The following is a 53,133-nucleotide window of genomic DNA, read 5'->3' as shown; positions in this document are numbered from 1 at the left end:
CTCTGTCCGGACGAGCTCCACGCTCCCGACCGCCGCAAATGACTGAGCTCACGCCTCCCGTGCGACCGGAACAGTTGAAGTATGCGCGCAGCGCGAGGGGGCGGGGATAACATCACCAAAAATTCGTCATCCCGACGAAAGTCGGGACCTCGATATCATGGGCTCCGCCCCTGTCCCGTCGAGGTCCTGACTTTCGTCAGGATGACGTGGGATAGTTGTCGGGCGTGGGGGATAAGTCGCCAAATCGGCCATCGCCGGCGCCCATCATCCTCACCAGCTCCGACCGCTTCGCGGCCACCTCTTCCATCGAGGAAGAGGTGGAGACGATACCCACCGCGTCAATTACCACCCTCCTCTTCCTTGATCGAAGAGAAGTGCGCCGGACGTAGCTCGGGGCGGAGCTGGTGACGGCCTCGCACCGGCGCATCGACGTTTAACGCATGACCCAAATACATACCCGAGGGTCGATTTTTGGGAAAACCACCTTACCTGTGGACACAGTTTTCATTTCCAAGGATACCCGGATGACCTCGACCGACGCCCTGTTCAAGCCCTTTTCGCTGGGCTCTCTAGAGCTGCCCAACCGTATCGTGATGGCCCCGATGACGCGCTCCAAAAGCCCGGGCGGCGTTCCGGGCCAGCCGGTCGTTGATTATTATCGCCGCCGCGCCGAGAACGCGGTCGGCCTGATCATCACCGAAGGAACAACTGTCGACCGCCCCGGCGCCAGCTTCGATCCGGCCATACCCAATTTTCATGAAGCCGAATCCCTGGCCGGCTGGAAAACCGTCGTCGACGCCGTTCATGCCGCCGGCGGCAAGATCGCGCCGCAACTCTGGCATGTCGGCCTCGCCCGCAAGCCGGGTACCGGGCCGCATCCCGACGCCAGGTCCGACAGCCCCTCCGGCATCGTGCCAGGCGGCAAGAAGGTCGGCGAAGCGATGAGCGCCGAAGACATTGCCGACACCATTGCCGCTTTCGCCAAGGCGGCCAAGGCCGCTGCCGAACTCGGCTTTGACGCCATCGAATTACACGGTGCCCATGGCTATCTGCTCGACCAGTTCTTCTGGGAAGGCATGAATGCACGCGACGACCGCTTCGGTGGCGGTCTGGTCGAACGCACCACCATCGTCCAGGAAATCGTCAAGGCGGTGCGCGCGGAAATCCCCGCCGACCTGCCGCTTATCCTGCGCTATTCGCAATGGAAACAGCAGGACTACAATGCCCGCCTCGCCGAAACTCCCGACGAGCTGGCCGCCTTCCTCGGTCCACTATCGGACGCCGGCGTCGACATCTTCCACGCCTCGACCCGCCGCTTCTGGATCCCCGAATTCGAAGGGTCCGATCTCAACCTGGCCGGCTGGACGCAAAAGCTCACCGGCAAGCCGGCAATCACCGTTGGCTCGGTCGGCCTCAACTCCGACTTCATCGGTGCCTTTATGGGCGAGAACTCACCGGCCGCCTCGCTGGATGGTCTGATCGAACGGATGGAACGCGGCGAATTCGACCTCGTCGCCATCGGCCGCGCCCTGATCTCCGACCCGGAATGGGCCGTGAAGGTGCGTGATGGGCGGTTTGATGAGCTGGCTGACTTTAATGCGGAGGCGCTGAAGGAACTGGTGTGATCTGAGGCGCCAGCAAGTGACACGGAAACGCCCGGCCGGCTGGTCGGGCGTTTTTGTTTGGGCGTGGCCGCGGACGGCTCGACTTGCGCGTTCTCCATCAGGTGGCGTTAAGCCTATTTTTTGCCCTGACCTGCATTCTGGAGGGCGAAGCATGAAGGTGGCCCCATGACGCATGACAAGACTCGCCAGCACCTCAGCCAAATCAAGGTGTTGAGCCTGAACACCCTTGCCTGGCCCCTGCTTGTACTGCCGGCGGGCCTGGTCAGCACCTACCTGCTGGCCGCCCGCGCCGAGACCGAGCGGCTTGCCGCACTGCGTTTTGCAGTCGAGACACGAGCCGACGATCTCAGCGATCATCTGCAATACCAGATCGCTCAGGAAATGCTGGCAATCGACCGGCTGGGGCAGCGATTTGCGGTGCGGCCGGAGGGTTTGCCCTATGAAGTCTGGGTGGCCGACGCCCGGGCCTATCTGGAAGACAAGCCCTGGATGCAGGCGATCGAATGGGCCGATACCAGCTATCGCATTCGCTGGATCGAGCCCTTGATTGGCAATGAAGCGGCGCTTGATCTCGACCTGTTCAGCGTGGAGTGGCGCAGGATCGGAATCAGCAATGCGGTGCGCAACCGCGAAATGATGGTCACCAATAGTTTCCAGCTGATCCAGGGCGGGCGCGGTCTCGTTGCCTATTATCCCGTCCGCCATGACGACGAACCGGGTGGCCTGATCATCGGCGTTTTCGCAGTTGAGCGTCTGATCGAGAACTTGCTGCAAATTGAACAACTCAGCCAGTTTTCCATCGCCGTCGAGGAATTGGGTGAGACAATCTGGGCCTCGCAGAATTTTACCGGCGAGCCCCAAGGCACTGCCGCGGCCTCGCTCGTCCAGTTCAACGGTGTGGAATGGACGTTGCGCGTGCAGCCAACCGCGGAATTGCTTGGCAATTTCCGGCGTTACGCCGTGTCGGCGACCTGGATCATCGGCTTGCTGCTCAGCCTGTTGGCCACCAGCGTTACTGCCGTCACCCGGGTCGCCAACCGGAGGGCGAAGGCCCTGCGCGGCATGGTGAATACGCTCAATGCCCGTGAAGCAGAACTTGAGGAGGCCACGCGCCTGGCTCAAAGCGCCAACCAGCTCAAGAGTCAGTTCCTGGCCAATATGAGTCACGAAATCCGTACCCCGTTGAACGGAGTGCTCGGCATGGCACAAGTGCTCCAGGAGACCGGCCTTGATAGCGACCAGCGCGGCATGGTGGGGACAATCCGGGAATCGGGCGAGTCCCTGCTGGGCCTGCTCGACGATATTCTCGACCTGTCAAAAATCGAAGCGAACATGCTCACGGTCACCCATGCGCCCTTCGAGCTAGACGAATTGCTGAGCTCGGTGGTGTCCGCCCACGCGCTCACAGCCAGCGAGCGCAAGCTTGAGCTGACGCTTGCAGTCGCCGAAGCGGCGCGCGGCCGTTTTATCGGCGATACCAACAGGTTGAGGCAGATACTCAATAATCTGATCGCCAACGCCCTGAAGTTCACCGAGGCCGGCAGCGTCAAGGTCGCCGCGGCCTTGCGCGCGGGGGTACAGGGCGACGAATTGGTGTTCGAGATCGCCGATACCGGCATCGGTATGGATGCCGAGACCTGCAGCCGGTTGTTTGCCCCCTTCATGCAAGCCGATGCCTCGACATCGAGAAAATTCGGCGGCACCGGTCTGGGCCTGTCCATTTCCCGGCGGCTGTGCGAACTGATGGATGGCTGGATCCGGGTCGAAAGCGAGCCGGGTCAGGGATCGGTGTTCAGCTTCGCCATTCCCGCGATCCGCAGCCAACCGGCGGCGGCCGAGACGGCACAACCCGGGTCCACGCCTGGTGAAGCCGAGGCCATTTTGCCTCGCACCACCATCCTGGCGGCCGAGGACGTGCTGACAAACCGACTGGTCCTGCAAAGCCTTCTGGCCCCGCGCTGCCGCGAAATCACCCTGGTCGAGGATGGAGCACAGGCTATCGAGGCCTGGAAGCGCCGGCGGCCGGATATCATACTGATGGATATTCAAATGCCGGTGATGGATGGCGTCACGGCGATCCGGGCCTTGCGGGCGCTTGAGGCGGAGCAAAACCTGCCCCGAACCCCGATCATCGCCCTGACCGCCAACACCATGGCCGACCAGATCAACGCCTATCGCCAGGCCGGCGCCGACAACCACCTCGCCAAGCCCTACCGGCTCGAAAGCCTGACAGCCATCATCAGGGAGACGCTGGCCGCCAGCCGAACCGCCTGACACGCGCGGCCCCGCTAGCATCCGGCGGACTTTGGGCGGAAGTTCAAGGGATCGATGCGCCCGGCGAACCGGCATCAATCCTGGTTGCCCCTTACGGACAGTCTGGATCAACAACAGCTCAGCCCACGGGAACAGAACCCTGGGCGAAGCGATTGGCCATGAAATGAAAATGGTGCCCGGAGGCGGATTCGAACCACCGACACGCGGATTTTCAATCCGCTGCTCTACCAACTGAGCTATCCGGGCACCGGGCTCGCCGTGCAGCTTTGGGCCGCTGGCGAGAGCGCGGTTTATAAGGTGCGTGTCCGGGTCTGTCCACGATGCAGCGCGCTGGATCGAAATTTATTGCAGTGAAGCCCGCCGCTTGCCCGTCTACTCGTTGTCGGGTTTGCCGGCAGGTGTGTCGTCGGCCTGGTCGACGGGCTCGCCGGGAATGGCGTAGGCACCGGTGAACCATTTGCCCAGATCAAGGTCGGCACAGCGTTTCGAGCAGAAGGGTTTGAAGGCCTCGACGGGGGGATTCTTGCACATCGGACAGGTGACGGGTTTGGGCATCAGGATTTTACCCCGCAGTCCTCGCGGCCGAACTCATCCTTCAGCGCGATGGTGAAACGGGCACCGATTCGCTCGGCCAGTGCGGCATTCCAGCCGATTGGGTCAGCGTCCAGCCAGGCATGAACTTCGGCCGGCACTTGCAGCACCAGTTTGCGCGAGCGCTGGGCGCGCGCTTCGCCTTCAAGCCGCCGCATGGCGGCAAGGGCGCAGGTTTCCACGCTCGGGCGACCGGTCTCGTCGAGTTGGATTTCAGCCAGGGTGCGACCCCGACGCTGACGCGCCAGCTCACCGACGCAGAATTGCGACAGCGGCGCGACATCGACCTTGGCACGGTCATTGCGGAACGCCTGGCGCAAAGCCTGTTCGACCGCCTTGCGCTCGGGCTGGCCGCGCATATGGACGAAGTCGATCGCGGCAATGCCGCCCAGGCCGCGCAGGCGGATCTGGCGTGCGGCTTCCTTGGCAGCAGAAAGATTGAGCGCCTGGGCCAGCTGCAAGGGCGAGCCGGTACCCTTGCGGCCCTCGGCGTCGACATCGACGGTGACCATGGCGCGGGTCTGCTCGATGCAGAGCGAGCCGCCGCCGGGAATGGGGGCGACGGAATCCATCGCCAGTTCAAAAGCTTCCTCGATGTCGAAATCGGTCTCATCGGCCCAGACCACATCGGCACCGGAGAAAATCTGCGCCAGGCGCTGGGCCAGGATCGGGGCCGGTTCAAGGCATTCCGGCGCATCGCCGGCGGGGACTTCCACCAGATTGAGCGTCGGGCCCTTGTCGGCAAAAGCCTCGCGCGAAACGCGCACGCCAATGGCCGCGCCTTCATGCAAACCCTTGGGCCGTCCCGCTTTGCCGAAGGGCATGAAGCCCTCCTCGCCGAGACCCAGATCGACAAAGGCGGCATTGAGCGCCGGTTCAACACGGCGCACACGGCCGCGATACAGCTCGCCCTCGACGGCGCGCTGTCGCAGCTCCGACCAGCGGTCGAGATGCAGTTCGACGATGCGGCCATTCTCGGCGATCGCGGCGCGGGTCTCGCCGATATACTCTTCGATCAGGATCTGGCGGATCATGGGTTTTTCGCCTCGTTTCGGGCTTCAAATACCGGGTAGCCGCGCCCGGCCAACAGATTGACGGTTTCATACATCGGCAGACCGACAACGCCGGTATAGGACCCGATCAGCGAGATGACGAAAGCGCCGGCGCGGCCCTGAATGCCATAGCCGCCGGCCTTGCCGTGCCATTCGCCACTGGCGATATAGTGTTCCAGCTCCGGTCCGCTCAATCGCTTCAACTTGACGCGGGTCTCGACCAGTTTTGCCGTCAGCTCACCATCCGGTGTGCGCAGGGCAATGCCGGTATAGACCTTGTGATTGCGGCCCGACAGCAGGGCGAGGCAGGCGCGCGCCTGGGCCTCGGTCTCGGCTTTGGGCAGGATGCGGCGGCCGACGCCGACAACCGTATCGGCCGCGAGCACGAAAGCCTCTGGATCCGGATGGGCCGAAGCCTTCTCGAGCGCAAGTCGACGCGCCAGAGGGCCAGGCAGCTCTCCGGGGATTTCGCTCTCATCAATATCGGTGGGCTCGACAGCGTCCGGGGTGATGCCGACGCTGGCCAGCAGGTCCAGGCGGCGCGGTGAGGCGCTGGCCAGGATCAGGCGTGGGCGGGGCTCAGCCATGCGGGCATCCGTTTCGCGCATCCACGCCGCTTGCGATCTTATTTGAAGCGATAGGTGATCCGGCCCTTGGTCAGATCATAGGGCGTCATCTCGACCAGCACCTTGTCGCCGGCCAGAACGCGGATACGATTCTTGCGCATCTTGCCCGCGGTGTGGGCAATGATTTCATGGTCGTTTTCGAGCTTCACCCGGAAGGTCGCGTTCGGGAGCAATTCCGTCACTTCGCCGGGAAACTCCAATAATTCTTCTTTAGCCATGCGGCTCCTCATACTCGTCAATGCGGGACAAAAACTGAACAGATCAGCCCGACTCTCGGGCCGATAGCGCCCCGGCGCGCGTTATAGTCCCGCCTGCCCTATAAAGTCGAGGCTTCAGGCGCTTTTTCGCGGCAAGTCCCAATCGGCAATGCGGGCCTTGATGGCATCACGCGTTTGCCGGTAGGCCATCAGGCGCTGCTCACGGCTGCCGCCGGTCTCGCTGGGATCGGGAATCGGCCAGGCTTGGAACTCGGCTGACTTGTCCGCGGCGTACTGCCGGGCCAGCCGGTCAGCGGCGCTCGAGAGCGATACGACAAGGGCGGCGGGCGGATCGGTAACGCCGCTCAGCGCCATCGGCGAGATGTCTTCCAGATCGCAGCCAAGCTCGGCCATCACCGCGACCATGAAGCCATCCGCAAAGGCGGCCGGGATCACGCCGCAGGATCGCGCCTGCGCCGCTTCCCCGAATTGCTGCCGCCACAAGGCCGCTGCCATGGGTGAGCGGATCGCATTGCGCCCGCACACGAACAGGACTGACGGCACGCTCATGACGCGGCCCGCCGGTGCAGGGCACAGATCAGGGTGAAGAGACGGCGCGAGGTATCGAAATCGACTTCGATCTTGCCCGCAAGGCGTTCGCGCAACAGGGTCGAGCCTTCATTATGAACGCCGCGGCGCCCCATATCGATCGCCTCGATCTGGGCCAGTGGCGCATCACGCACGGCCTCGTAATAGCTCTCGCAGATCATGAAATAGTCTTTGACGATCCGGCGCAGCGGCCCGAGCGCAAACACGAAGGCGCGCACCGGCGTGTCGTCCTCCAGCCGGACATCGAATAATAGCCGGTCATGCTCGATCGCCAGGCGCAGAGCATAGGGACCACTGGTATCGCCGACCGCATCGCTGACCGGGCGGAAGCTGTTGCCCTCCAGCAGATCGGCGATGGCCACACGGCGTTCATGATCGGCGTTGACGTCAGTCGGGCCGATACTGGCCAGGTCGAGATCGATCCGGACGATCCGGTCCGGCAGGTTGGCCTCGCCGCTCATGACCGGTCCATTTCATGTTCAGGCCGCCGCGTGGCGGGCCAGGGAGCGCTGATATCCATCATTGCGGCATCAAGGCATTCGACATCAAGGCGCATTTCGCCGCCACCGGAAAACACCAGTACGACCTCGCCCGACGGGGCCTCGCCCGGGATAAAGCTGATCGAGAGCAGATTGACCACCGCCTCATCGGCGTCCTGGCGCAGATTACAGGAGCGCGCAGCCCGGACATGGCCAAATTGCAGCCCGCAGCGCACACGTTGCTTGCGACCGTCCACCTCCCAGCGGAAGCGGTTGAAGGCAATGGTGAAATTGCGCTGACGGCTGGAGAATTCGAAATCGCCCAGCTGGGCGACGGCGTCCTGCAAGGCGGCCGAAATCGCCTCCAGATCCGTCACATCCAGCGCCGTCAGGCGAAGCGGGGCTACAGCGCGTTTCACGTCAATTCTCCGTCAGTCGGACCGGCGTTCGATATGGGCACCGCAGCCGGACAATTTCGCTTCCAGTCGCTCGAAGCCACGATCGAGATGGTAGACCCGGTTGACCACGGTTTCACCCTCGGCGGCAAGCCCGGCAATGACCAGGGAGACCGAGGCGCGCAAATCCGTCGCCATCACCGGGGCACCACGCAGGCGCGGCACACCACGCACCACGGCCTCGCTGCCATGAACGCTGATATCGGCCCCAAGCCGCGTCAGCTCCGGCGCGTGCATGAAACGGTTCTCGAAAATGGTTTCGCGGATCACCGATGTACCTTCAGCCAGCGTCATCAGCGCCATGAATTGCGCCTGGGCGTCGGTGGGAAAGCCCGGATAGGGCTGGGTCTCGATATCAACGGCCTGCAAACGCGCGCCATTGCGGGCCACGCGCACGCCCTGGTCGGCCGGCTCGACAGTGACACCGGCATCGATCATCGCACGCCAGAGCGCCTTGTTGTGCGCCCATTGCGCGCCGTCGAGGATGCAGTCGCCGCCGGTTGCGGCCACCGCCAGGGCATAGGTCGCCGTCTCGATACGGTCGCCAACGACATGGTGGCGCACGCCCTTCAGCCGGCTCTGCCCCTGGATCCGGATCGTGCTGCTGCCGGCGCCCTCAACCGGGGCGCCCATCGCCGTCAACATGGCGGCAAGATCGGCGATCTCCGGTTCACAGGCGGCATTCTCGATCACGGTTTCGCCGCGCGCCAGCGCCGCCGCGAGCATCGCGTGTTCGGTCGCTCCAACCGAGGCGAAGGGCAGATCGATTTCGCCGCCGACCAGCCCGCCGGCGGGCGCCTTGGCGTCGACATAGCCTTCAGAGACTTCAATCCGTGCCCCCAGCGCCTCGAGCGCCTTGAGATGCAGATCAACCGGACGGGCACCGATGGCGCAGCCACCGGGCAAGGATACGCGGGCATGGCCCTCCCGGGCCAGCAGCGGTCCGAGAACGTTGAAGGTGGCGCGCATTTTGCGCACCAGGTCATAGGGCGCATAGGTAGCGGCAATCGTGGCAGCGTGCAGCCGCAGCTCGGCGCCATCGCCCTCCTCGACCGACACGCCCAGCTCGGCGAGCAAATGCCCCATGAAACGCGAATCGGCCAGGCGTGGCATGTTGGCGAGCGTCACCGGCTCATCGGTCAGCAGCGCCGCCGCCATCAGTTTGAGCGCCGAATTCTTGGCACCGCTGATCGGGATACGGCCTTCAAGCCGCGCGCCGCCCTGGATGATGATCCGGTCCATACTCACTCCTCAAACCGTTGAAACTGCATGCAGCCGTTCGAACCCGGCGGGATTATGACCCATCCTGGGGAGATTTCGTGGCAGGGATTGCAGACGCTTGTGCAGTGCAACCCTCACCGGCATCATCGCCAGGCTGCTCCACGCCCGAATCCGGCTCGGGGACAGCGGCAGCGCGGTCGGCCTTGCGGCGGCGCAGATTGGTGCGCAGGGCCGCAGCCAGCCTGGCCTCACGGGTGTCAGGATTGCCAGTAGCCGGCGGCTTGCGCGGCGGTGTCGGTGTTTCGCTCATGTCATTGGTCATGTCGAACGCAGCTCTCTACGTCAAGACGCACTTGGCGGGAGGCCGACCATGTATTATACGCCCGGCTTCGCGTCGCGACTAAAGCGACCCGGCGCCGCCATAGCTCAGGGGTAGAGCGCGTCATTGGTAATGACGAGGTCCACAGTTCAAATCTGTGTGGCGGCACCATTTTTCCCGACTTCACCGCTGAGCCCCCACGGCACAATCTGTCACGCATCGTTTGTGCGCGCTGGACCGATCCGGATGGCTTCACTAGATTGCCCGCTGCGCTTCCAAGGGGGCTGGGAGAGAATGAAATCGGATTGGCAACGTGCACTGGCTGTGCTCGTAATCGCAGGCGGCCTGGGCGCCGGCCTGGCAGGCTTTGCGCCCGAGCTGCGGCAAGCCGGGTTCGCGCCGGCCCCTCAACCGGCCGCCGAGACCGAACTTCTCTATTCCATCGTCAATCTGACCGAGGATCTGGGCGCCCGCTCCGCCTGCCCGCTGGATCTGGCGGCGGCGCGCGCGCGCGTCGAGGCCGGGCTGCGTGCCCATGCGCTCAAACCGGTCTTCAGCCCGATTGCCGAAGGCCCCGGCGTCATGACGCAGGAGATCGCGGCGCAGCATATTGCCGCCGCCAGCGGGACAGTGTGCGACTGGAGTGCCAGCGCTTATTTCAATGGCCGCCGCGGGCCACTGCGCCGCGACCAGGCCGGGCATTCCTATTCCAGCCTCGAAGCCGCCAGCCGCGATGTCGCGCCGCTTGTGACGGCACCGGTGCGTTGACGCGGCGCTATCGTCGGCTGGCCGTCCGCGCTAGGCTTGCCAACGCCCCGGCCCTTTCTTCGATGGACCCCCATGAGCCCACTTTTCCCGCCAATTGAACCGCATAGAACCGGGCGCCTCGCCATCACGCGCGGGCATTCGCTTTATTGGGAGCAATGCGGCCAGGCGAGCGGAACGCCCCTGCTGGTGCTGCATGGTGGGCCAGGTTCGGGCTGTTCGCCCCGATTCCGGCGCCTGTTCGATCCGGCGCGCTTCAACATCACCCTGATGGATCAGCGAGGCTGCGGCCGCTCGACACCGCACCTGTCGCTCGACGCCAACACCACGACCGATTTGCTGGGCGATATCGAGGCCTTGCGCAAACATCTGGGCATTGAGCGCTGGATCGTATTCGGCCCGTCCTGGGGCTCGACCCTGGCTCTGGCCTATGCCCAGGCTTTCCCCGAGCGGGTCAGCGCGCTGGTGGTCGAGGCGATCTTCCTGGCGACGCGGGAGGAGCTCGACTGGTGGCATGGCGAGGCCGGTGCGCCGCGCTTCTTCCCCGAAGCCTTCGCCGATTTCATCGCCCCGGTGCCTGAAGCGCACCGCGCCAGCCCCCAGACGATCATGGACTGGTGCTTCGAAGACATGCAGCGCGAACAGGCCGATGGCTTCACGGCGCTGAACCGGCTGACCGATCCGCAGGCCAGCCTGACCGAGCTGCGGCAATCAACGCTGTACCGCTGGACTGAATATGAAGAGCGGCTCTCCTGGCTCGATCAGTCCGCCAAAGCCACGCGCGCCGGTCTCGCCGAGCGCGGGCCGGACTTCGTCGCGGCACACTCGCTGATCGAGGCGCATTATTTCCGCAATGCCTGCTTCCTGGAGCCCAACCAGCTGATCACCCACGCCCCGAAGCTAGCCGGTGTGCCGATGCAGATCCTGCACAGCCGCTATGACATGGTCTGTCCACCGCGCGGCGCCCAGCGCCTGGCAGCCGCCTGTCCGCATGCGGGACTGCACATGGTGCCGGTCAACGGGCATGCGATGACGGATCAGGTGCAGACGGTGCTCAACGACGTGATGGCGGGGGTGCGGAGCTAGGCGGCTTGCGGCGCACTCTACGATCCTCACCAGCTCCCTAATCTGGTGCCTCCGGCATCCAGGCGTGGATCGCCAGGCTGACTGCTCCGCCGGTAAAGGCGCCACCATTGGCGGTCAGCACAATATCCGTATCGCTATAGAAAGCCGTGGGGCCGATGACACCGAGATTACTCGCCCCGGCTGACACCCCCAGCGAACCGCCGAATTTCGACGTCTCGCCGGCAATGCCGCAATCGAAGCTCGTGGCGCCGGTGATCGCTTCAGTCGTGCGAAGGGAGACGCAGAAAACGATGGAACGGGTCGGTATGGTGACCGCTGTGACTATGCTGGCACCAGTCAAGCCGGTGACTATGTCGGCGATCAGGATAGTGCGCGTTCTGGCGCCGCCTGGCGATTCGGCGAGCACGGTGTCAGCGCCGGCCAGGCGCCAGCTCGGGCCGTCGAACACAACATCGCGGGCCTCATCGAGCAGACGCACACGCCAGCCCGGCCGGGGGTTGAGCTCACTCCAGAAACCATCGCGATAAATCGCCAACGCACCAGCGGCCATCGCGGCCCAGTCGTCGCCGCTGGCACCGGTGGGCAGGATCCAGCATTGCCCGTCCTCCGGCGCGCCCGGTTGAACAGCAAGGCTACGGCTTTGTGCCTGCGGCTGGACCAGGGCATCGAGGCGCAACAGGCTCTCATTTACGGTGACATGTTTTTGCGCCTGGGCCGGCATCACCAGCGGCAGGTCGAGATTGGGTGTGGTCTGGGACATCGGGAAACTCCATCGCAGCGTGGCTTCATTGTCAGGCCGGCCCATCGCTGTGGGACAAGCGATTTTGCTGTCCATGCCCGCCGCGCGCACTTGACGTGCGGGCCCGCTACGCCTTTTCTCCGCCCCGACACGATGCTTGCCTCACCGCGACAGGATTTCCATGACAGACACGATCCGCGATTTCGCCGGGGATTTCCCCGCCCAGACCGCCGCCAACTGGCGCGTCCTGGCCGAAAAGGCCCTGCGCGGTGCCGATTTCGAAACCGCGGTCGACCGGCACACGATTGACGGCCTGAAGCGTGGCCCGGTCTTTTTCGACCGCCCGGCAGGCACGGGCGCCGTCGATACCACACCGCGCGATCCGCACCTGCCCTGGGGCATGCGCCAGTCCATCGTCGAAGCGACCCCGGATGACGCCAATGCCGCAGCGCTCGACGATCTGCTCGGCGGCGTGTCGGAGCTGGATTTGCGGCTCGACAGCACCGGCCGTTTTGGCCTCAAGGCCAATGAGCTTGAGCGGCTTGATGCCGCGCTGACGGGGGTCGATCTCTCCCTCGCCCCGATCCATCTCGACAGTCTCGACGGACAAGGCCATCACGCCCATCTCCTGCTCACCCTGTTTGCCCGCCGCCGTCTCGATGGCGAGACCCTGCTGGGCGGGCTCGGCCTGTCACCGGTCGAACGGGCCGCCCGCCAGGGAATCGCGCTAGACGAAGACTGCTTTCCCAAAGCCCGCGGCATCGCTGAACTGGCCCAGGCCGCCTTCCCGCAGATCAAGATTTTCCGCGCCGATGCAGCGCTGGCTTTCGAGGCTGGCGGCAGTGAAGTGCAGGAACTCGCAGTTCTGGCCGCATCCAGCGCCACCTATATCCGCGTCATGCTTGAGGCCGGCCTGTCCGCCGACGAGGCGGCCCGCGCCGTCGAGGCCAGGCTCGCCGCCGACACGGACATTCACCTGACCATCGCCAAGCTGCGCGCCGCGCGGCGCATCTTCGCCCGCATTGCCCAGGGCTTCGGCGCCGGCGAGGCCGCCCAGCGGCTCGCCCTGCAGGTGACGACTTCGGGCCGGATGATGAGCGCCAAGGATCCGTGGACCAATATGATCCGCACCGCCTGTGCCGGCTTTGCGGCAGCCGCGGGCGGCGCTGACGCCATCACCATTCGCCCATTTACCGATGCGATCGGCCGCCCGACCGGGCTTGGCCGGCGCGTCGCGCGTAATCTCCAGATCCTGGTGGCCGAGGAGAGCCATATCGGCAAGGTCACCGATCCGGCCGCCGGCAGCTATCTGCATGAAACGCTGAGCGATGAGCTGGCTCAGGCCGGCTGGTCACTCTTCCAGGAGATCGAGCGCCGCGGTGGGCTGGTCGACGCCTTCGCCAATGGCTGGGTACAGGGCGAGATCGCAGAGGTGCGCGAAAAACGCCTGCAGCAGATCGCCGATGGCGCGGAGATTATTCTTGGCGTCACCCAACACCCGGATCCGCATCCCAAACCGGTCGAGACCAACGGGGTCTGGCCGGCCCAGGACGCACCGGAGACGGCCCTGTCTGCCATCCGCCTGGCTGCCAGCTTCGAGGGAGCCACATCATGAGCCTGAAGCCTGATTTCACGACGCTCGACCTCGGCCCGGCCCTGCCCGCTGCCGCTGCGAAGGGCGAGGACTGGACACCCGCCGAAGGCATCGCGATCCAGACAAGTTATGGAGCGGCCGACAGCGATGGCATCGACTTCATCCATACCGTTCCTGGCGCAGCGCCCTTCGTGCGCGGCCCCTACCCGACCATGTTCCTGCAGCGGCCGTGGACGATCCGGCAATATGCCGGCTTCTCGACGGCAGAGGATTCCAACGCCTTCTACCGGCGCAATCTCGCCGCCGGCCAGAAGGGCCTCTCGGTCGCTTTCGATCTGGCAACGCATCGCGGCTATGACAGCGATCACCCGCGTGTGGCCGGCGATGTCGGTATGGCCGGTGTGGCAATCGATTCCATCTATGACATGCGCACCCTGTTCGACGGCATCCCGCTCGACCAGATGAGCGTCTCGATGACAATGAATGGCGCGGTGCTGCCGATCCTGGCGCTCTATATCGTGGCGGCCGAGGAACAGGGCGTGAAGCCAGAACAGCTCTCCGGCACCATCCAGAACGACATCCTCAAGGAGTTCATGGTCCGCAATACCTATATCTACCCACCGACACCCTCGATGCGGATCATCTCGGATATTTTCGACTACACCTCGAAACATATGCCGAAATACAATTCGATCTCGATCTCCGGCTATCACATGCAGGAAGCGGGAGCGCCCGCCGATCTCGAGCTCGCCTACACCATCGCCGATGGTCTGGAATATATCGCGACGGGTATCGAAGCCGGCATGGATGTCGACACTTTCGCGCCGCGCCTCTCCTTTTTCTTCGGCATCGGCATGAATGTCTTCATGGAGGTCGCCAAGCTGCGCGCCGCGCGCCTCTTGTGGGCCAAGCTGGTCAAGGAACGCTTTGATCCGAAGAGTGAAAAATCGATCTGCCTGCGCACGCATTGCCAGACCTCGGGCTGGTCGCTGACGGCGCAGGACGTGTTCAACAATGTCGGCCGCACGGCGCTGGAAGCGATTGCTGCCGTTGATGGTCACACGCAATCGCTGCACACCAATTCGCTTGATGAGGCGCTCGCCCTGCCGACGGACTTCTCCGCCCGCATTGCGCGCAATACCCAGATCCTGCTGGCCAGCGAGGCCCATGCCTGCGACGCGATCGACCCCTGGGGTGGCAGTCAATATGTCGAACGGCTGACCCATGACCTTGCCGCACGCGCGATGGATCATATCGCGGAGATCGACGCGCTCGGCGGCATGGCGAAAGCCATCGAGGCCGGGGTGCCCAAATTGCGCATTGAAGAGGCGGCTGCGCGCACCCAGGCGCTGATCGATAGCGGCCAGCAGACGATCACCGGCATCAATAAATTCCTGCTCGAGGAAGACGAGGACGTACCCGTCCTGAAAGTCGACAATTATCTCGTGCGCAAGCAGCAGATCGAAAAGCTCGAACGCCTGCGCAAGGAACGGGATCCGGCGAAGCTGGAAGCCGCGCTCAATGCCCTGGCCGCATCAGCCGCGTCCGGTGAGGGCAATCTGCTCGAACTGGCCGTCGATGCGGGCCGCGCCATGGCGACGGTCGGCGAAATATCCGATGCGATGGAGACCGCCTTCAAGCGCCATATCGCCGAAATCAAGGCTGTGACCGGGATTTACGGACCGGCCGCCGGCGATGATGACAAGGTCCGCCGCGCGCGCGACAGCGCCGCCCGTTTCCTGGACCTTCATGGCCGCAAGCCAAAAATCCTGATCGCCAAGCTCGGCCAGGATGGCCATGACCGCGGCCAGAAAGTCGTCGCCTCGGCCTATGCCGATCTCGGCTGGGATGTGGTGATCGGGCCGCTCTTTCAGACCCCGGAGGAAGCCGCGACGCTGGCGATCGCCGAAGACGTCCACGCTGCGGCGGCCTCGTCGCTCGCCGCCGGCCATCTCACTCTGGTGCCGCTCTTGCGCAATGCGCTGTCCGAGCAGGGCCGTGAGGATATCCTTGTGATCGTCGGCGGCGTCATTCCGCCCGATGACGAGCCGGTGCTGCGCCAGATGGGCGCTGCGGCCGTGTTCCCGCCGGGAACGGTGATCGCCGACAGTGCGCTGGTCATGCTGGCCCGGATGGGCGTTGAAGAGGTGGTGGTCCAGGGCGACGAATGATCGTATCGTGATGCGGCAACACATCTGGAGCTGCCGCCATGACCCGCATTCTTCCCCTGCTCGTCCTGCTTCCCGCCCTCGCGCTGACGGCATGCGCCACGGCGGGGCCGACGCTCTACGCCCCGGCGCTCGACGGCCGCTATGGCTATTCCGAACGGCGGATTGAGGCCGACCGTTTCATGGTCCGCTTCGATGCCGGCCCGGACGCCAGTATTCAGGAAACCGAAGACCTGGCCCTGCGGCGAGCAGCCGAGTTCACGCTGGACCAGGGCGGCGACTGGTTCATCGTTGTCCGCCGTGACCGCGACGGCAATGACCGCAATCCGGTCCGGGTCGGAACATCGGCCAGCTATTCCACCGGCTCGCGCGGCTATTCGGCCAGCGGCGTCGGACTGGGCATCCGCTTCGACGGCTCGGCCGGACAGAAATCCGTCACGCTGGAAATCCTGGTTCGCACCGGCACGGTGTCCGATGACGCCAATGCCTATGATGCCCGCAACGTGTTGGCCAATATGCCCTGAGGCATCAGCGCGTCAGGCTGAAAGCGTCTTGGCCTGACCGACCCAGTCATCGCGGACGATGCGCCCACGGCCATTGATGCGCTCATCCCAGCTGGCGATATCGGCCTCACTCCAGGCAGCGATCTGCGCCAGACTGACAACACCGCCAGCCTTGAGGCTCGCTGCAGCTTTCGGGCCCAGCCCCTTGATCACGGTCAGATCGTCCTGCCGACCGGTATCTGTTGGTGCGGCCGGAGTCGCTGGCGCAGCTGGCTTCGGTGCGGCGGGCTTGGGCTGGGCGGACTTGGTTGCCGCCGGCTTCGTCGGCGCAGGCTTGGCCTTTGCCGCTGCGGCAGGCTTCTCAGGCACCGGCTGAACCTTGCCCTCAGGCATCTCCGCATGCCCGGTCTTGACCGCTCCGGCCGGTTTTTGCCGGGCGGCAACCGCGCGGGTTTCCGCTTCGCCAAGCCGTCGTGCGAGATTTTCGTTTTCCCGGCGCAGCGCAATGACATCGGCCAGCGCCTTGTCGGCCTCGGCGCTACGCGCCTCGCCGCTCCAGACTTTCCATCCGGTCAAAACCCCGAATCCGAACGCCGCCAAAATCAGGAACCCAATCTGCCAGACCAGCCAGAACATGCCTCAACCCTCGATCGATGAAATAGAAAAAGTCAGTGCCTGCACCTGGTCATCAGCCAGCGCGACAATAATTCTCGACTCGCCGACTGCTCCACCGGCCAACAGCGAACGCACCTGCGCGGCGCGCTCCCTGGCCAGCTCCGCGCCGCCATCAGCTATGCTGACCCGGGCAGAGAGCCTGGCATTGGCGGGACAAGCGGCAAACGTGCGTCCCAACCGGCGCAGGGCAATCTCGGTCAATGGGCTGGCACCGGCACCGCCGGGCTCAAAACGCAAGTCATCCGTGCCTTGTGCGGCGCGGACAATGGCCGCGCAGGCATCAATATCGGGCACATTGACAATCGGCGGTGCGCCAGCCGGTATCACGATCGAGGCGGCCCGGAAGGGTGCCGGCATGCTCTGTAGCGTATTCGCGACGGAGCGGGCAATTTGCGGGTTCTCGGCCTCGCCATAGAGACCGCCCTGCTGGCCGCTGAGCACGATGGCACCGCGCTCGAGACGTGCCAGCTGCCCCAGCAGGCGTTTGGCGGCCTCCTCCCACTCTGCCGCCGGCGCACCACCGGGGACCAGCGTCAGGTCGGAATCGGCACCATTGGGGAAGTTCGCCGTTGCAAAACGGGCAATCGCTTCGCGCGCGGCCGCGTCGCTGGCATCACCGCGGATCAGCACCCGGCCACTGAAGACTACATCGGCACGGAAGGCAAAACCGCGGTCGATACGGGCATCGGTAGTTTCGTCGATCACGCGCGACACACCGCCGGCGATATTGCCGCCCGACCAGGTCGACCCTGCCACAACTTCAAGCGCGATTTCCCGGGCCGTGTCATTGGGGGCGGCGCCGCTGAGGATAGCCTCCTGCCCGCGCATGCGGACATGGGCCCAATCCATCTCGCGCCGGTCCAGCGCGTCACGGGCATTGGTCTCCAGCCGCGCCTGCAGGCTGGTAACGGAAAACGGTCCAACGACCAGCAACAGGCCGGTCACGACCAGCAGGCCGGCCAGGGCAATCAGCAATATATTTCGGGCGCGCAGCGTCATGGCAAAAATCATCAATGTTTTGATCAGCGGAAAGCCGAATCATATGGGCTTCTTTGATCATGATATCGCGGCCAATTCAGGGCAGGCACCCCAAAGCGGATCGCGTGGTGAAGATTGTGCAGTCGCCTCGCGCCCAGGCCAGGTTCAGCACGCCTCCCCCCTGTGTATGGGAGCAGAAGCGCCTGATCAAAAAAAGAAGGGCCGGAGCGTTGCCGCCCGGCCCTCCCCTTCGTCATGCGAATGCCCGATTAGCGGCGGGCGCGGAGCGTGATGCCCCAAGACCGCGGCGTACCGATGGATGCCTGGAACGAGCCCGGCTGGAAAGGCCCGTCAAAGCCGACCTGGAGGTAATCCTCGTCTGTCAGGTTGCGGCCCCACAATTCCAGCGACCAGGATTCGTCGGCAGAACCGATACCCACACGGCCGTTGAAGAGCGTATAGGCTTCCTGGACCTTCTCGGGATCGAGATCGGAACCGGTATTCTGCTCCGACATGTAGCGCGCATCAATGTGAGCGAGCCAGGTCATGTTGTCACCGAAAGTGCCGTTATAGGTAGCACCACCGGAAGCATACCATTCCGGAGCCAGCGAGAAGTTGCGCCCGGACAGGACATCGACATCAGCGGTCCCCGTTGGTGCGAACTCATCATAGGCCGCATTGGCATAGGTCACGCCGCCCTGCATGGTCAGGCCCGGCAACGCTTCCGGCAACCACAGCAATTCCAGCTCGCCACCATGGCTCGACGCACCGTCGATCGACGTCACAAAGAATGCGATGCCGTTGAAAGTGTTGAGCTGATAGGTGTCGAACTCCGACTGGAACAGATAGACGTTGGCCAGCAAGGTGTCGTTGAACCATTCGGTCTTGATACCCAGCTCGTAGCTGTCGACCGTTTCCGGGTCGAACCGTGCAGGATAGCTGTTCGGGCTGGCCAGGACATTGGTGAAGTTGACAGCGGTTGAGCCCGCTTGGGTAAAGCGGTCCAGGTTGAAGCCGCCAGCCTTGTAGCCATGGCTGTAGGTCCCGTAGACGAGCAGGTCGTCATTGAACCGGTGCGACAGCGAAAGCAGGCCGGAGAACTCGTTCTCTTCAAGCGTTTGCATATTGTCGATTTGCGCGAACACATCACGCGCGAATGGCAGACAGGTAAAGGTCCCGAACTCTGCCAGGCTGGCCGGAGCAACGCCCGTCGCACCCGAGAAGATCCCGAGCAGGGCCTGATTGCCCGGCGTCGAGAAGTCGAGCGCATCGCCAAAGGCATGTTCCCAGACATCACAGGCAGGAAGGTAGCTTTCGCCGAAGTCAAAATGGGCCGTCTTCTGCGTATTGGTGTGACGCAGGCCAAAAGTCAGGTCCGTACTATCGGTGAGATGCCAGGTATTGTGCGTAAAGAAGCTCAGGCTGTCGCCATTCTGCGTGAAGGTATCGCCCGCAGGGTTGCCGCCACCGAGCGGTGCGCCCTGGGTCGGGAAGAGTGGCACATAGCCCGGGACCGGATTGCCCAGGAAGGCCGATAGCCCGGCCAGGCCATTCGCCAGATCGACTACGGTTGAGATCGAGCCGCCGCCCGAGCCGAGCAGGGAGAGATACGTGTCGAAGTGCGCACCGGTCTGGATCGCGTCCTGGCGAACCAGGGTTTCATTGGAATAGTAGGACCCGAACATCCATTCGAAGTTCTCGGTCGAACCCGAAACGCGCATTTCAAAGGTCGTGTTCCCGAAATCAAACGTATTGTTGTCGGCCTCGCGGAAGACGATGTCCGCGCCCGTGAAGTCCGTATCCTGGCCCGAATGGAGGTTGTAATTGCGGTCCGACAGAATCGCCGTCACGTCGAAATTCTGGAGTTCCCAATTCAGCTCGGCGCTGAAGCCACTATCGGTGATTTCCTGCTCGGTGCTGCGATTGGCCTGGGTAACCCGGGCGAACGCATCTGAGCTGCCGGGCATAGGACGACCGCCGGGCACCAGGGCATTGATGATGCCCGCAGTTGCGCCGGAGAGGAGGGACGGAGCGACGCAGCAAATTTCGTCACGCTCGGTATAGTCGGCGGTCAGAAGAAGATTTACATGATCCGTGAAGTCGATCAGCGCTTGACCACGCAGGGTGTAAAAATTCTGATCTGCGTCCTCGGTCTCTGTCCGTGGGCCACCAAAGGTCTCGACCGTCTGCCAGCCATCACGAACCCGCTGAGCGCCATACAGCCGCAATGCAATTTGGTCGGTGACCGGTCCGGTAATGCTGCCGGAAGCCCCCCAACCTGACGCATCGCCCCCGATATAGGTGACCTCACCATTCATTCCGAACTCGAATTCGGGACGCTTGGTCACGACGTTAATGATGCCGGCAGTTGTGTTGGCGCCGAACAGCGTGCCCTGTGGGCCACGCAGGACTTCGATCCGCTCAAGCTCGCCCAGATCGTTGAACCCGGCACCGTTCCGGGCCCGCGGCACCCCATCGATGACGATGCCGACAGACGACTCAAGACCTGGATTATCGCCGACCGTACCGATGCCGCGAATCCGGGCTGTGGTGACAAATTCATTCGTCGTCGAGGTCACATTCAGGCCGGGCGCAATGATCGCCAGGTCTTTCAGGTCACGAACGCCTGCATTCAACAGAAGCTCTTCATTATAGGCGGTCACCGCAACCGGCACGTCCTGGATTCCCTGTTCGCGCTTTTGCGCGGTCACAGTGATGACGTCCACGCTGCGGCCCTCCTGGGCCACTGCCTGGGCACCGGTCAATGCGATAACCGAGGCTGCGGCAAACAGAATCGTTCTCTTGGTCGATGGCATAGTCTTTAACTCCCTCCCGAGCGCTGGCGATTTTCCGCTCAGCTGATTACGTCAAACGCTTTGCGCGTCCTCCGTGCACACTGCGGGAGTTTGAAGGCGAGGTGAAGCGAAATTTCGACGTCAAAACGCCGCATCACCCGATATCGTACCGGAAAATCGAAATTCCCGCAGAGTGTTGCAGGGTAGTCACATTTCCGCTCGCGACATTGCGACTTGGCCTGCCCGGGAAAAACGGCTCAGATACAATCAGCATCCGAGGAGAGTGATTGTGTTTAAAACCCTGCTGGCCGCGCTGATATGCGCGACGACCGGAACCGCACTGGCGCAGCCATTACAGCCGCTGCAGCCCCGCGATATATTTGCCCTTGAGGCGGCATCCGACCCTCAGATATCACCGGACGGTCAAGGCATTGCGTATGTCCGCCGCTCCAATGACATCGCGACCGACCAGAGCCTGTCGGCGATCTGGTTGATCAACCCGGACGGTACTGATCATCGCGCCCTGCCCTCCGCGTCCGGCGCGAGCCACACGCCGCGCTGGTCTCCCGACAGCCGAAGACTGGCCTATCTTCAGCCCGGCGCGGACCATGTCAGTATTCGCGTCCTGACGCTGGCCAGCGGCCTGGACCGGGAAGTCGCGCAGGTTCAGGGCGGCGCTGCCGGCCTTGACTGGTCGCCCGATGGTGATCGCCTGGCCTATGCAGGCTTTGTCGGTGAAGCCGGTATGGCGGCGGCGGAATTGCCGACGCGCGACGACGATATGACCTGGGCCGCAGGCGCCCAGATCGAGAACCGGCTGGCCTTCCGTTTCGACGGGATCGGCGCATTGCCGATCGGCCGCCAGCAATTATTCGTGGTCGACGCCGAGGGCGGTGAACCGCGGGCCCTGACCTCGGACACGCTCGGCGCCAGCAGCGATTTCGCCTGGGCCGCCGACGGCCAGGCCATCCTGTTTTCCGCCGACCGGCGTCCCGATCGCGAAACCCTGGCGCCCGATAGCGAGATATTCCGGGTCGAGCTTGTCGATGCAACGCCACAGGCCCTGACCAGCCGGGAAGGCCCCGACATGGCACCACGCCCCTCACCGGACGGAAGTCTGCTCGCCTATCTGGGCTATGACGACCACCGGATGGGCTATGACAATATCCGCCTCTATGTCGCCAATGCCGACGGCAGCGAGGCGCGCAGCCTGTCCGAGACACTCGACCGTTCGGTGAGTAATCCGCAATGGAGCGCCGATGGCGAGGCGCTCTATGTCCAGTACGAGGACCACGGCGAAACCCTGATCGCACTGATCGGGCTGGATGGCCGGATTGAAACGCTCGCCCGCGGCCTGGGAGGCCCGGATTTCGGCCGCCCCTATACCGGCGGCGAATTCACCGTCTCGCAGCAGGGCCGGATTGCGGCAACCATCAGCACGCCCCAGCGGCCGGCAGAACTGGCGACGGGCACACGCGATGAAGCGCTGCACGCGCTGACAAATCTGAATGCCGACGCCCTCGATGACCGTTGGCTCTCGGATGCCGAGACCGTGCACTGGGCTTCCCCCTTTGACGGCCGCGAGATTGAGGGATGGGTGTTGTATCCGCCCGAATTCGATCCGGCGCAGCAATATCCACTCATCCTGGAAATCCATGGCGGCCCCTTCACCGCCTATGGGCCGGCCTTCTCGGCCGAGCTCCAGCTGATGGCCGCGGCAGGCTATGTGGTGATCTACACAAACCCCCGTGGCTCAACGAGCTATGGCTATGAATTCGCCAATCTGATCCACCATGACTATCCGGGGAATGATTATGATGACCTGATCGGTGCGGTGGAGATGATGCTGGATCGCGGCTTCATCGACCCTGATCGGCTGTTCGTAACCGGCGGCTCGGGCGGTGGCGTACTGACCGCCTGGATTATCGGCAATACGGACCGCTTCGCCGCAGCAGCCGTGGTCAAGCCCGTCATCAACTGGGCGAGCTTTGTGCTCTATTCCGACCTGCCACAATTCTTCTACCGCTACTGGTTCGCCAGTGCGCCCTGGGAAGATCCGGCCGAGTACTGGCGCCGTTCGCCGCTTTCGCTGGTGGGCAATGTCGACACCCCGACCCTGGTTATGGTCGGCGGCGCCGATGTGCGCACGCCGCGCAGCGAGAGCGAGCAATACTACTCGGCCCTGCGTCTGCGCGGCGTTCCCAGCCGTCTGGTGGTGATCCCTGATTCCTATCACGGCATATCCAACTCCAGACCCAGCCGTTTGCTGACCAAGGTGGCGGAAATCCTGCGCTGGTTTGAAACCTATGATCCCGGCCCGGAAGCGGTCGATCCATGAGCCCGGTCCGGCTCGCTGCCATCCAGGCGGCCCCGGTCTATTTCGACAAGGCAGCGTCGGTGGAGAAGGCCTGCGGCCTGATCGCCGAAGCGGGCCGGCTCGGTGCCACAATCGCCGCCTTCGGCGAGACCTGGCTGCCCGGCTATCCCTTCTTCATCGAGGCGCCGCTCGGCGATCTTTGGTGGGAAGCTGCCGCGCTCTACCTGGAAAACTCAATCACCCTGCCCGGCCCGGAAACCGACGCGCTGTGCGCCGCTGCGCAGTCCGCCGGGATCGATGTCGTGATCGGCGTCGCCGAACGCGACGCGGCCACCGGCGGCAGCATTTATGCCAGCCTGGTCTTCATCAGCCGCGAGGGCGCTATTCTGGGCCGTCACCGCAAGCTCAAGCCAACCCATCATGAACGCTCGATCTGGGCCGATGGTGATGCCCAGGGCCTGCAGGTCTACCCGCGCGATTATGGCCGCCTGTCCGGGCTCAATTGCTGGGAGCACAATATCGTCCTGCCCGGCTATGCCCTGATGTGCCAGGGCACGCAGATTCACGTCGCCGCCTGGCCCGGCCACGAGCCGGCGACCGCGCCGAGCGATCCGGTCTGGTCGCGTCAGCTTCTACTCTCGCGCGCCTTCGCCAGCCAGGCTGGCGCCTATGTCATCGCCGCCGCCGGCCTGCGCCTCGACACTCACGTGCCCGAGCGCTTCAAATCACTCAGCGCCTTCGAGCATACCGGTCAGAGCTTCATCATCGACCCGCGCGGCGAAATCATTGCCGGCCCGGCCGAGGGCGAGACCATACTGATCGCGGACGCCGATCTGGCCGAGGTGCGCAAGGCGAAGCTGGCTTGCGATGCAGCGGGGCATTACGCACGGCCGGACCTGTTCGAGCTCAAACTGCAGGGCCGGACCCTCTACCCGCCCCGCAATGACTAGGCCGAGGCCGACGGCCGTTTGGAAATTGCCTCTCGCCAATTGGCGAGATGGAGCAGCTCCGGCCCCGGTTTGAGTTTCACCCAGGCGGCGAAATCAACGAAGGCATAACCGGCAATATCAGCGGCGCTGAACGCATCGCCGGCGAGATAATTCGCTTCGGCCAGCCTCTGGTCCATGACGCTGATGAACGCCTCGGCGCGCTGCCGGCCACGCTGGGCCAAGGCCGGAATCTGCTCATAGCGCTGCGGCCCGGGAATGGCCGAATCCTTGAAGAAATCTGACGTGTTGCGCAGCGCCTCGGCGACGCCCATGAATCCCTCCCACTCGACCCGGCCCAGCCATTCGGCGACCTGCGCCTTCTCGACCGGGTCCCGGCCCAGCAATGGCGGCTCAGGGCAGATTTCCTCGAGATAGCGAGCGATCGAGGCATTATCACACAGGACAACACCGTCATCGAGGGCCAGCGCGGGGACGGTGCAGCGCGGATTGATCGCACGATAGGCCGGGTCAAACTGGGCCTTTACGCCAAGATCGACCTGGATGGTCTCGATCTCGAGGCCCTTCTCGGCGATGAACATCCGGGCACGACGCGGGCTCGGTGCCGCCTTGTAATCATAAAACTTCATCGAAAATCTCATCCCCTGTCGGAAGGCTGACCTTGCTGGAAGGCCGTCGGTTGTTCGGCGGTGGTGGCGACCAGACGCGTCGCCACGGGAAATCCGGCCCGGAGCCTGCCGTGTACCCCCGGTTATCGCAAGAGGCACCGAAACCAGCCTCGCCTCAATTGATCCACAAATCGCCGGTTTGTGCCCCATTGGCTGCCACAATTCACAATTAACCATGGTGTCAGTGCCGAACCGGCGCGAAAAAATGGAGGGGAGGCCATGCCCTTAGACAATCGTACAGATCCAGGCTTCGGCAGAATGACTGACTTGCCGCCCGATCTCGCAGAATTCCGCGATGTGCGCTCGCCGTCAGAAATGATCGCGCTGGGCCGCACCATCTCGCTGGCATCCGCACGTCATGAAGACCTGCTGAAATTCCGCCGCACCTGGGGCGGCGCTGTCGACGACGCGAATCTCTCCGCCGAAACCGATATCAAGCCGATCGACCGGGCTGCGATCTACCCCAAATCCCACATCCTGCACTTTTCAGTGCTTGCCTCGCTGGTCTTGTTTGAAGGCCTGGCGAACGCCTATTTCTTCTCCACCGGGTCCGATCTGGGCCTGCTGGGTGGCTGGCTGCAAGCCATCACCGTCTCCTTCACCAATGTGATCGCCGCTTTCTTCCTGATCGGATTCCTCGGACTTCGGCATATGTCGAACCCCCACAAGCGCGTCCATAGCGGCCTCGCCGCTGTTGGCGTCGGGATCGGCATTGTGACCCTGCTGGCCCTCAATCTGAGTGCAGCCCATTTCCGCGACCTGCTCGAATTCAACGCTGCGACGCTGGCTGTTGGCGCCGGCGATGTGACCGGCCTCGTCCTGACACCTGTCACCGCGGCGCTGTCGGATCCGTTTGGCATCCAGACCCTGGAAGCGCTGCTTCTGCTGGTGCTCGGCACGACCTTCGCCGTGATTGCCGCCTTCAAGGGCCGCACATTCGACGACGCGATTCCCGGCTATGGTGGGGTGACCCGCCGCCTGGAAACGGCTGCGAATGATCTGGAAAAGGCCCTGGAGGCCGGCTGGAAAGACGCCAAGAAACTGAGCCAGCACGAACTGGAACAGCTCGTCGAAGCCAAGGAATTGCATGATGAGATCTGCCGCGATCTGGCGGGACCGAGCAACCACAGATAAGCTGTTTGCCGAGGCGGGCCCCCAAGCGGGTCCGCCGCACTCATTAGTGGCGGGGGGCCCCTATGACCGGACGCGATATACTGGGAATATTCAATCTACTGATTGTGGCCGCCGTATTGGGCGCAATCAGCTATGCCGCCTTTGTGCTCAAGCCACCGGTCTATGACAGCCAGACCCTCTGCCTGGCCGGCACCGTGCCGCCACACCGGGTCGTGGTGATCGACAAGACCGATCTCTATTCGCCGGAGCAGGCCGAGGCGATCGGGGCGCTCATCCTCTCCCAACGCGACCAGCTCGCGGTCGGCGAACGCCTCTCGCTCTACGAGCTCAATGAGAGCGGCCAGCTGCGCAACACCAATAGTTTCTCACTGTGCAATCCAGGCGCCGGCGAGCAGGTCAATCCGCTCTATCGCAATCCCGACCGGGTGCAGGCGCGCTATGACGCCCTGTTCGCCGAGCCGCTCGATCGCGCCCTCGCCGACCTCGTTCTGCCCAAGGACGCCCCCAACAGTCCGATCATCGAAGCGCTCGCCCGGCTTGGCCAGGATCCCGGTTTCGACCGTACCGTGCCGTCGCGTCATATCGTGCTTGTCTCCGACATGCTGCAGAACTCGGACGTTTTCACGGTCTATCGTCGCCGGCTGGGCAGTCTGGAGCAGCGCGTCCCTGATCCGGCCATCGTCGCCGACGCGATTCGCGAAACCTATGGCGACAGCCTGCGCGGCGCCCGTCTCGATATCCGCCTCATTCCCCGGGGCAATTGGGAGGCTGAACAGCATGGCGCGCTGATGGAGTATTGGGACGCAGTGTTCACGATGCTTGGCGTGCAGGCCAGCTGGCACGCGCTTTAGACCCTTGCAGCAATAGATGCCGTGATCGGCGGCGCGCTCCCGCCGGGGCAATACCGGTCGAGCGGAGCGCGTCCGCCATCCCACACACAGGCCATGGTCATTGCGGACAGGGGGACGGCTGCTGCCCCGCCGCCGTCCCGGGATTTTGAATTTTCCGTGGCAAACACTCTGCCAGTCTGCCAGTCTGTCATTATGGCGCTGCAACCCTGCCGTCACGGGCCCGGACGCCATGACAGGGCGGATGGCAGAGACTGCCATCCTGCCATTGCCGGGCGGGCTTCCGGCAAGGCTGCGTCCGCCGCCCGGCGGCATTCCGGCGCGGCGCGAGCGCGTTTGTGGTGATCAATCGACGATGTCAAAGAGCGAAAACGTCGCGATCATAACGCCGCACCGCCAGGGGGCGGACAAGTTGGACGGCGGGGGACGCGGGCAGCATTTGCATTCGGTGTATGTACAGGTCGCTGCCGGGACGTGGACCCGCTTCCCTGAAACGGGTGCATGTCCCGACTTGGGTCGAGCGCTCCCCGCTGCCGGCACTGCATGGATTGAAGCCGTCTGGCCGCAGTCGTCGCGCACGCAGCAAGTCATGGCGACGGCCTGCGCGGCACCCGTCTCGATATCCGCCTCATTCCCCGGGGCAATTGGGCGGCCGAACAGCACGGCGATCTGATGCAATACTGGGATACGGTATTCACCATGCTCGGCGTCCAGGCGAGCTGGAACGAGCTCTAGCGACAGGCGCGGCCTTTCCACCGGAGCCCGCGCGTGTTTTCCACAAGGAAGCGCTGCGGCTCATAGCTTATGAATATCCGTCAGCGCCAAACCCACCCACTGTATGTTGTGGCACCCCGCCACCGACACGCAACCGGTTGAGGTTTCCATGGCCGCTCCTGCCCGACACTACGATGCCGACCAGATGGCGTCGTGCGAGCCGCTCAATCCCGTCCTCGACGAGGATATACTGAGCTTTTGTGTCCGCTCACCGCAGCTGGTGGAGCTGGCCTTCACCCTCGCCGATCATGGGCATACCCATGTCGGCCATGTCGCCCGCCTGACCGAGTTCACCCTGGTCGATCTGGCCAATGGCGATCCCTCACTGGCCCGCGATTTGTGCCTGCGCCTGCACAAATGCGGCCTCGACACGGCAATGGAGCTGGCAGGCTGGCATGCGCCACTGAATGAGGCGCATGCGGGCCAATTCGACTAACGCGCTGTTGCGTTTGCGACCAGCTGGCGTATTCCCTCTGACAGGTCTTGTTACTTGCCGAGGGATTGCCAGATGATCACCGTTCACCACCTGAATAACTCCCGCTCACAGCGTATACTCTGGCTGCTTGAAGAGCTCGGTCTCGAATATGAGATCAAGAAATACATGCGCGATGCGAAAACCATGCGCGCGCCGGCCGACCTCAAGGCCGTCCACCCGCTCGGCAAATCTCCTGTCATTACGGATGGCGACATCACGGTCGCTGAATCCGGTGCGATCATCGAATACCTGGTCGACACTTACGGCCCTGCCCTGAAGCCCGACGCCGGCAGCGAGGCCTATCGCCGCTATGTCTACTGGCTGCATTTCTCCGAGGGCTCGCTGATGCCGCCCCTGTTGATGAAATTGCTGATGAACCAGATCAAGTCCGCCCCGGCGCCCTTCTTCGTCAAGCCGATCGCCAAACAGATCGCCAAGCGCGTCGAAGACCGTTTCATCGGTCCCGAACTGTCCAGCGTCTTCGCCTATATCGAGGCCGAACTGACCGCCCATGATTGGTTTGCCGGCGACACATTCACCGGTGCCGATATCCAGATGAGCTTCCCGCTCGAAGCAGCCGCTGCGCGCGGCGGCCTCGACAAGGCACAGGTCAAAATCCAGGCCTGGGTCGACCGCATCCACGCCCGCCCCGCCTATCAGCGCGCGCTCGAGCGCGGCGGTGAATACGGGATTATCGGGAATTAGGCTGGCCTTTCAGAGATGCCGCAACGGGTCTTGCCGCTGGCCGAGTATGCGCAAGACCTGCACATCGACGTCATCCAACTGCTTGTAGTAAATCGAATGCCTGGCCTGCTCGAACCGCCGCAGGCCGGGCAGAATGTGCCCGTAATCATGGCCAAGACCGGGATAGTTCGCCAGCAGGTCAAAGCGCGCGAATAGCGAGTCAAAATACGTGCCCGCACGCTCCAACCCGAAATTCAGGATCGAGTATTCGTATATCGCTTCGACATCGGCCTCGGCCCTGATCGTGAGCCTATAGCCTGCCATCGGCCTTCAACCGGTTTTCGACCCGCGCCTTGATATCGGCAGAAGCGCTGTCGCTTGTCCCGCTCTGCAGGCTTTCCTGCATGATATCACGCAGCTGGGTCTCGGCAGTATGGCGTTCCTGATCTCGGCGGATCAGATCGCGCACATACTCGCTGTCATTGGCGTAGTGGCCCGATTGAATCCGGATTTTGATCCAGCTTTCCATCGCATCCGGGATGGTGATGGTCTTGCGCATCATGGTCATGGGTGCGGCTCCTCAAGACATTGATTACCACACGCCAGTTGTATGACCAAAATCATACGATGAGCACATACTGTCCCCTAAAAGCTGAACACCACCCGCGCCATCAGTGCGTCATCGCCGCTGCCTTCGACATCGAACAAGTATTCGACGTCGAAATCGACGCGGCGGCGATAGGCGTGGTGGTCATCCTCGCCGAACCAGTGCGAGACCGAGACGCCGGGGCCGGCTTCAAACCGGTCCTGGCTGCCATAAATGTCGTCGGAATACTGGGCTACGGCGGTGACATAGGGCGTCACGGTCCAGCCTTGGGCGGTGCGGAAACGGCGGCCCTGGCGCACTTGCGCATAGGCCCCGAAATACTCGTTATCGCCGGGGATATAGGCGAGATCGGCATAGACGCTGGTGTAATTCCAGCTCGAGGCATCGGGCTTCCAGTCATAGCCATTGGTCCAGCCATAGCTCGCCCGCAGCAGCCAGTCATCGCGGGCATTGTCCCCCAGTGCGATGAGACGTTCGCCGGACAGGCTGAAATCGACCGACTGGAACGGCTTCCAGCGCGCGCCGATACCCAGCTGGGCCGTATCGCTATCGAGGTTGAATGCGCCCGGCTCCATACTGACATAGCCGCGCGCAAAGGCGGTGATGCCGGTACCGTTTTCATAGAGGCCCTCAGGGCGCCAGCTGAACTCGGCGCCGAGCGAGGATTGGGTAATGCTGTCCTGCAGCCCACCCGACAGTGAGACGCCCTCATTGCGATAGCTGGCATAGGCAAAACCGGAGGTGCGGCTTTCCAGCGCGGTGACTTCTCGGCGCAGCCTGTAAAGCCGCTCGGCATGGGCCGCTTCGCCGCCCTGGGCCTGCAGCCTGTCGATCACGCCGATAAAGGCAGCGCCGGCCTCGGCTTGCTGGCCGGCATCCTTGAAGGCATAGGCTTGGTCTTCGCGAATGCCGAGATTGTCGGGCTGGACGGCGATGACTTCACCGAAATGCCGGGCGGCCTCCGCATTCTCGCCGATCGAGCGCAGGGCATAGGCGAGTGACAGACGTACGTCGGTATTGGCCGGGTCCCGCGCGAGAACGGTGCGGAATTCACCGATCGCGGCGCGGGGTTCGTCCGCGGCTTGCAACATGAGGCCATGGTCAAACCGGCGCCAGGTCTGGTCGTCAATCGCGATGGCGCGCGCCATGTATTGCGCGGCCATTCCCGGCTGGCCCTCACGCAAAACCTGGGCCTGCTCGTCATAATACTGCGCCAGCGCGACGCCTTCGAATTCACCGGGGCGCACCTGCCACAGACGCGCCTGGGCATCGCCGACGCGGCCGCTGAGCCGGGCCGCGCGGGCTGCCTGCAGCTTGTCCGACGGCGCATCGCTCAACTGGGCAGCGTAGTCCCAGCCGATCAGGGAGCGATCCCAGTCGCCTTCCGCTTCGGCCTGATAGCCCAGCGAACGCAGCGCAAACAACTGGCCCTCCGTATCCAGCTGATCGCGGCGACGGACAACCTCCCACAGATCAGCGACGGCACGGGCGCTATCCCCGGCCTCAATGGCGCAATTGGCGGCGTCGAGATAATCACTGGCGCGCCCGAGCACGGCACCGAGCTCTTCCCAGATCGGTATCGCCTCGCTGCAGCGCCCTTGCGAATTAAGTTCGTAGGCATGAGCGCGGGCCGAGGCGATTTCTTCAGGGCTCAAATCTGCCCCTGCCGTGGTGACCCAGCCCAGCGCCGCCGCCGAAGCGCCGAGCAGCATGGCCGTGCGGGTAAAACGGCCGCGGCTCTTGGGTTTCGCTAATGCAGACATGACATGCTTCCTTTCCGCTCAGGGCGCGATGGCGCCGGAAGCGAGTTCCGGTTGGCTGTCGACGAGGATCTTCCAATCCGCATCGGAGAGTATGCCCGATTCCCGGGCTATTCTGATAAAATCGAACGGAGCCTCGCCCGCCGCGCTGACGCGGCGAATCCCCATCCAGATGGCCGCGATCTGCTCGTCATCGGCCAGCGCCAGGCGTTTGAGGACCCGAGCGGCGCGCAGATCGGGCTCCAGCGCAGTCCGGTCCCAGGCGAAACGTAGCCCGAAGGCGACATCGCTGGCCGGCGCGATCACAAAATTGAGGTCAGGCTTGAAGGCAGCCCTGAGCTCTGCCTCGGCGGTCTCGTCCAGCGGTTCGGCGAGTGCCAGTTTCAGGGCGGCGCGGGACGCAGCGAGCGGGAAGGCGCCAAATTTGCGGGCCAGGGCGAGATCGATCGTGTCGCGCACATCGCCGGTGACCAGCAAGGGATCAAACGCCTCGACCGGGTAGCGCGAAACTTCGCTCCAGGCAGTGGCGATTTCCTCTTCGGTCGCATGGCCAGCCTTGACCAGCACACTGGCCAGACCAATGCCGGCGGCGGAGGCTTCCGCTTCGGCAGCGACGAGCGTGGCATCATTGACGACGCCATAGAATTTCAGCGCATCGCCGAGCGTATTGCCCTGGCCACTGATCTCCGCCATCGAGGGATAGGCGTGCATCGTCTTGTCCCAGGTGATGCGCTCGCCCGTGATCATGTGCACGGCAAAGCGGCGCGCCGCCCGCATCGAGGCGAGGAAGCCGACATAATTGCCGACCACCATGCGCACCGGCGAGAGGATGGCGTGTTTCAGCCCGTGCGCCGAGGCGGTGAAGATGACGCGGTGGACAACGCGGTTCACCAGGAAGAGGAAATTGATCAGCACCAGCGTCCAGACCCAGCTGTTTGGATCGATCAGCGGTGGCAGGGTCCCCACCGATGGCACCAGCTTGGTGACAAGCCAGTAGAGCGCCCATTGAAACACAATCGCATAGGCCAGCATGCCGGTCGGCGCGGTCCAGATCGCCTTGCGGTCGCGATACAGGAAATAGCGGTGTGAAAACGGTCCGATCCAGCCGAGCTGTTTCCAGCCGAGATAGGAAATCCCCAGCATCCAGCGCGATTTCTGCTTCACCGAGACCGACAGATTGTCCGGGAAATATTCCCGCGTGCCGACCAGTTCGCGGCGATAGATGGTGCGCATCCCACTGCCATGGCGGCGCTTGACCTCGCCGACCGGGACCTTGGCCCAGAAGCGCACGAATTCTGATTTCAGACCGGCCTGGAACAGGCGGTGACCGACATCATAATCTTCCGTCAGGCTGTCGGTATTGAAGGGCTGGTTGTCGCGCTCCTGGCACAACAGCTCGATGCACCAGCGCGAAAACGAGGTCGCGACGCCGGCCGAGGGCACAAGCCGCGTCATGGCCGAGCGCGCGATCAGATCCTTGCCATGCCATTCGGCGAACTCGTCCATATAGTGGCACGGAACCAGCTCACTCCATTTGCGCGGCATCGACAGGACGGGCAGCTGCACCATGTCGGAGCGGTCGAGATAGGCATTGACCACCTTGAAGGAGAGCGGGTGGATGACGTCTTCGGAATCCTGCATCGCGAAGGCGTCGTAGTGCACGCCCACCTTCTTCTCATGGGCGAAGATGTTCTGGATCATCCAGTTGAGGCAATCGGCCTTCGAGGTCGGTCCGGGATGGCCGACCATGGCGCGAACGACCTGCTTGTGCTGGCGCGCAATGCGGTCGACCTCCTCGATCGTGTCAGGATCATTGGGATAGCAGCCGACGAAAATGTCGTAATTGCTGTATTCCAGCGAGGTCAGCGTATTCATCAACATACGCGCGATGACATCGCTCTCCTGCCAGGCCGGCACCATGATGGCGAGACGCTTTTCCGGGGCCTCCATGATGGCCTTGGTGCTGGGCACAAAACGGAAAGGCCGCGTCAGGACGCGCTGGCCCTGCAAGACCCAGAAATACAGGTCGAGAAAAGCGTCATCGGTCGAGGAGATGAAGATCGCGATGGCGGCATAGATCGTCGCCCAGCTCAGACCGGTCCAATAGACGCGCGCGATCGTGGCGCTATCGAGCCCCATCGCCCAGTCGACCACAAACAGCCAGCTACTCGCTCCGAAAGCCTGGATTGCCGCTAATATTTCGCCCCCGCCCTCCACGATCTCAAGCCTCGGCCTTGACGCGTTTCGCGTCCTGGACAGGGAGAACCGCCGATCTCAAGGCTTGCAGGCCGGAAGGCGCTTGCGGCGCGTCCGGCTTGTTGCCCGCGCCGAGGAAAACTGAGACCAGTTGCGCGATGCGGCGGCCGGCATGGCCGTCGCCGAAGGGATTGGCTGCGCGCGACATCCGGCGATAGGCACGCGGATTGTCGAGCAATTGCCGTGCATTGGCCAGAATGGTTTCGGTGTGCGACCCGACCAGGCGGGCAACGCCAGCCTTGACCGCTTCACCGCGCTCCGTCTTGTCGCGCAACACCAGTACAGGGACACCGAAGCTCGGCGCCTCTTCCTGCACGCCGCCGCTATCGGACAGGATGAGGTGCGAGCGCTTCATCACCGCAACGAAAGCCGGATAGGCGAGCGGCTCGACCAGGTCGATGCGTTCCTCGTCGCCCAGCAGAGCTTCAATCGGGCCGCGCACGCGCGGATTGAGATGCACCGGGATGACGAAACGCAGGTCAGGATAGTGATTGCGCAGCAGCTTGATCGCCGTGCAGACACCGGCCACGCCATCATCCCAGTTTTCGCGCCGGTGCAGGGTTACCAGCACAAGGCGTTCCTCGGGGCGCAAGCGATCAAGGGCCTGCGGGTTGATTTCCATCGAGCCGACCATCTGGACTGCGTCGATCACCGTATTGCCGGTCATGCGGACCTTTTCGCTGGCGATACCTTCATCGGTCAGGTTCCTGGCGGCGGCCCGTGTCGGCGCGAAATGCAGGTCGGCAATCGGGGAGATCAGTTTGCGAAAACCTTCCTCGGGGAAAGGATGACGCAAATCGCCCGAGCGCAGCCCGGCCTCGACATGGCCAACGGGGATATCATTGAGAAAGGCAGCCATCGCGCCGGAAAAGGCCGAAGCCGTATCACCCTGGACGAGAACAAAATCGGGCCGGCTGGCAGCAAATTGCTCGCCAAGATCACGGATCAACGCGCTCGTCAGGCTGCTCAACGCCTTGCCATTCCAGTCCAGATCCAACCGCGTCTCGGGCGTAATGCCGAAGACCTGCAGGGCCTGGTCGGCCAGCGAACCATGTTGGCCAGTGGCGATCCACTCGGGCTCGAGATTGGCTGTTTTCAGGAGTGCGGCGCGAACCGGCGCCAGTTTGATAACTTCCGGGCGCGTGCCCGCAACGATTGAAACTTTCATGATCCCAGCCCCAGCTATCCCGGCGCTTCGATCAGCAGAAGCACCATCATCATCCCCGGCGCTCCGGAGACACTTAGCTTATCGTTTGGAAGTGGGGCCTGAACCGCGCCGGGTTACGGCGATTTAAGGATCAATTAAGGTTATTCCGTCCGGCATGGGACCATTGCGGGGCACCGCTGGTCATCGGGCATTCATCTTCGCGTTTTCGCCTGCTCTTGCCCCAGCGCCATAAGCAGGCTGCGCCGCATCTTGATGAAAAGCAGGAGCAGGCCGGCAAACACGGTGACGAGGCTGAACAGGGCGAAGGCCTGTAGCCAGATCGTGTTGAAATCATCCCGGTCCTGATAGCCCATGATGTGGAGCATCCAGACAAAGTCGAACAGACGCCATTCATCATTGCGACGGCTGGTGAGCAAGCCGGTATCGACGGCGTAGTAGAGGCTGGTACCGTCACCATCATCGAAATTCACCCGCCAGGCGGGCAGGTCCGCACCGCGATATTCCGTCGTTGAAGTCTCGAGCAATTCGGTCGAGGACGCCGGCAGGGCTCCCAGATGGAATTGCTCGGCCAGCGCGATTGCGGTGGCTTCGGAGATCGGGGTCAGTCGTTCGCCGTTATGGGCATCGACCAGATGGCTGGAGCCGAAGTAGTCCTCGACCTGATACACGGCCCGTCCCAGCCAGGGAATCAGGTCCACAGTCTTGACCACGCCCGGCAATGCGGCGATTTCGGCCGCCTCGAACGGCGTGATCACAGCCGCGAGGTCCAGCTCTATGACCGGCGCTGGCGCAACATGATGGTCGCCGTGCACGCGATCAATATCGAGCAGGCTCATCACCGCGCCGCCGGCGACCCAGACCACGATCTGGACCCCGACGAATAGAGCGAGCCATTTATGGATCCGTGCCGTCCAACGCAAAATTGCCGTCATGAGATGCCCCGACTGGTCGAAGCCGGAGTTAGAACCAGAAACGGACGCCGACGGCAATAACGCGGTCACTGGCTGCTTCGCCGCGCAACCGCGCCAGTTCAGCCGTATCGCCTTGCAAATCATGCCATTCCACACCGATATAGGGGGCGAATTCGCGACTGATTTCATAGCGCAGACGCAAACCGAACTCGGTCTCGGTCAAGCCGGAGCCGAGATCATGGTCGGCGATATCGCGGGCGGCAAATTGCAGCTCGGCGCGCGGCTGCAGCACCAGGCGCTGGGTGATGAGAAGCTCATACTCGGCCTCTATGCGGGCCGTCATGTCGCCGGCATCGCTCAGAAACACCGCGGCATCCACCTCGAACCAGTAAGGCGCCAGCCCCTGGAGACCGACCACGCCATAACTGGTCGACGGTCCTGGCTCGATATCATGGCGCACGCCGAGCTGAAGATCGAAATTGGGCGAGATGGCCCGGCTATACAGAGCCTGCAGCTGCGCCGATTCAAATTCCGATGCGTCGAAGGAATATTCACCCTCGGTCTTGAACCAGAATTTGCGCTCATCGCCGCCAATCCAGGCCTGCGCATCCCACAACAGCGCATCATCCTCGCCGCCGCTGAGATGCTCGAAGCGGTCGACCAGCACCATGGAATGCGTGGTCCCCATGCCATGAAACATGTGGGCACGGGCTGCGGCCATCCGCGCCGGATCGGCATCGACAGGATTGGCCTGGCGAGCCTGCGCAGCGGGCAAAATTGCGAGCGCCAGAAACGCCGCAGCGAAAAACCTAGATATGGCCATGATGATCTCCATGCCCGGGGCGAACCGAAACCACCTGCATCATGCCGGCATGCATGTGGAAGAGTAGATGGCAATGAAAGGCCCACTCCCCCAGCGCGTCGGCTGTGACATCAACGGAGAGCCGTTCGGCCGGTTTGACGATGATGGTGTGCTTGCGTGGTTTGTGGGCGTCCTCGCCATTGACGACATCGAAGAACATGCCGTGCAGATGGATCGGGTGCGGCATCATGGTGTCATTCACAAGGGTCAACCGCAGCCGCTCATTATGCTGGAACACAATCGGCTCGACGACCGGTGAGAAGGCCGCCCCGTCGAAGGACCACATATAGCGCTCCATATTCGAGGTCAGGTGGACCTCGACCTCGCGGCCGGGCGGTCTCCGGTCCGGATTGGGCTCCAGGCTCTTCAGCTGGGTATAGACCAACACCCTGTGCGGCTCGTCCGTCAGGCCAATCCCGCGCTCGCCCAGCCGGTCGAACACCATGGCCGGCATCATCGCAACGCCGGGGCCTGTGGGGTGGTCATGGGTGAGCGGCGGTTCCATACCGGGCATCGGCGCGGGCGGCGCGGGCATCGCATGCCCCATGGCGGCGTGATCCATCGGTGCTGGCTGTGCCGGCATTGAATGCCCCATCGCCGCATGATCCATCGCCGGCGCAGGCGCAGGCGCAGGTGTGCCATGCCCCATGGCCGCGTGATCCATCGCTGGAGCCGGGGTGCCATGCCCCATGGCAGCATGGTCCATCGGGGCTGCGGGCGCAGGCATCACATGTCCCATAGCGGCGTGGTCCATGGTGGAATGATCAACGGGTGCCGCCGGGGCTGCGCCGGCCGGCATGTCATGGCCCATCGCCGCGTGATCGCCGCCCATGGCAGAATGATCCATGCCCATATCGCGCATACTCAACAGCGGCCGCTCGCGCAGTGGCGGCACGGCAGCCTGCATGCCGGCGCGCGGCGCCAGTGTAGCGCGGACATAGCCGCTGCGATCAATGCTCTCGGCAATGACGGTATAGGCCTGATCGCGCGGCTCGACGATGACGTCATAGGTCTCGGCCACACCGATCTGGAACTCATCGGTCTCAACCGGCTGTACCAACAGGCCATCGGACTGGACCACCGTCATCGGCAGGCCGGGTATGCGCAGATTGAAAATCGTCATCGCCGAGGCATTGATGATGCGCAGCCGCACCCGCTCACCGGGATGAAAGAGGCCCGTCCAGTTATCCTCGGGGCCATGGCCATTGATCAGATAGGTGTAGGCCGCCGCGGTGACGTCGGAGATATCGGTCATGCTCATCCGCATCCGCGCCCACATCGCCCGCTCGGCGACGGCCTGGTCGAGACCTTCGCGGCGGGCGTCGCGGAAGAAGTCCACCAGGGTACGGCGCTGGGCATTGTAAACGTCGGGGACCTGTTTGAGCCGGTTGAAAACGGCGTGTGCGCCCTCAAAGGTCCAGTCCCCCAGCATCAGCACATATTCGCGGTCATAGGCGATCGGGTCTTCGCCCGCCGGATCGATAATGATCGGACCGTAATGCCCCATTTGTTCCTGCAGGCCGGAATGGGAGTGATACCAGTATGTGCCCGATTGCCGGACCGGAAAGCGGTACTGGAAGGTCTCGCCCGGCGCGATGCCGGGGAAGGTCACGCCCGGCACGCCATCCATCTGGAAGGGCAGCAAGAGGCCGTGCCAGTGAATCGAGCTGTCCTCGTCGAGCCCATTGGTGACATTGAGCGTGAGGTCGTCGCCTTCGCGCCAGCGCAGAACGGGGGCCGGCATATGGCCGTTCACCGTCACCGCCCGGCTGCCGCGGCCATCAATGCTCACCGGCGTGCGGCCGATATTGAGATCAAAGCGCGTGCCCGAGAGTGCGGGCAGGCCGGCGCTGGTCAGCGGTGCCGCGCTCTGCGCCCAGGCTGGCAGGAGGGTGCTGGCCGCCGCGAAGCCGCCCGCTGCGATCGTGCTGGTGAGGAAGTCTCGCCGATCCATACCGAATACCTTTTGTCTGGGTGCCTTGGGCGGCACGCGATCAGAGTTTGACGCTGCGCAGGCGCAGCGCGTTGGAAATCACCGAGACCGATGAGAGGCTCATGGCTGCGGCGGCGAACATGGGCGAGATCAGGATGCCGAACACCGGGTAGAGAATACCCGCAGCGACCGGAACTCCGGCGGCGTTGTAGATCATCGCAAAGAACAGGTTCTGGCGGATATTGCGCATCGTCGCTTTCGCCAGGTGGCGGGCGCGCACAATGCCGGTCAGGTCGCCCTTCACCAGCGTGATGCCGGCGCTCTCGATCGCGACATCGGCGCCGGTGCCCATGGCGATGCCGACATCGGCCCGGGCCAGCGCCGGCGCATCATTGACCCCGTCACCGGCCATGGCGACACGATGGCCGGCGGCCTGGAGATCCTCAATCAGTTTCGCCTTGCCCGCCGGCATGACACCGGCGTGGAAGTCTTCAATGCCCAGCTGCGCAGCGACGGCCCTGGCCGTGCGCTCATTATCGCCCGTTGCCATGATGACATGGATGCCGGCAGCGGCCAGGGACTTCAGGGCATCCCGCGTTGTTTCCTTGATCGGATCGGCGACGGCGACGAAGCCAGCGCAGGCACCGTCGACGGCCAGGAACATCACCGTCTCACCGGCATCGCGGCGGGCATTGGCGGCGTCCAGAAAACCTGCCGGATCCGCCCCGGCATCGCGCATCAGCGCGGAATTGCCGAGTGCCAGCGCTTGACCATCGACACGACCGGTAATGCCCTTGCCGGTGACGGACAGGAAGTCTTCGGCGGTTTGCAGGCTCAGCCCCTTGGCCTCGGCGCCCTTCAGGATCGCCTCGGCGAGCGGGTGTTCCGAGCCGCGCTCCAGCGCTGCGGCCAGCCCCAGAACCGTGTCGTCCAACTGGCCCGGCGCGCTCTCGACGCCGACCAGGCTGGGCCTGCCGAGCGTGAGCGTTCCGGTCTTGTCGACCAGCAGGGTATCGACCTTTTCAAAGCGCTCGAGCGCCTCGGCATCGCGGATCAGCACGCCGGCCTGGGCGCCGCGTCCAGCTGCCGTCATGACCGACATTGGCGTGGCCAGCCCCAGCGCGCAGGGACAGGCAATGATCAATACGGAGACGGCGGCGATCAGGGCATGTGCCAGCGCGGGTGACGGCCCCCAGATCGACCAGCCGATGAAGGCGAAAATCGCGACAGCGATCACGCCCGGGACGAACCAACCCGCGACAAGATCGGCGAATTTCTGGATCGGGGCACGGCTGCGCTGGGCCTTGGCGACCATGTCGACGATCTGGCTGAGCACGCTGTCAGCACCGACCCGCCGCGCTTCGACCACCAGCCCGCCGGAGCCATTGATGGTCGCGCCGGTGACACTGTCGCCCACCGCCTTTTCGACCGGCAGGGCTTCGCCCGTCAGCATGGATTCATCGACCGATGATTTGCCCGAAACGACCTGCCCGTCGACCGGCATTTTCTCGCCCGGCCGGACACGCAAACGGTCACCGACCCTGACGCTGTCGAGCGCAACCTCTTGTTCTGTACCGTCCTCGCGGATGATGCGGGCCGTCTTGGGTGCCAAATCCAGCAGGGCCCGGATGGCCGTACCGGTGCGTTCACGGGCGCCCAGTTCGAGGATTTGGCCGAGCAGGACCAGCACGGTGATGACCGCAGCGGCCTCGAAATAGACCGCGACATGACCGCCCATATGGCGGAATTCCGCCGGGAAAATCGAGGGAAACAATACCGCTATGAGGCTGTAAACATAGGCCGCACTGACGCCCATCCCGATCAGGGTGAACATGTTGAGATGGCCGCTGCGCAGCGATTGCACAGCGCGCTGCAGGAAGGGCCAGCCAGCCCAGAGCACGACCGGTGTGGCGAGCGCGAGTTCGAGCCAGAGGGCAGCGCCCTCCCCGACGAAATCGCGGACGAAACCAAGCCCGATCATGGGTCCCATCGCCAACAGGACCAGAGGCAGTGTCAGCAGGCTGCTCCAGAAGAAACGGCGACGGAAATCAACCAGTTCGGGGTTGGGACCGGCATCGCCGGCCGGCACGCCCATCGGTTCCAGCGCCATGCCGCATTTGGGACAGGTGCCGGGCCCGTCCTGGACGATTTCCGGGTCCATCGGACAAGTATATTGCGTGCCAGCAGGCGCGGCGGCCTCAGCGCGCCGGTGAGCGCCGCTGAGAAAATGCTCAGGGTCGGCGGCGAAACGTTGATGGCAGCGGGCCGAGCAGAAATGCCAGGTGATTCCCTCCTGCTCGAATTGCGGTTTTCCGGCAGCTTTATCCACGCTCATGCCGCACACCGGATCGATCGCTGCCGCGTCCTGCGTGTGATGCGAACCGCCGCAACAATTGGCGGATTTTCCTTGATGACCGGCCGTCATGACCCATGCCTTTCCGACGAGAAGGCACCGGTTTAATCCTTCCAGCCACTGGAAGGTCAAGCGGCCTGTCTAGTCCGCCGTAGAAGCCTTGCCCGATGCGGCACGCTTGCCTGGCGCAAGGCCCGATAATTCATCCATGATCGGGCAATCGGGCCGGTCATTGCCCTGACAGGCGGAGGCCAGTTTCTGCAGACTGGCGCGCATCGCTTTCAGCTCGGAAATCTTGTCGCCGATCTGGCGAATATGCTGCTGGGCCAAGGCTTTGACCTCGCTACTGGAGCGTGAGGCATCGCTGTCGAGGGTGAGTAGATGGCGGCAATCCTCGATCGAAAAACCCAGCGCGCGAGCACGGGCGAGGAAGCCGAGCTTGTGCAGGTCCACCTCGCGATAATCGCGATAGCCATTCCCGGCGCGCAAGGGCGTGAGCAGGCCGATACTCTCATAATAACGAATGGTTTTGGCCGGCAGACCGGTCCGTGAGGCCGCATCCTTGATATTCACCGGTTACCCCCCTTCAGACTGGCTGCAAGCTGGCCGGCAGGCTCCCGCAATCTTGCCGGAAGCCTGCCATTCATTCAGTGCAGGTCAAAAAAACGCGGCGCGAGCTACTCGTCCGCCGCCGTCTCTTCGGCCGGCGTGCGGAATTCGACATCCATATTGGCCGCCAGATAGACCAGCGCGGCATAAGCGGCGACATTCTGGGCCAGGGCCTCGGGATCGATCTTGTCGAGCGTATCGTCCGGGGTGTGGTGCAGGTCGAAATAATCCATTCCGTCCTGGTTCAGCCGAACCGTCGGCACACCCTGCATGGCGAGCGGGATGATGTCGGGCCCGCCACCGGGAACATTGCTGCCGCCGCGCAAAATGCCGAGCGGCGCGATGATGCGGCCGACCGCGTCGATCGCCGGATTGGCGCCTTCATCGACATTGGAGACCAATTGCCAGATGCGGCCGGCACCGAAGTCGGATTCGGTCGCCATCACATGATTGGCAACTTCGTCGGCATGTTGTTCGGCATAGGCGCGGGCGCCCAGAAGACCGACTTCCTCAGCCCCGAACATGACGACACGGATGGTGCGGCGTGGACGTTCCGGCAGGCGGGCGATCAGCTCTGCGGCGGCGACGGTGATGGCTACACCCGCGCCGTCATCGATGGCACCCGTGCCCAGATCCCAGCTGTCGAGATGTCCGCCGATGAGGACGATTTCGTCGGGCAATTCACTGCCGACAATATCCATCACGACATTGCCGCTGGTCACATCACCATGCCAGCCGGCGGTGGCGCGGATCTGCATCGCCAGAGGGGCACCGGTATGGTGCAGGCGGCGCAAATGGTCGGCGTCCGGATTGGAGATGGCGATGACGGGAATACTGGCCCACTCACCATCCATCGAGGAGATCATGCCGGTATGGGGATTGCGGTGGAAATCGGAGCCAACCGAGCGCACGACAATCGCGTCGGCGCCGGCGCGTTCGGCGTGCTGCCAGCCAATACGGCGGCGATTATTCGCAGGGCCATAGCCGGCACCGGTCTGGGTTGCGACCATGGCGTCGCCATCAACAAAGGCGATCTTGCCTTCAAGCGATCCGTCGGCGACGGCGGTGAGGGCATCAATATCGCGGAAATAGACGACATCACTCTCCACCGGGCCGGAGCGCGGCGAGGCACCGGAGCCACCCAGCGCCGAGCCATGCAGGGCCTGGGTATAGGGCGAGGTGATCGAGATCTCGAGCTCGCCGCGATCCCAGAAGGGCATGGTGAAGGGTTCGATCACCACACGGTCAAAGCTGAGCGATTGCCCCAGCGCTTCGCCCCAGGCGCGGGCGCGGACTTCCGCTTCACTGCCGGGCATGCGCGGACCGACTTCGGTGGTCAGCGATTCGACGATCGACCAGGCTAGATCACTCTCGAGCGCCTGCTCGACCAGCGCCTCGGCGGTCGCGGCCTGCGCCGGATCGAGCTCAAAACTGTCCTGGGCAAAGGCATGGCCCGCCAGCACCAGCGCTGCGGCAGTTGCGATAATTGATTTCATGAAGACCTCCCCACACATTGATGCATGCACTATGGATATTGAGGCGCGCGGCGCAAGCGCCAGCGATCAGTCCAGCCAGGCGGGAGCCATCACAATGTCGACAAGTATCGAACGCAGGATTGAGGGACGGACCCGTGATCTGGGCGGATTTGAAGTTCGCCGCGTCCTGCCGGCGCCCGGCCAGCGCATGGTCGGTCCCTTCATTTTCTTCGACCAGATGGGCCCCGCCCTGTTTGAGCCCGGAACCGGAATCGATGTCCGCCCGCACCCGCATATCGGCCTGGCAACAGTGACCTATCTGTTCGACGGCGCGCTGCGGCACCAGGACAGTCTGGGTGTTGATGCCGTCATCCGTCCCGGCGACGTCAACTGGATGACGGCCGGGCGTGGCGTTGTTCACTCCGAACGGACACCGCCGCCGGAACGCGCCAATGGCCACCGCATCCACGGCATCCAGACCTGGGTCGCCCTGCCCGCCGGCCAGGAAGATGTCGCGCCGGCCTTTCACCACCATCCGGCGGCCAGCCTGCCGGAATTCTATCGCGGCTGTGCCCGCTTCCGGCTGATTCTCGGCACCGCCTGGGGCCAGGAGGCGCCGGCTGACGTCTTTTCACCGATCTTCTATCTGCATGGACGCCTGCCCGCCGGGGCCGATGTCAAACTCGATATCGAGCATGAGGAACGCGCCGTCTATCTGGTCAGCGGCCAGGCGGCGCTTGACGGCGAAGCCCTGCAGCCCGGAGAAATGGCCGTGCTCACGCCGGGCAGTGCGCCGCAACTGACCGCCGATGACGAGAGTATCGTAATGCTGTGCGGCGGCGCACCGCTCGGCAAGCGCGAGATTTTCTGGAATTTCGTCGCCAGCGATGCCGCCTGGCTGACCGATGCCAAGCGCGACTGGGTCGAGGCTGCAAAGGCCGGCTTCCCGGCGGACGGGCGCTTCACCCTGCCCGCCGGAGAAACCGAACATATTCCGCTGCCGGAGTAATTACTCGGGCAAACCTGCTTCAGGCATGTCGTCTTCAGGCAGGGCGCGCCAGGCCGGGGCGTCCACCCCGCGCCGGGTCACCAGATAGGTGGCGAAACTGGCCAGCCAGTGACCGCCCGCATAATCCTCGCCATTGACCGAGCGGGTCCCGACCTCTTCATGCACCGCCGCAGCGGCCAGCAGGGATTCGCGGCGTGTATCTCCGGCCGGCAGGGCATCGGCAATGCCCTCCAGCGCCCAGGCGCGGGAGAGATTGACACCGTCAAGATGAACCAGCTTGCCATCACTGGCATCGAGCACGATTCCCGGCGCCAGCCAGTCGGCCGAACCATCGCGCGGAATATCCGGCAGGAAAGCGTCGAGCCAGGTGACATAGTCGGCGGGTGCCATGACGCGCCGCATCAGGTCGGCTTCCATCAGGCAGGGCGAGAGGAAATCTTCTCCGGACGGTTCATAGCCGATCGGGCAATTGCGATCTTCGGCATGGAAGCCCATCGCCTTGGTGACAATCAGGCCTTCCAGCTCCACATCACCCGCCTCACGGGCCCAGTCGAGCCCCAGCCCGAGCGCAAAGGCGGACTGGTTATGGGTACCGATGCGGATTGGATAGGCGAGATTGGGCAGCCAGCTCCTGTACCGGTCTGACACGATCTGTTCGAGCGGCGCGATCGCCGCGCTCCAGCGCCGTGCCCGCGGATCGTCCCATTCGCGCAATTCAGCGCCCAGCTGCAGCAGCCAGGCCAGCCCGTAGGGCCGCTCAAAGGCAGCGCGGCCTTCAGCCTCGAAATAAGCCACCTCTCCGGCGATGTTTTCCGGGGTCAGATTGGTGTCCAGCGCGGTCGTGGCAGCCTGGCTCATCGCGCCGTCCGGCATGGTGCGCAACAGGCGAACCAGCAGCCAGTGGCCATGCACCGAAGAATGCCAGTCGAAACAGCCATAAAAGGCCGGATGCAGCGCGCGCGGCGCTTGCGCATCGGCATCAGAGGCCAGCACATGACTGATCTTGTTAGGATATTCCCGCTGAACACAATCGAGCGCCATGGTCATGAAACGCGCTCCAAGCTCAGGCATAGTTTGCCTGTCCTCAGCCTGCGCCGAAGCAGCGCTGGCGAGGATGGCAGACACTGCACAGGAGATTATTGATTTCGATAGCATGGCGATTTCCGGTTTCGTTTTCGATTTCTTGCGTGCCTTTTGGGCTTTTCTGGATCAAGCTGATCTGGTACCGCGACATTTCATGACGGTTCGCCGGAACTGGCAAGACACTTGCGTTCTCCGGAGAAATGAGCGCGTCGCGCCGGACAAGTGGGGAAACTCCGCGGCGTGCTGCAGGCAATGACGGTTACCTCTCCGACAGATGAGGGGGCCACAGGGGATTAAGAGATCATGTCGACATCCGAACGTCACGATGGCGGCCTCGCGGCCATGGGTATCCAGGCCGGAACCGTCCATCTCAACTGGAATGAGGCCCGGCTTTACGAAGCCGCCGTGCAGGGCAAGGAAGCCGAAGTCGCCGAGGGCGGCGCCCTGGTCGTCAAGACCGGCATCCATACCGGCCGCTCTGCCAAGGACAAGTTCACCGTTCGTGACAGCGATACCGAAGACCAGGTCTGGTGGGATAATAACGCCGCCATCGACCCGGCCCATTTCGACACGCTATGGCAGGATTTCCGCAGCCATATGGCTGGCAAGGACTTGTATGTGCAGCAGCTGTTTGGCGGCGCCGACAAGGATCATCGCCTGCCGGTGCGGGTCATTAATGACCTCGCCTGGCACTCGCTCTTCATCCGCCATTTGCTGCGCCTGCCGACCGAAGAGGAATACGCCGGTTTCCAGGCCGAGTTCACCATTATCAACCTGCCCGATTTCAAGGCCGATCCCGCGCGCCATGGCTGCCGTTCGGAAACCGTGATCGGTGTCGATTTCACCCGCAAACTGGTGCTGATCGGCGGCACATCCTATGCCGGCGAAACCAAGAAATCCGTCTTCACCATCCTCAATTATCTCCTGCCCGCCAAGGGCGTGATGCCGATGCATTGCTCGGTCAATGTCGGCAAGGATGACGACGCCGCGATCTTTTTCGGCCTGTCCGGCACCGGCAAGACCACCCTCTCCGCCGATGCCAGCCGCACCCTGGTCGGCGATGACGAGCATGGCTGGTCGCCCAATGGATTGTTCAATTTCGAAGGCGGCTGCTACGCCAAGATGATCAAGCTCTCGGCCGAGGCCGAGCCGGAGATCCACGCCACCACCAAGATGTGGGGCACAGTGCTTGAGAACGTCGTGATGGACCCGGTCACCCGCGTCCTCGATCTCGACGATGCCTCGCTGGCGGAAAACAGCCGCGGCGCCTACCCGCTCAGCGCCATTCACAATGCCAGCGAAAGCGGCACATGCGGCCATCCGAAAAACCTGGTCATGCTGACCTGCGACGCCTTCGGCATCATGCCGCCAATCGCGCGCCTGACCCCGGCCCAGGCCATGTATCATTTCCTCTCGGGCTATACGGCCAAGGTCGCCGGCACCGAGAAGGGTGTCACCGAGCCGAGCGCGACCTTCTCCGCCTGTTTCGGCGCCCCCTTCATGCCGCGTCATCCGGCTGAATATGGTGCCCTGCTGCGCGAACTGATCGCGACGCACAATGTCGACTGCTGGCTGGTCAATACCGGCTGGACCGGCGGCGCCTATGGCACCGGCAAGCGCATGCCAATCAAGGCCACGCGCGGCCTGCTCAACGCCGCACTCGACGGATCGCTGAAAACCGCCGCCTTCCGCGAAGATCCGAATTTCGGCTTCATGGTCCCGATTGCCGTCGATGGTGTCGACAATTCAGTCCTCGACCCGCGCTCGACCTGGCAGGACCAGGCCGCCTATGACGCCCAGGCGAGCAAGCTGGTCGGGATGTTCATCGAGAATTTCAAAATCTTCGAGAGCCATGTTGCGCCCTATGTCCGCGCCGCAGCTCCAAGACTGGAAAACGCCGGCAAGACGCTGGAAACAGCCGCCGAATAAACCCTGGTACGGCGATGCATAATCAAGCCCCGGTCGGACACGGCCGGGGCTTTTTGCTGTCTGAAATACTGGCGGAGGCGATGGCGATGGCGTGACATTTTGGCTCGCTTGATGCGCTAAATGCAGCTTTGCGACAAAAAATGTTTGACCTGCGGCGTGGACCGGGCCTTTCTTGCAAAAGAATTTCGCTGAGCCCGGTTTTGGGCAAGGCTTTGCCTGACGGACCATGATGCCCTGTTTTGACCTGATCCGCTTTGACATGCTGCGCCGCACCGCTTGCGGCGACGGCCTCCTTGCGGCCTCCGGCTCGACCCTCACCACCACCATGACCATTACCATGACCACCTCGGGTATGAGGGGGCGGGTTGGCGTGGACTAGCGATTTTTCAAATCCGTCCGATACCCGACCCGCTCCCACCCGGAAGCGGGTTTTTTCATGCTCAAATTCCAGATCACCCAAAGGACCAGTTCAGTGAAACCTTCAGCCAGCCCGGCACCGGCACCCAGACTCAGCATCCTCAAATTCGGCAGTTCAGTCCTGCTCTCGCCGGATGACTATGCCCGCGCCGCACATGAAATCTATCGCCATACGCGGGCTGGCGAGAAAGTCGTCGCCGTTGTCTCGGCGCTTGATGGCGAGACCGACGCGCTGTTCGAAGTCGGGGCTGCGGTCGGGCAAAGCGCCCATGATGCGATGCTGGCGCGCCTGGTGCGCTGCGGCGAGCTGAAATCGGCGGCCCTGATGGGACTGGCCCTGCAGCGCTCGGGCATCAGCGCGGCGGTGCTCGACCCGCATGAAATGTCGCTCAAGGCGGAAGGTTCGTCGCTGGATGCGAACCTGACCGGTCTGGATGCGAGCCGCGTGCTTGCGCATTTCGAACAGGCCGATGTCATTGTGGCGCCGGGATTCTTTGGCGAAGGCCCGGACGGGCCGGTGACACTGGGCCGCGGCGGCACGGATTTGACGGCGGTGATGTTTGCCCATTGGCTCGGCGCCAGCCGGGCGCGCCTGATCAAGGATGTCGACGGGGTCTATACCGATGATCCGGCCCGGGTTCCCGATGCCCATCGCTTCGACCAGCTCGATTATGCCGAAGCGGCACGGGTCAGTCGCGGCCTGGTGCAGGACAAGGCCATCCATGCCGCCCAGGCGCTCGGTGTGGTGATCGAGGTCGCCGCCCTGGGCAAGGCCTTCGCGACGCGAATCGGGCCGGTGGCACCGAAGATCGGTGCGACTCACCATGTCCGCCCCCTGCGCGTCGCCCTGCTCGGCCATGGTTCGGTCGGCGCCGGTGTCTGCCGGCATCTGCTCGCCCATCCCGGCCGTTTCAGGCTCAACTCCGTCCTGGTCCGCGACGCCGCGCAACATGCTGCCACCGGCGCGCCCGGTCTGCGCTTCACCGAGGATCTCGCCGAAGCGCTGGCAGACCAGCCCGACCTTGTGGTCGAGACGATGGGCGGCACCGGCGTCGCGCGCGCCCTCAGCCAGTCCGTCCTGCGCGATGGCATGCACCTGGTCACGGCCAACAAGGCGGTCATCGCGCTGGATTTTGACCGCCTGCACGAACTGGCGGCTGAATCGGGCCGGCATTTGCGCTATTCCGCCGCTGTCGGGGGCGGCGCGCCCATTCTGGAAACCCTCGACCGGGTCAGCCAGCGCGGCGCGGTGCTCTCGGTCGAGGGCGTCATGAATGGCACCTGCAATTTCATTCTCGGCAAGCTGGGTGACGGGGCCCGGCTCGCCGACGCGATTGCCGAGGCCCAGGCGCTCGGCTTTGCCGAGGCCGATCCGCGCGGCGATATTGATGGTGATGATGCCGCCGACAAACTCTCCATCATCATCCGCCACGCCTTCGGCATTCGCGTCGATCCCGGCGACATCGCCAAGGAGAGCCTGTCCGGCCTGTCGGCGGAGCGTCTGCAGGCCGTGGCCGACCAGAACCAGGTGATCAAACAGGTCGGACAGTGCAGCGCCGGCGCCGATGGACGGCTGGTGGCCCGCATCGAATTGCGCGCCCTGGATCGCGACGATCCGCTGGCGAAACTGCGCAATGAGGAAAACGGTTTCCTCGTTCAGCTGCCGCACCAATCCCTCTATGTCCAGGGCAAGGGTGCCGGCCGCTGGCCGACCGCCGAAGCGGTGTTTGCCGATATTGTCGACATTCAGCGCCTGCTCGATAACACTCTGGCCGTACCGGCCGCGTCCAGGCCGGACCGGGCCGCGCAAGCGGCACGAATGCCGGGGGAAGACAGCGCATGACATCTGCAGCCAGCTCCGCCCGCGCCTCGGCGCCGGCCAGTATCGGCAATGTCGGCGTCGGCTTTGACGTGCTCGGCCTCGCCTTCGATGCCGTGCGTGACCGCGTCACCGCGCACCGGGAAATCGAACCGGGCGTCCGGCTCGGCACGGTTTCTGGCCTGGTCGACAACCTGCCGGCCGAGGTCGAGCGCAATTGCGCCCTCGCCGCGGCCCGGGCCGTGCTCGACGCGGCTGGCGCCTCATTCGGGGTGCGCATCGATATCGAGAAGGGTGTACCGCTGAGCGCTGGCATGGGCGGGTCTGCGGCCTCGGCGGTGGCCGCCGCCGGTGCCGTCAACGCGCTGCTGGACACGCCCTTGGCTACGCTCGACCTCTTGCTGCCCGCCATGCAGGGCGAGCGCGTCTCCGCCGATCCACCGCCCTGGGACAATGTCATGGCGGCCCTGCTCGGCGGTCTGGTGATCGCCGCGAGGCTTGACCCGCCACTGATCCGGCGTCTGCCCCTGCCGGACGGCATTGCCTGCATCCTGTTTCACCCCGACCGCAAGATCGAGACCCGGCGCGCCCGGGAATTGCTCGCCGACACCATCGCCAAGGACATCGCCGTCGAGCATGCGCGCAATATCGCCAGCTTTGTCGCCGGCTGTGCCAGCAATGACCTGGACCTGATCGCGGCCGGGCTGAAGGATGTCTTCATCGAGCCGCAGCGCCTGCCGCTTCTGCCCGAGCTCGCATCGGTACAGGCCGCAGCGCTCGCGGCCGGCGCGCTGGGCTGTTCCTTCTCCGGCTCCGGCCCGTCGGTCTTCGCCTGGGTGCCCCAAGCGCAGGCCGATGCGTGCCGCATGGCCATGGCTGCGGCCTTCGCAGCGGCCGATTGCGGCGCGGCGCCCTATCACGCGGCCCTGATCTCGGATGGTTTGCGGCTGGAGGCGGTAAAATGAAATATCGCAGCACACGCGGCCAGGCACCGCTGGTCAGTGCCGACCAGGCCTTGCGCGCCGGGGTCGCCCCCGATGGCGGGCTGTACCTGCCCGAGACCCTGCCGCATTTCGGGGCCGAAGACTTCGCGGCTGACCACGACCCGGGCGCCCTCGCGCACCGCCTGCTGGCGCCCTTCTTCGCCGAATCGCCGCTGGCTGACAGCCTCGCCGGCATTTGCGCCTCGGCCTTCGATTTTCCGGTGCCGCTGGTGACACCCGACCCCGCCGAGCCCGGCCTGCAGGTGCTCGAGCTGTTTCATGGGCCGACCGGCGCTTTCAAGGATTTCGGGGCCCGCTTCCTGTTTCGCGCCTTCGATGCCATCGCCCGCGCCGATGACCCGATCACCGTTCTCGCCGCCACATCGGGTGATACCGGCGGTGCGGTCGGCTGCGCCGCCGAGGGCGGGCGCCATGCCCGCGCCGTGATACTCTTCCCCGAGGGGCGGATCTCGGCCTTCCAGGAGCGCCAATTGTGCTGCTGGCGCGCGCCGGTGACGGCCTTGCGGGTGAGCGATGATTTCGACGCCTGCCAGCGCCTGGTGAAGGCCGCCTTCGCCGACCCGGTGCTCAGTACGCGCCACGGTCTCAGCTCGGCCAATTCAATCAGTATCGGACGGCTCTTGCCGCAAATGACCTATTGGGCCCGCGCCAGTCTTGAGGTCTTCAACCGCACTGGCACCCGGCCCGGCCTGATCGTGCCGACCGGCAATCTGGGCAATGGTTTCGCGGCCCTGCTGGCGCGCGCCTGCGGCCTGCCGATCGGTCCGGTCGTGCTGGCGACCAATGCCAATGCGACGCTGAGCGACTGGCATGCCAGCGGCCAGTACACGGCGCGCCAGTCGATCGCGACCCTGGCCAATGCCATGGATGTCGGCGCACCGAGCAATTTCGAACGATTGTCGGGTTTTGGAGTGGATCTGGTGGAAGATGTGGTGCGCGTCGATGATGCCGCGATCCGCCAGCGCATCCGCTCGACCCATGCCGGCAGCGGCTATATCGCCTGTCCGCACACGGCCACGGCGCTGGAGGCTTATGCCCGCCTGACACCGGAGCAGCGCGCGGGCCGGGTCTGGATCGCCGCCGCAACGGCACACCCCTACAAGTTTGCCGATGCGGTGGAGCCCCTGATCGGCCAGACCCTGGCGCCGCCGCCAAGCCTGGCTGACGTGTTGCAGCGCCCGATTGAGGTCACCGATATCGCGGCCAGTCTGGGCGAATTGGCGGCCCAACTGGACGCCGGCCGGGCGGGTTGATCAAGGTCAGACAGGACGCGACAGCACGGGACAGGACGGCCGCTGCACCGCACGAATGCGGGCAGCCGCACCACCTCATACCCTACCAGCCGAAGCTGATGATGATATCGGCATTGCCATTGCCGACCTGCGTATAGGTCTGGTTCTGGCCATTGCCGACCTGGATCACGCCGAGAACATTATTATTGCCCTCCTGCACCGTATTGACAGTGCTGCCCTCACCGACCTGGGCGACGGCGACGATATTGCCATTGCCGTTCTGGTAGAGGCTGGCGGAGAGATCATTGCCGTATTGCTGCAGCGACATCGTGCCATTGCTGCCATTCTGATACAGCGAGGCGCCGTTATTGCGGCCGTGCTGGTCGACCGAGACACCCTGCTGCAGGCCACGCCGCATGTCCTGATAGATATTCAGGACCGGCGAGGCGCCGCGCGAATTGGTTTCCATGGTCGCGGAGCGATGATTGCGCATCGCCTCGCGCGCTTCAGCGCTATTGCGAAAACGCGACTGGGCGTCGGCGGTGCCGCTGACGGCGGCCAGGGAAGCCAGCGCCAGACCGGCCATAAAGAAGCGACGAAGTGACATGGGTCTTCCTCCTGTTTGCCGCCGGGCGAAATGTCCGGGGCCGTTGTTGCAGGGAGATTGGCCCAGCGCCCCTGAGCAAAGCCTGAGTGCGGTGTTCATCCTGGCGACAGGCGCGCACCGACCGTGGCTGCCACACAAATTGACGCCCCCGGCCAGGGCTGTAGCATCGCGTCTTGTCCTGGAGACGCCACCGCTTGCCCCCGATCGCCATTCATCTTCGCAAGCAGATCGATCCGGCCGGCCGCTATGCGCCAGACTGGCCGGACGGCATTGCGCCCGCCCGGTTTGATCCGCAGCGTCATGCCCGCGCCGCGCGTGACCTGCTCAATATCGCCTATACGCCGGGCGGCGGCGATGTCATCGCCTTCCAGGACTGGTGGCCGGCGCTGGTCGCCGATCCGGAATACCGCCCCGACCTGTGCTTCATTGTGCTGGACATCGCCACCGGCCAACCGGCCGGCTTTGCCCAGTGCTGGAGCCTCGGCTTCGTCAAGGATATCGCGATTGCCGCCCGCTGGCGCGGCCGCGGCCTGGGACGCGCGCTGATGGCGCAGGTGTTCGCCACGTTCCAGGCGCGCGGCATCTACGAAGTCGATCTGAGAGTGGCCGCCGACAACCCGTCCGGCGCGGCGCGCTTCTATCAGGGTCTGGGGATGGTGGAAATCGGGCCGGATGGCGACCTTATCTGAGCTGGCTGTCCTTGCTGCCCCGGCGATTGAAGGCGGCGGCCGAGGGCTGGCCGTCGCGTTCGGACTGACAGGTGATGCAGGTCTTCACGCCCGCAATCGCCAGCCGCCGGCGCTCGGGAATTTCCTCACCGCACTCGAGACAGAATTGCGCACTCTCACCGCTCGGCAGCTTGCTGCGCGCATGCATCACCTCATCCGAGATGGAATCCTCAATCTGATCCTGTATCGCCCCGTCCCGGGCCCATCCGCCAGCCATTCCATCACCTCTGCCTGAGTTCCATCACGAGCATCAGGGGGCTATTCCCATCGGGAATTCAAGCTGACCCGCCTCAACCCGGGGCGCGGTGGCGGCCGCAGCGGCGGCAGCACGCGCCCAGATCCAGAAACAAAAAGCCCGCCAGGTCATTGACCGGGCGGGCTTTTCTTTGGGTGCGGGGATAGGATTTGAACCTATGACCTTCAGGTTATGAGCCTGACGAGCTACCGGACTGCTCCACCCCGCATCAGGATGGCTTCCGCGGCGAGCCGTGGAAGAGGCGCGTATGTAGGCTGGCTGCGCGGGTGCGTCAAGGCGATAGCTGCGCTTTACCTCGGGGCCGGAAAATGGCCTAAACTCGTGGGCATGACCGAGAACCCGAAATCGCCATCCGACCCCTTCGATCGCGCCCTGGCAGACTGGCATGGCGGCCGGTTTGAGGCGGCCCTGGCGGGATTGCGCGCGGCGACCACGGGCGGCGATGCCGGCTGTGGGAGCCTGCTCCTGCGGATGGGCGCCGGCCCGTCCGGCCCCGCCCGTCCCGGCACGGCCGCGG

49 protein-coding genes and 3 tRNA genes are annotated in these 53,133 nt (G+C 63.8%); 22 read left to right on the top strand and 30 right to left on the bottom strand.

What is annotated here, in order from left to right:
* Positions 1–524 precede the first annotated feature (524 nt).
* Both ACN0YJ_RS11645 and ACN0YJ_RS11640 read left to right on the top strand, forming a co-directional pair.
* Positions 525–1,625 carry an NADH:flavin oxidoreductase gene (locus tag ACN0YJ_RS11645; protein ID WP_417496296.1) on the top strand — a complete coding sequence of 367 codons (1,101 nt, stop codon included), beginning with the start codon at positions 525–527 and terminating at the stop codon, positions 1,623–1,625.
* 165 nt (positions 1,626–1,790) lie between these two features.
* The gene (locus ACN0YJ_RS11640; RefSeq protein WP_417496295.1) at positions 1,791–3,899 is read left to right on the top strand and encodes an ATP-binding protein; all 2,109 of its coding nucleotides are present in this window, start codon (positions 1,791–1,793) and stop codon (positions 3,897–3,899) included.
* A gap of 170 nt (positions 3,900–4,069) precedes the next feature.
* Here ACN0YJ_RS11640 and ACN0YJ_RS11635 read toward each other — a convergent pair.
* The 10 genes from ACN0YJ_RS11635 to ACN0YJ_RS11590 form a co-directional block, all read right to left on the bottom strand.
* Positions 4,070–4,145: transfer RNA gene (locus tag ACN0YJ_RS11635), tRNA-Phe, on the bottom strand.
* A gap of 126 nt (positions 4,146–4,271) precedes the next feature.
* Positions 4,272–4,457 carry a DNA gyrase inhibitor YacG gene (locus tag ACN0YJ_RS11630; RefSeq protein ID WP_417477182.1) on the bottom strand — a complete coding sequence of 62 codons (186 nt, stop codon included), beginning with the start codon at positions 4,455–4,457 and terminating at the stop codon, positions 4,272–4,274.
* Positions 4,454–5,524, bottom strand: coding sequence for a ribonuclease E/G (locus ACN0YJ_RS11625; protein ID WP_417496294.1), 1,071 nt, complete (start codon positions 5,522–5,524; stop codon positions 4,454–4,456). Before ACN0YJ_RS11625 ends, ACN0YJ_RS11630 begins: the two co-directional genes overlap by 4 nt.
* Entirely contained in the window at positions 5,521–6,129 is a 609-nt protein-coding gene (locus tag ACN0YJ_RS11620; protein WP_417496293.1) for a Maf family nucleotide pyrophosphatase, read from the bottom strand. Before ACN0YJ_RS11620 ends, ACN0YJ_RS11625 begins: the two co-directional genes overlap by 4 nt.
* A gap of 38 nt (positions 6,130–6,167) precedes the next feature.
* On the bottom strand, positions 6,168–6,386 hold the full coding sequence (gene infA / locus ACN0YJ_RS11615; RefSeq protein ID WP_019961978.1) for a translation initiation factor IF-1: 219 nt from the start codon (positions 6,384–6,386) through the stop codon (positions 6,168–6,170).
* Between the two features lie 114 nt (positions 6,387–6,500).
* Positions 6,501–6,935 (bottom strand): low molecular weight phosphatase family protein, encoded by a 435-nt coding sequence (locus tag ACN0YJ_RS11610; RefSeq protein WP_417477006.1) that lies wholly within the window; start codon positions 6,933–6,935, stop codon positions 6,501–6,503.
* Entirely contained in the window at positions 6,932–7,435 is a 504-nt protein-coding gene (locus tag ACN0YJ_RS11605; RefSeq protein ID WP_417477005.1) for a UPF0262 family protein, read from the bottom strand. Before ACN0YJ_RS11605 ends, ACN0YJ_RS11610 begins: the two co-directional genes overlap by 4 nt.
* A complete protein-coding gene (locus ACN0YJ_RS11600; protein WP_417477004.1) occupies positions 7,432–7,872 on the bottom strand; it encodes a DUF2948 family protein in 441 nt (146 codons plus the stop codon). The genes ACN0YJ_RS11605 and ACN0YJ_RS11600 overlap by 4 nt, the downstream gene beginning before the upstream one ends.
* A 12-nt stretch (positions 7,873–7,884) precedes the next feature.
* A complete protein-coding gene (gene murA, locus ACN0YJ_RS11595; RefSeq protein ID WP_417496292.1) occupies positions 7,885–9,150 on the bottom strand; it encodes a UDP-N-acetylglucosamine 1-carboxyvinyltransferase in 1,266 nt (421 codons plus the stop codon).
* Positions 9,151–9,202: 52 nt separating this feature from the next.
* A complete protein-coding gene (locus ACN0YJ_RS11590; protein ID WP_417496291.1) occupies positions 9,203–9,451 on the bottom strand; it encodes a hypothetical protein in 249 nt (82 codons plus the stop codon).
* Between the two features lie 93 nt (positions 9,452–9,544).
* Here ACN0YJ_RS11590 and ACN0YJ_RS11585 point away from each other — a divergent pair.
* The 3 genes from ACN0YJ_RS11585 to pip all read left to right on the top strand — a co-directional run bounded on the left by ACN0YJ_RS11585 (position 9,545) and on the right by pip (position 11,299).
* A tRNA-Thr gene (locus ACN0YJ_RS11585) sits at positions 9,545–9,619 on the top strand.
* Positions 9,620–9,742: 123 nt separating this feature from the next.
* Positions 9,743–10,216 (top strand): hypothetical protein, encoded by a 474-nt coding sequence (locus tag ACN0YJ_RS11580; protein WP_417496290.1) that lies wholly within the window; start codon positions 9,743–9,745, stop codon positions 10,214–10,216.
* A 72-nt stretch (positions 10,217–10,288) separates the two neighbouring features.
* Complete coding sequence (pip, locus tag ACN0YJ_RS11575) at positions 10,289–11,299, top strand: prolyl aminopeptidase (protein ID WP_417496289.1); 1,011 nt, start codon at positions 10,289–10,291, stop codon at positions 11,297–11,299.
* Between the two features lie 37 nt (positions 11,300–11,336).
* On the opposite strand, the gene ACN0YJ_RS11570 is transcribed toward pip, so the two are convergent.
* A complete protein-coding gene (locus tag ACN0YJ_RS11570; RefSeq protein WP_417496288.1) occupies positions 11,337–12,059 on the bottom strand; it encodes a DUF2793 domain-containing protein in 723 nt (240 codons plus the stop codon).
* 160 nt (positions 12,060–12,219) lie between these two features.
* Here ACN0YJ_RS11570 and ACN0YJ_RS11565 point away from each other — a divergent pair, with 160 nt between their 5' ends.
* Genes ACN0YJ_RS11565 through ACN0YJ_RS11555 form a run of 3 tightly spaced genes read left to right on the top strand, consistent with a single transcriptional unit; the run spans position 12,220 to position 16,324 of the window.
* A complete protein-coding gene (locus ACN0YJ_RS11565) occupies positions 12,220–13,653 on the top strand; it encodes a methylmalonyl-CoA mutase family protein (RefSeq protein WP_417496287.1) in 1,434 nt (477 codons plus the stop codon).
* The gene (gene scpA, locus ACN0YJ_RS11560) at positions 13,650–15,803 is read left to right on the top strand and encodes a methylmalonyl-CoA mutase (protein WP_417496286.1); all 2,154 of its coding nucleotides are present in this window, start codon (positions 13,650–13,652) and stop codon (positions 15,801–15,803) included. The genes ACN0YJ_RS11565 and scpA overlap by 4 nt, the downstream gene beginning before the upstream one ends.
* A gap of 38 nt (positions 15,804–15,841) precedes the next feature.
* Positions 15,842–16,324 (top strand): CC0125/CC1285 family lipoprotein, encoded by a 483-nt coding sequence (locus ACN0YJ_RS11555; protein WP_417496285.1) that lies wholly within the window; start codon positions 15,842–15,844, stop codon positions 16,322–16,324.
* Positions 16,325–16,336: 12 nt separating this feature from the next.
* On the opposite strand, the gene ACN0YJ_RS11550 is transcribed toward ACN0YJ_RS11555, so the two are convergent.
* The 3 genes from ACN0YJ_RS11550 to ACN0YJ_RS11540 all read right to left on the bottom strand — a co-directional run bounded on the left by ACN0YJ_RS11550 (position 16,337) and on the right by ACN0YJ_RS11540 (position 20,772).
* Positions 16,337–16,879 carry a proton-conducting membrane transporter gene (locus ACN0YJ_RS11550; RefSeq protein WP_417496284.1) on the bottom strand — a complete coding sequence of 181 codons (543 nt, stop codon included), beginning with the start codon at positions 16,877–16,879 and terminating at the stop codon, positions 16,337–16,339.
* Between the two features lie 63 nt (positions 16,880–16,942).
* A complete protein-coding gene (locus ACN0YJ_RS11545; protein WP_417496283.1) occupies positions 16,943–17,977 on the bottom strand; it encodes a hypothetical protein in 1,035 nt (344 codons plus the stop codon).
* A gap of 248 nt (positions 17,978–18,225) precedes the next feature.
* Entirely contained in the window at positions 18,226–20,772 is a 2,547-nt protein-coding gene (locus tag ACN0YJ_RS11540; RefSeq protein WP_417496282.1) for a TonB-dependent receptor, read from the bottom strand.
* Positions 20,773–21,040: 268 nt separating this feature from the next.
* Here ACN0YJ_RS11540 and ACN0YJ_RS11535 point away from each other — a divergent pair, with 268 nt between their 5' ends.
* On the top strand, positions 21,041–23,089 hold the full coding sequence (locus tag ACN0YJ_RS11535; RefSeq protein WP_417496281.1) for a prolyl oligopeptidase family serine peptidase: 2,049 nt from the start codon (positions 21,041–21,043) through the stop codon (positions 23,087–23,089).
* Positions 23,086–24,018 carry a carbon-nitrogen hydrolase family protein gene (locus ACN0YJ_RS11530; RefSeq protein ID WP_417489901.1) on the top strand — a complete coding sequence of 311 codons (933 nt, stop codon included), beginning with the start codon at positions 23,086–23,088 and terminating at the stop codon, positions 24,016–24,018. Before ACN0YJ_RS11535 ends, ACN0YJ_RS11530 begins: the two co-directional genes overlap by 4 nt.
* Here ACN0YJ_RS11530 and ACN0YJ_RS11525 read toward each other — a convergent pair.
* Entirely contained in the window at positions 24,015–24,644 is a 630-nt protein-coding gene (locus ACN0YJ_RS11525; RefSeq protein ID WP_417496280.1) for a glutathione S-transferase family protein, read from the bottom strand. The two genes, ACN0YJ_RS11530 and ACN0YJ_RS11525, sit on opposite strands and share 4 nt — an antisense overlap.
* A 297-nt stretch (positions 24,645–24,941) precedes the next feature.
* Here ACN0YJ_RS11525 and ACN0YJ_RS11520 point away from each other — a divergent pair, with 297 nt between their 5' ends.
* The 4 genes from ACN0YJ_RS11520 (at position 24,942) to ACN0YJ_RS11505 (ending at position 28,619) form a co-directional block, all read left to right on the top strand.
* Complete coding sequence (locus tag ACN0YJ_RS11520; RefSeq protein WP_417489903.1) at positions 24,942–25,817, top strand: hypothetical protein; 876 nt, start codon at positions 24,942–24,944, stop codon at positions 25,815–25,817.
* Between the two features lie 62 nt (positions 25,818–25,879).
* Complete coding sequence (locus ACN0YJ_RS11515) at positions 25,880–26,668, top strand: hypothetical protein (RefSeq protein WP_417496279.1); 789 nt, start codon at positions 25,880–25,882, stop codon at positions 26,666–26,668.
* 880 nt (positions 26,669–27,548) lie between these two features.
* Entirely contained in the window at positions 27,549–27,875 is a 327-nt protein-coding gene (locus ACN0YJ_RS11510) for a hypothetical protein (protein ID WP_417496278.1), read from the top strand.
* Positions 27,876–27,947: 72 nt separating this feature from the next.
* A complete protein-coding gene (locus ACN0YJ_RS11505) occupies positions 27,948–28,619 on the top strand; it encodes a glutathione S-transferase (protein WP_417496277.1) in 672 nt (223 codons plus the stop codon).
* Positions 28,620–28,628: 9 nt separating this feature from the next.
* Here ACN0YJ_RS11505 and ACN0YJ_RS11500 read toward each other — a convergent pair whose 3' ends face one another.
* From ACN0YJ_RS11500 to ACN0YJ_RS11450, 11 genes are all read right to left on the bottom strand, one after another.
* A complete protein-coding gene (locus ACN0YJ_RS11500) occupies positions 28,629–28,922 on the bottom strand; it encodes a type II toxin-antitoxin system RelE/ParE family toxin (protein ID WP_417496276.1) in 294 nt (97 codons plus the stop codon).
* Entirely contained in the window at positions 28,909–29,166 is a 258-nt protein-coding gene (locus ACN0YJ_RS11495; protein ID WP_417489907.1) for a type II toxin-antitoxin system ParD family antitoxin, read from the bottom strand. The genes ACN0YJ_RS11500 and ACN0YJ_RS11495 overlap by 14 nt, the downstream gene beginning before the upstream one ends.
* A 77-nt stretch (positions 29,167–29,243) precedes the next feature.
* Positions 29,244–30,968, bottom strand: a complete 1,725-nt coding sequence (locus ACN0YJ_RS11490) for an NfrA family protein (RefSeq protein WP_417496275.1) — start codon at positions 30,966–30,968, stop codon at positions 29,244–29,246.
* Positions 30,969–30,986: 18 nt separating this feature from the next.
* Positions 30,987–33,182, bottom strand: a complete 2,196-nt coding sequence (locus ACN0YJ_RS11485; protein ID WP_417496274.1) for a glycosyl transferase family protein — start codon at positions 33,180–33,182, stop codon at positions 30,987–30,989.
* Positions 33,183–33,186: 4 nt separating this feature from the next.
* Positions 33,187–34,389, bottom strand: coding sequence for a non-hydrolyzing UDP-N-acetylglucosamine 2-epimerase (wecB, locus tag ACN0YJ_RS11480; RefSeq protein WP_417489910.1), 1,203 nt, complete (start codon positions 34,387–34,389; stop codon positions 33,187–33,189).
* A 191-nt stretch (positions 34,390–34,580) separates the two neighbouring features.
* The gene (locus ACN0YJ_RS11475) at positions 34,581–35,321 is read right to left on the bottom strand and encodes a PepSY domain-containing protein (protein WP_417496273.1); all 741 of its coding nucleotides are present in this window, start codon (positions 35,319–35,321) and stop codon (positions 34,581–34,583) included.
* Between the two features lie 28 nt (positions 35,322–35,349).
* Complete coding sequence (locus ACN0YJ_RS11470) at positions 35,350–36,123, bottom strand: copper resistance protein B (RefSeq protein WP_417496272.1); 774 nt, start codon at positions 36,121–36,123, stop codon at positions 35,350–35,352.
* Positions 36,110–38,116 carry a copper resistance system multicopper oxidase gene (locus ACN0YJ_RS11465; RefSeq protein WP_417496271.1) on the bottom strand — a complete coding sequence of 669 codons (2,007 nt, stop codon included), beginning with the start codon at positions 38,114–38,116 and terminating at the stop codon, positions 36,110–36,112. Before ACN0YJ_RS11465 ends, ACN0YJ_RS11470 begins: the two co-directional genes overlap by 14 nt.
* A 40-nt stretch (positions 38,117–38,156) precedes the next feature.
* Complete coding sequence (locus ACN0YJ_RS11460) at positions 38,157–40,520, bottom strand: heavy metal translocating P-type ATPase (RefSeq protein ID WP_417496270.1); 2,364 nt, start codon at positions 40,518–40,520, stop codon at positions 38,157–38,159.
* A gap of 69 nt (positions 40,521–40,589) precedes the next feature.
* Positions 40,590–41,021, bottom strand: a complete 432-nt coding sequence (cueR, locus tag ACN0YJ_RS11455) for a Cu(I)-responsive transcriptional regulator (protein WP_417476976.1) — start codon at positions 41,019–41,021, stop codon at positions 40,590–40,592.
* Between the two features lie 104 nt (positions 41,022–41,125).
* The gene (locus ACN0YJ_RS11450; RefSeq protein WP_417496269.1) at positions 41,126–42,553 is read right to left on the bottom strand and encodes a M20/M25/M40 family metallo-hydrolase; all 1,428 of its coding nucleotides are present in this window, start codon (positions 42,551–42,553) and stop codon (positions 41,126–41,128) included.
* Between the two features lie 94 nt (positions 42,554–42,647).
* On the opposite strand from ACN0YJ_RS11450, the gene ACN0YJ_RS11445 reads away from it, so the two are divergent.
* Complete coding sequence (locus ACN0YJ_RS11445) at positions 42,648–43,541, top strand: pirin family protein (RefSeq protein ID WP_417496268.1); 894 nt, start codon at positions 42,648–42,650, stop codon at positions 43,539–43,541.
* Here ACN0YJ_RS11445 and ACN0YJ_RS11440 read toward each other — a convergent pair whose 3' ends face one another.
* Positions 43,542–44,696, bottom strand: a complete 1,155-nt coding sequence (locus tag ACN0YJ_RS11440; protein ID WP_417476973.1) for a DUF2891 domain-containing protein — start codon at positions 44,694–44,696, stop codon at positions 43,542–43,544.
* Between the two features lie 231 nt (positions 44,697–44,927).
* Between ACN0YJ_RS11440 and ACN0YJ_RS11435 the strand changes: the two genes are divergently transcribed.
* The 5 genes from ACN0YJ_RS11435 (at position 44,928) to thrC (ending at position 51,046) form a co-directional block, all read left to right on the top strand.
* Complete coding sequence (locus tag ACN0YJ_RS11435) at positions 44,928–46,553, top strand: phosphoenolpyruvate carboxykinase (RefSeq protein WP_417476972.1); 1,626 nt, start codon at positions 44,928–44,930, stop codon at positions 46,551–46,553.
* Positions 46,554–46,779: 226 nt separating this feature from the next.
* The gene (locus ACN0YJ_RS11430) at positions 46,780–46,932 is read left to right on the top strand and encodes a hypothetical protein (protein ID WP_417476971.1); all 153 of its coding nucleotides are present in this window, start codon (positions 46,780–46,782) and stop codon (positions 46,930–46,932) included.
* Positions 46,933–47,025: 93 nt separating this feature from the next.
* Positions 47,026–48,813, top strand: coding sequence for a homoserine dehydrogenase (locus ACN0YJ_RS11425; RefSeq protein ID WP_417496267.1), 1,788 nt, complete (start codon positions 47,026–47,028; stop codon positions 48,811–48,813).
* A complete protein-coding gene (locus ACN0YJ_RS11420) occupies positions 48,810–49,754 on the top strand; it encodes a homoserine kinase (protein ID WP_417496266.1) in 945 nt (314 codons plus the stop codon). The genes ACN0YJ_RS11425 and ACN0YJ_RS11420 overlap by 4 nt, the downstream gene beginning before the upstream one ends.
* Complete coding sequence (thrC, locus tag ACN0YJ_RS11415) at positions 49,751–51,046, top strand: threonine synthase (RefSeq protein WP_417496265.1); 1,296 nt, start codon at positions 49,751–49,753, stop codon at positions 51,044–51,046. Before ACN0YJ_RS11420 ends, thrC begins: the two co-directional genes overlap by 4 nt.
* An 82-nt stretch (positions 51,047–51,128) precedes the next feature.
* Here thrC and ACN0YJ_RS11410 read toward each other — a convergent pair whose 3' ends face one another.
* On the bottom strand, positions 51,129–51,632 hold the full coding sequence (locus ACN0YJ_RS11410; RefSeq protein ID WP_417496264.1) for a hypothetical protein: 504 nt from the start codon (positions 51,630–51,632) through the stop codon (positions 51,129–51,131).
* A gap of 194 nt (positions 51,633–51,826) precedes the next feature.
* On the opposite strand from ACN0YJ_RS11410, the gene ACN0YJ_RS11405 reads away from it, so the two are divergent.
* Positions 51,827–52,321: a GNAT family N-acetyltransferase gene (locus ACN0YJ_RS11405; RefSeq protein WP_417496263.1), complete on the top strand. Its 495-nt coding sequence runs from the start codon at positions 51,827–51,829 to the stop codon at positions 52,319–52,321.
* On the opposite strand, the gene ACN0YJ_RS11400 is transcribed toward ACN0YJ_RS11405, so the two are convergent.
* Together ACN0YJ_RS11400 and ACN0YJ_RS11395 are read right to left on the bottom strand one after the other, a co-directional pair.
* Positions 52,314–52,577, bottom strand: coding sequence for a DksA/TraR family C4-type zinc finger protein (locus tag ACN0YJ_RS11400; RefSeq protein ID WP_417476965.1), 264 nt, complete (start codon positions 52,575–52,577; stop codon positions 52,314–52,316). The two genes, ACN0YJ_RS11405 and ACN0YJ_RS11400, sit on opposite strands and share 8 nt — an antisense overlap.
* Before the next feature lie 170 nt (positions 52,578–52,747).
* Positions 52,748–52,824, bottom strand: a tRNA-Met gene (locus ACN0YJ_RS11395).
* Positions 52,825–52,943: 119 nt separating this feature from the next.
* Here ACN0YJ_RS11395 and ACN0YJ_RS11390 point away from each other — a divergent pair.
* On the top strand, positions 52,944–53,133 hold a 190-nt coding region (locus ACN0YJ_RS11390), incomplete at its 3' end, for a hypothetical protein (RefSeq protein WP_417496262.1).

This window comes from Maricaulis sp. (assembly GCF_048270095.1).
Lineage (GTDB): Bacteria > Pseudomonadota > Alphaproteobacteria > Caulobacterales > Maricaulaceae > Maricaulis.
This window is presented reverse-complemented; position numbering and strand designations above follow the sequence as displayed.

Bases quoted from the DNA above. Each gene is read 5' to 3' on its own strand.
- ACN0YJ_RS11645 (WP_417496296.1), top strand. From the start codon at position 525: ATGACCTCGACCGACGCCCTGTTCAAGCCCTTTTCGCTGGGCTCTCTA.
- ACN0YJ_RS11640 (WP_417496295.1), top strand. From the start codon at position 1,791: ATGACGCATGACAAGACTCGCCAGCACCTCAGCCAAATCAAGGTGTTG.
- ACN0YJ_RS11625 (WP_417496294.1), bottom strand. From the start codon at position 5,524: ATGATCCGCCAGATCCTGATCGAAGAGTATATCGGCGAGACCCGCGCC.
- ACN0YJ_RS11620 (WP_417496293.1), bottom strand. From the start codon at position 6,129: ATGGCTGAGCCCCGCCCACGCCTGATCCTGGCCAGCGCCTCACCGCGC.
- infA (WP_019961978.1), bottom strand. From the start codon at position 6,386: ATGGCTAAAGAAGAATTATTGGAGTTTCCCGGCGAAGTGACGGAATTG.
- ACN0YJ_RS11610 (WP_417477006.1), bottom strand. From the start codon at position 6,935: ATGAGCGTGCCGTCAGTCCTGTTCGTGTGCGGGCGCAATGCGATCCGC.
- ACN0YJ_RS11605 (WP_417477005.1), bottom strand. From the start codon at position 7,435: ATGAGCGGCGAGGCCAACCTGCCGGACCGGATCGTCCGGATCGATCTC.
- murA (WP_417496292.1), bottom strand. From the start codon at position 9,150: ATGGACCGGATCATCATCCAGGGCGGCGCGCGGCTTGAAGGCCGTATC.
- ACN0YJ_RS11590 (WP_417496291.1), bottom strand. From the start codon at position 9,451: ATGACCAATGACATGAGCGAAACACCGACACCGCCGCGCAAGCCGCCG.
- ACN0YJ_RS11580 (WP_417496290.1), top strand. From the start codon at position 9,743: ATGAAATCGGATTGGCAACGTGCACTGGCTGTGCTCGTAATCGCAGGC.
- pip (WP_417496289.1), top strand. From the start codon at position 10,289: ATGAGCCCACTTTTCCCGCCAATTGAACCGCATAGAACCGGGCGCCTC.
- ACN0YJ_RS11570 (WP_417496288.1), bottom strand. From the start codon at position 12,059: ATGTCCCAGACCACACCCAATCTCGACCTGCCGCTGGTGATGCCGGCC.
- ACN0YJ_RS11565 (WP_417496287.1), top strand. From the start codon at position 12,220: ATGACAGACACGATCCGCGATTTCGCCGGGGATTTCCCCGCCCAGACC.
- scpA (WP_417496286.1), top strand. From the start codon at position 13,650: ATGAGCCTGAAGCCTGATTTCACGACGCTCGACCTCGGCCCGGCCCTG.
- ACN0YJ_RS11555 (WP_417496285.1), top strand. From the start codon at position 15,842: ATGACCCGCATTCTTCCCCTGCTCGTCCTGCTTCCCGCCCTCGCGCTG.
- ACN0YJ_RS11545 (WP_417496283.1), bottom strand. From the start codon at position 17,977: ATGACGCTGCGCGCCCGAAATATATTGCTGATTGCCCTGGCCGGCCTG.
- ACN0YJ_RS11540 (WP_417496282.1), bottom strand. From the start codon at position 20,772: ATGCCATCGACCAAGAGAACGATTCTGTTTGCCGCAGCCTCGGTTATC.
- ACN0YJ_RS11530 (WP_417489901.1), top strand. From the start codon at position 23,086: ATGAGCCCGGTCCGGCTCGCTGCCATCCAGGCGGCCCCGGTCTATTTC.
- ACN0YJ_RS11525 (WP_417496280.1), bottom strand. From the start codon at position 24,644: ATGAAGTTTTATGATTACAAGGCGGCACCGAGCCCGCGTCGTGCCCGG.
- ACN0YJ_RS11520 (WP_417489903.1), top strand. From the start codon at position 24,942: ATGACTGACTTGCCGCCCGATCTCGCAGAATTCCGCGATGTGCGCTCG.
- ACN0YJ_RS11515 (WP_417496279.1), top strand. From the start codon at position 25,880: ATGACCGGACGCGATATACTGGGAATATTCAATCTACTGATTGTGGCC.
- ACN0YJ_RS11510 (WP_417496278.1), top strand. From the start codon at position 27,549: ATGGCCGCTCCTGCCCGACACTACGATGCCGACCAGATGGCGTCGTGC.
- ACN0YJ_RS11505 (WP_417496277.1), top strand. From the start codon at position 27,948: ATGATCACCGTTCACCACCTGAATAACTCCCGCTCACAGCGTATACTC.
- ACN0YJ_RS11500 (WP_417496276.1), bottom strand. From the start codon at position 28,922: ATGGCAGGCTATAGGCTCACGATCAGGGCCGAGGCCGATGTCGAAGCG.
- ACN0YJ_RS11495 (WP_417489907.1), bottom strand. From the start codon at position 29,166: ATGACCATGATGCGCAAGACCATCACCATCCCGGATGCGATGGAAAGC.
- ACN0YJ_RS11490 (WP_417496275.1), bottom strand. From the start codon at position 30,968: ATGTCTGCATTAGCGAAACCCAAGAGCCGCGGCCGTTTTACCCGCACG.
- wecB (WP_417489910.1), bottom strand. From the start codon at position 34,389: ATGAAAGTTTCAATCGTTGCGGGCACGCGCCCGGAAGTTATCAAACTG.
- ACN0YJ_RS11475 (WP_417496273.1), bottom strand. From the start codon at position 35,321: ATGACGGCAATTTTGCGTTGGACGGCACGGATCCATAAATGGCTCGCT.
- ACN0YJ_RS11470 (WP_417496272.1), bottom strand. From the start codon at position 36,123: ATGGCCATATCTAGGTTTTTCGCTGCGGCGTTTCTGGCGCTCGCAATT.
- ACN0YJ_RS11465 (WP_417496271.1), bottom strand. From the start codon at position 38,116: ATGGATCGGCGAGACTTCCTCACCAGCACGATCGCAGCGGGCGGCTTC.
- ACN0YJ_RS11460 (WP_417496270.1), bottom strand. From the start codon at position 40,520: ATGACGGCCGGTCATCAAGGAAAATCCGCCAATTGTTGCGGCGGTTCG.
- ACN0YJ_RS11450 (WP_417496269.1), bottom strand. From the start codon at position 42,553: ATGAAATCAATTATCGCAACTGCCGCAGCGCTGGTGCTGGCGGGCCAT.
- ACN0YJ_RS11445 (WP_417496268.1), top strand. From the start codon at position 42,648: ATGTCGACAAGTATCGAACGCAGGATTGAGGGACGGACCCGTGATCTG.
- ACN0YJ_RS11440 (WP_417476973.1), bottom strand. From the start codon at position 44,696: ATGCTATCGAAATCAATAATCTCCTGTGCAGTGTCTGCCATCCTCGCC.
- ACN0YJ_RS11435 (WP_417476972.1), top strand. From the start codon at position 44,928: ATGTCGACATCCGAACGTCACGATGGCGGCCTCGCGGCCATGGGTATC.
- ACN0YJ_RS11430 (WP_417476971.1), top strand. From the start codon at position 46,780: ATGATGCCCTGTTTTGACCTGATCCGCTTTGACATGCTGCGCCGCACC.
- ACN0YJ_RS11420 (WP_417496266.1), top strand. From the start codon at position 48,810: ATGACATCTGCAGCCAGCTCCGCCCGCGCCTCGGCGCCGGCCAGTATC.
- thrC (WP_417496265.1), top strand. From the start codon at position 49,751: ATGAAATATCGCAGCACACGCGGCCAGGCACCGCTGGTCAGTGCCGAC.
- ACN0YJ_RS11410 (WP_417496264.1), bottom strand. From the start codon at position 51,632: ATGTCACTTCGTCGCTTCTTTATGGCCGGTCTGGCGCTGGCTTCCCTG.
- ACN0YJ_RS11400 (WP_417476965.1), bottom strand. From the start codon at position 52,577: ATGGCTGGCGGATGGGCCCGGGACGGGGCGATACAGGATCAGATTGAG.